Here is a 55986-nt window from a genome sequence, read left to right as displayed (position 1 = left end):
AACCGGAACAGCATCTGCCGCCCGGCCGGGTGCAGCGCTTCGATCTGCTCCGGGGCGACCCAGGCGTCCGCCGTGTGACTCAGGTCGAAGGCGAACCCGACGACGGTGAGCCGCGGGCCCGACGGCACCTGGAGCGTCTTGCCGAGGTCGTCGGCGGTCCAGTCGGGCTGCCGGTTCAGGATCACCTCGCCCGGCCGGGTGGGCCAGCGGCCCGCCCACACATCCATCCGGTCCACCGGCCCGCCGGGACCGGGGCGGCCCACCACCGTGATCTCACCGCCGAGCCCGAAGTCCCCCGCACCGCGCGGCATACTGACCGTCGCCCGGGCGAACGGCCCCGCCACCGACTCCACTTCCGGCCGCCGGGCCGCGCGCGTCAGTCGGGCGTCCGACACCTTGCCGCTGTCGAAGGCGGCCACGACGTGCGGCCCGTGCAGCTTCTCGAAGGCGCGGTCGAACGGCGCCGACGCCGCGTCGACCAGCCCCAGCGCCACCACCGTCGAGCCCGTCGACACCAGCGTGACCAGCCAGATCACCAGCGTCTGCACCCGCCGCCGGCGCACGGCCGCCCGCGCGGCCTGCCACACGGCCCTCACGCGGACCGCTCCAGGGTGTGCCCGCCGGCCACCCGGCCGTCGGCCAGCAGCACCAGACGGCTCGCGCAACGCTGCGCGAGCCGCTCGTCGTGGGTGACGATGACCAGGGTCTGGCCGATCTGGTTCAGGTCGATCAGCAGGTCCATCACCTGCTCCCCGGCCCGGCTGTCCAGCGCGCCGGTCGGCTCGTCGGCCAGCAGCAGCGCGGGCCGGTTCATCAACGCCCGCGCCACCGCCACCCGTTGCCGCTCACCGCCGCTGAGCACCGCCGGATAGGCGTTGCGCCGGTCCGCGATCCCCAGCTCCTCGAACAGCTCCAGCGCCCGCCGCCGGGCCTGCCGGGCCGGTGTGCCCGTCAACTGGGCCGCCAGCGCCACGTTGTCCAGCGCCGACAGGTCGTCGACGAGGTTGAAGAACTGGAAGATCATCCCGATCCGGTGCCGCCGGTACAGTGCCAGCCCCTTCTCGCTCAGCTCCCCTACGTTCTCGCCGTGCACGACGATCCGCCCGGCCGACGGCCGGTCCAGTCCGGCGATCATGTTGAGCAGCGTGGACTTGCCGCACCCCGACGGTCCCATCACCGCGACCGCCTCCCCGGCCCGGATCTCCAGCGACACCCCGTCGAGCGCGACCGTCTCGCCGTACTCCTTGCGCACCCCGTCGAGCTGTACGACGGCGTCTTCCGTTCTCTCCTCGGTGACCATGGTCAGGACGCTAGACGCGGGCCCGCACCGCGGGCATCCCTCCCCGGATGGCACTCGGCCGCGGGACTCATCCCGGGGATGCAGTGCGCTGTATCCCCAGGCCGATGCGGATGTCAGTGGTGTCTGCGACAGTGGTGGCCATGGGGGAGTACGAGGTGCTGACGGCGGCGCTCGCGGTGGCGTGCGCGGCCGTCCTGGGGCTGGCCGTGGCGCTGGCGCGCACCCGGCGCCGCTGGCGGGCGGCGGTCGGCGAGCGGGGCTGGCTGCTGGAGCGGGAGCGGGAGAGCGCCGCCGAGGCCGCCATCGCGGCCGAACGGGACCGGATCGCCAGGGAGTTGCACGACATCGTCAGCCACAACGTCAGCCTGATGGTCGTCCAGGCGAGCGCCGCCCGCGAGGTACTCGGCACCATGCCGGACGAGGCGGCGACCGCGCTGCGCGCCGTGGAGGACGCGGGCCGGGGCGCCATGACCGAACTGAGACACCTGCTGGGCCTGCTGGCGCCCGCACCGGACGGCACGGACGGCGACCCGGGACCGGGCGCCCAGGCGGTGGACGCGCCGCTCGCCCCGCAGCCGGGCCTGGACCGGCTCGGCCCGCTGGTGGACCGGATATCGTTCGCCGGGCTGCCCGTGGAGGTCCACGTCTCGGGCGAGCCCTGCCCGCTGCCGCAGGGCGTCGACGTGACCGCCTACCGCATCATCCAGGAGGCCCTGACCAACGCGCTCCGGCACGGCGACGGCGGCACGGCCCGGGTGACCGTGCGCTACGCCGGCCACGCTCTGCGCGTCGAAATCCTCAGCACCGGCCCCAGCGTGCTCACCGGCACCGCGCCGTCCGCCACGGGCGGCGGCAGCCCGCCTCCCGCCGCGCGACCGCACGGCGAGGGCACCGGACGCGGTCTGCTCGGCCTGCGGGAACGGGTCGCCGTCTACGGCGGTGAGCTGGACGCCCGGCGCAGACTCGGCGGCGGCTTCCGGGTGCGCGCCCGCATACCCCTGGACCGGCCGTGACCCCGGACGCGCCCGAGCGGGCGCCCCGCGTCCTGATCGCCGACGACCAGACGCTGATCCGGACCGGCTTCCGGCTGATCCTCACCGCCCGGGGCATCGAGGTGGCGGGCGAGGCCGCCGACGGGGCCGAGGCGGTCGCCGCGGTCCGCGAACTCAGGCCCGACGTCGTCCTGATGGACATCCGCATGCCGGTCATGGACGGACTGGAGGCCACCCGGCGCATCCTGGCCGAGACACCCGGCTGCCGGGTGCTCATGCTGACCACCTTCGACCTGGACCGGTACGTGTACGCGGCACTGTCCCTCGGGGCCAGCGGCTTCCTGCTCAAGGACGTCACCCCGGAGCACCTGGCGGCGGCCGTACGGCTCGTCGGCACCGGCGACGCCCTGCTGGCCCCGCAGATCACCCGGCGCCTGGTGGAGCGGTACGCGGCCGAGGCCGGCCGGACGGCCACGGACGTCCCCACCGATCTGGCAGCGCTCACCCCGCGCGAGCGGGAAGTGCTCACCCTGATGGGCCGGGGCCTGTCCAACACGGAACTGGCCGCCGAACTGACCCTCAGCGAGGCCACGGTCAAGTCCCACGTGGCCCGCATCTTCGCCAAACTCGGCCTGCGCGACCGCGCCCAGGCGGTGGTCATCGCGTACGAGACGGGCCTGGTGAGACCGGGGACAAGGTGAAAACGCCCCCGGACAGGCGCCCCGAAGGGGCGCGGGGAACCGCGCGGCCGGCCACGACGGAGCAGCAGCCGCCCGACGACGGAACCCGGCACTTCCCCGGGCGCCTCGGCCCACCGCTCACGCGGACTCGCGCCGCACCAGCTCCGTGGGCAGGATCACCGCCGCCGGCTCCTCACCGCCCAGCTGGGCGAGCAGCACCCGCACCATCTCGCTGCTGATCCGGTCCCACGGCTGCCGGATGGTGGTGAGCGCCGGAGTGGCGGCGGTCGCCGCCGGGGAGTCGTCGAAACCGCCCACGGCGATGTCCTCCGGCACCCGCTTCCCGGCCCGGTGCAGGGCCGTCAGCACGCCCTGCGCCATCAGGTCGGAGGCGACGAACACGGCGTCCATGTCCGGCGCCCGCTCCAGCAGTCGTTCCGCGCCCGCCTCACCGCTCGCCCGGCTGTAGTCGCCGGAGACGACGAGCCGCTCGTCGGCCGGAAGGCCCGCCTCGGCGAGCACCTCCCGGTACCCGGCGAGCCGCTCCACACCGCCCGGCGTGTCCGGCGGTCCGGTGACCACGCCGATCCGGCGCCGCCCCAGTGACAGCAGGTGCCGCACCATGTCCCGGGCGCCGTCCCGGTCGTCGGCGGCGACGTAACTCACCTTCGAACCGAGGCCGATCGGCTTCCCGCAGGCGACCAGCGGTACCCCCGCCGCGCGCAGCTCCTCGGCGACCGGGTCGCCGGAGTGGCTGGAGACCAGCAGCACCCCGTCGACGTGCCCGGCGGTGATGTACCGCGTGATCCGGCGCCGTTCGTCCCGCGTGCCCGCCAGCATCAGCAGCAGCGGGATGTCGTGCGCGGCCAGCGCCTGGGTGCAGCCGCGCAGCAGGACGTTGAAGTTCGGGTCCTCGAAGAACCGCTCCTGCGGCTCGGTCAGCAGGAAGCCGACCGAGTCCGAACGCCCCGTTATCAGCGAACGGGCGTGCCGGTTCACGACGTACCCGGTCTTGCGGATGGCGGCGTTGACCGCCTCCTGGGCGGCGGGGCTCACATAGTGCCCGCCGTTGAGCACCCGCGAGACCGTGCCGCGCGAGACCCCCGCCTCGCGCGCCACATCGTGGATCGTCGGTGCCCTGCGCCGGCCCCCCGTGTTGCTCATGGTCATGACTTTACGGCCCCGGACAGCAGATCCAGGCTCCAGAACCGCTGGATGACCAGGAACAGCGCGACCAGCGGAAGCACCGCGAGGAACGCGCCGGTGATCACCAGCGTGTACAGCGCGGGCGTGTTCGCCCCCTGCTCCAGCAGCGTGTGCAGGCCCAGCGTCAGCGGGAACTTCTCGTCGTCGCTGAGCATGATGTACGGCAGCAGGAAGTTGTTCCAGACCGCGACGAACTGGAACAGGAACACCGTCACCATGCCGGGGATCATCATCGGCAGCGCGATCCGGGTGAAGATCCGCCACTCGCTCGCCCCGTCCATCCGCCCGGCCTCCACCACGTCGGCCGGCACGGCGGCGGCCGCGTAGATCCGGGCCAGGTAGACCCCGTACGGGGAGAGGATCTGCGGCAGCAGCACGGACAGGTAGGAGTCCGTGAGGTCGGCCTTCGCCAGCAGCAGGTACTGCGGGATCGCGAGGATCACCGGCGGCATCAGCACGCCCGCGAGCAGCACGTTGAACATCGTCTCGCGGCCCCGGAAGCGGTACGTGGCGAGCGCGTAGCCGCTGAACGCCGACACGGCGGTGGACAGCAGGGCGCCCAGACCGGCGTACAGCGCGGAGTTGCCCATCCACGTCCAGTACACCCCGCCCCGGTAGGCGTCGAGATCCCTGATGTTGTCGGCGAAGCCGGTGCCGGGAAGGAAGGTGAACGTGGAGAACAGCTCGGACCCGGACTTGGTGGACGCGATCACCACCCAGGCGACCGGCAGCAGGGTGTAGACCGCGCCGAGCAGCAGAGTGACCGTCGGCACCAGCGCGATCCGGCGCCGCAGCGGAGGGCGCCGCGCCGTACCCGGAGTGGTGCCGGCGGCCGGGGCCGCCTTCTGGACGGCGAGAGCACTCATCGCGCCCCTCCTTGACTCACGTCCTGCTTGTCACGGCGGTTGGAGGCCCGCAGGAACCCGAACGACAGCAGCAGCGTGACCACGGCGATCAGCGTCGCCTCGGCCGCCGCCGAGTACATGTCGTTGCGGCCGAAGGCGTCCTGGTACACCTTCATCAGCGGACTCCAGGTCGTGTCGACCGAGTTGGTGAGCGGCTTCAGGGTCATCGGCTCGCTGAACACCTGGAGCGTCGCGATGATCGAGAAGAAGAAGGTCAGCACCAGCGAGGGCGCCACCATCGGGATCTTGATCCGCAGCGCGATCTGCAGCGGGGTGGCGCCGTCCAGCCGTGCCGCCTCGTACACCTCGGCCGGGATCGACCTGAGCGAGGTGTAGATGACGATCATGTTGAAGCCGGTGCCGCCCCAGACCGCGATGTTCGACAGGGCGAGGTAGAGCGGACCGCCGTCCAGCAGGTCCGGCTGCGGCAGGCCCAGCTTGTCGAGCACGAAGTAGAACGGGCTGACGTCCGGCAGGTACAGAAAGCCCCACAGCAGCGCGGCCACCACGCCGGGGATGGCGTACGGCAGGAAGATGGCGAGCCGGGTGAACGGGGCGAGCCGCACCTTCTCGGAGTCCAGCATCAGCGCGAACAGCAGGGCGAGGCCGAGCATCACCGGGACGACGAGGCAGCCGTAGCCGAGCACGCGCAGCGCGCCGTGCAGCAGCTCGCTGTCCTGGAAGGCCGCGCGGTAGTTCTCGAAGCCGGCCCAGACCTCCAGCCGGGCGCCCGAGCCCAGGCCGAGCCCCAAGACGCGCACCTTGCGGAAGCTGAGCCACACCGCGTAGCCGATGGGCAGCGCGAAGAAGAGGGCGAACAGGATCGTGGCGGGGAGGAGGAAGGTGTAGGGGGCCGCCTTGACCCCGTACCCCCTCCGGCTGGTCGGGCTGCTCACCGGGAAACCCCGAAGCCCTGCTTCTCCATGTCGGCGACCGTGTCGTCCTGCATCTTCTTCAGGGCGGCGGCGAAGTCCGACTTGTTCTTGGCGGCGGCGCCGAACGCGTCCTTGAAGGACGTGTAGGCGACGTTCACGTTCGGGCCCCAGGAGGCGGGCGCGGTGGTCTTCGCTATGCCGGCGGCCTTGGTGTAGAAGTCCGGCTGGTTGGAGAAGTACGCCGGCGGGTTGGAGAAGGCGCCGCTGAGCTGGGCGGAGGTGGACGCCGGGTAGATGCCGCCCTCCTTCGCCAGCGCGTTCAGGGCGTCGTGGTCGGTGTTCAGCCAGACCGCGAACTTGGCGGCGGCCTCCTGGTGCGCCGAGTCGGTGGTGACGGCCGTGGAGGAGCCGCCCCAGCTGCCGGTGACGTCCTGATCCGCCGACCACTGGGGGAGCGGGGCCATGGCCCACTTGCCCTTGGTGTCCGGCGCCGCCGTGTTCAGCGTGCCGGGCGCCCACACGGCGCTGATCCAGGCGATCTGCTTGCCCGTGTTCAACGCCTTGTTCCAGGACGGGGTGTACATCGGCTGGTTGTCGATGACGCCCTCCTTGACCAGACCGCCCCAGAACTCGGCGACCTTCCGGGTGGCCGCGTCGTCGATGCCGACCTTCCACTTGTCGCCGGAGGCGCTCCACCACTTGGCGCCGGCCTGCTGGGCGAGGCCCGCGAAGAGACCGGAGTCGTTGGCGGAGAAGGTGGTCAGGTCCTTGCCGGGAGCCTTCTTCTTCAGTTCGCGGGCGGTCTCGGCGAACTGCTCCCAGGTGGTGGGGACCTTGAGGCCGTACTCCTTGAACAGGTCCTCGCGGTAGTAGAACATCATCGGGCCGATGTCCTGCGGCACCGCGTAGACGGCGTCCGTGCCGAGCGTGGTCTGCTGCCAGACGCCCTCGGCGAACTTCTCCTTGACGCCCTCGACCTCCTCGGACACATCGGCCAGGGCGTCGTTGCTGACCAGGGTCGGCAGCGCCTGGTACTCGGCCTGCACCAGGTCGGGGGCCTTCTTCGCCTTGTGCGCGGTGAGGATCTTGGTGACCAGCGTGTCGCCGGACGCCTGCTTCTTCACCGTGACGGTGATCCGCTCCTTCTTCCCCGGCCCCTTGTTCCACAGGTCGACGACCTTGTCCATGCCGGGTGTCCAGGTCCAGTACGTCAGCGACACGGGACCCGACTCGGCCTTGCTGTCGTCCCCGGACCCGCAGGCGGCGAGGGCGGTGGCGCCGAGCGACACGGCGACGGCGGATGTCACGAGGCGACGGCGCTTCGTGTGCGGCATGGTTTCTCCCCTGACCCGGGCCCCCGCCCGCTGCGGGGACCTGTCGTGCGGTTGTGCACGCTCACATGACCCGGGCGCCCGCCTGCCGGGAACCCCTGCCATGCTTCTGTGAGCGTTCACAGTAGAGAAACATCCCGGACACTTGTCAATGGTTGTTGCTGTGCGGTTATGTTGGGCCCGCACCGCAGCGGCTGTGTGTGCACGTTCCCATCTGATCGATTTTCCGGGAGAGATCCATGCCGGACACCGCCCCCAGGGGTCTTACGCGGCTCGCCTTCGGCGGGGACTACAACCCCGAGCAGTGGCCGGAATCCGTCTGGCGGGAGGACGTCCGGCTGATGCGGGAGGCCGGCGTCACGATGGTGAGCGTCGGCATCTTCTCCTGGGCCCTGCTCGAACCGGCGCCGGGGGAGTACGACTTCGGCTGGCTCGACCGGGTCCTCGGCCTGCTGCACGAGGGCGGCATCCGCGTCGACCTGGGCACACCCACGGTGGTGCCGCCCGTCTGGTTCTACCGGGCCCACCCCGAGGCCCTGCCGGTCACCGCCGACGGCGTGCGCTACGAGTTCGGCTCCCGCGGCGCGATCTGCCACAGCAACGCCGACTACCGCGCCGCCGCCGCGAACATCACCACCCGGCTCGCCGAGCGCTACGGCGACCATCCCGCGCTCGCGATGTGGCACGTCCACAACGAGTACGGCGTCCCCGTCTCGGCCTGCTACTGCGACTCCTGCGCGGCCCGTTTCCGCCGCTGGCTCGCGGACACCTACGGCAGCGTGGACGCGGTCAACGAGGCCTGGGGAACGGCCTTCTGGGGCCAGCGCTACACGGACCTCGCGCAGATCAACCCGCCCCGGACCACCCCGACGGCCGGCAACCCGGGCCAGGCCCTCGACTACAAGCGGTTCGCCGACGCCCTCATCCGGGAGAACTTCCGCGCCGAACGCGACATCCTGCACCGCCTCTCACCCGGCGTCCCGGTCACCACCAACTTCATGACCGCCCTCAGCCAGTGCGACTCCATGGACTACTGGGCCTGGGGCCGCGAGGTCGACCTCGTCACCAACGACCACTACCTGATCACCGACGGCCGCCGCACCCACGTCAACCTCGCGATGGCCGCCGACCTCACCCGCTCGGTCGCCGGCGGCGCCCCCTGGCTGCTGCTGGAGCACTCCACCTCGGGCGTCAACTGGCAGCCCCGCAACCCCGCCAAGGCACCCGGGCAGATGGCCCGCAACTCCCTCGCCCACGTCGCCCGCGGCTCCGAGGGCGCGATGTTCTTCCAGTGGCGCCAGTCCCGGCGCGGCGCCGAGAAGTTCCACTCCGCGATGGTCCCGCACGGCGGCACCGACACCCGTGTCTGGCGCGAGGTCGTCGAACTCGGCGCGTCGGTGGAGGCGTTGAGCGAGATCCGGGGCACCCGCACCGAGGCCGACGCGGCCATGCTGTGGGACTGGCAGTCCTGGTGGGCACAGGGCCTGGACTGGCGGCCCAGCGAGGACCACGACGCGCGCGAGCGCGCCGACTCCTTCTACGAGGCCCTCTACGACCGCCACCTCACCGTCGACTTCGCCCACCCGGAAGCCGACCTGTCCGCCTACCCCCTGGTCGTGGTGCCGGCCCTCTACCTGATGACCGAGGCCGCCGGGCGCAACCTGAGCGGTTACGTCGAGAACGGCGGCACGCTCGTGGTGTCGTACTTCTCCGGGATCGTGGACGAGCACGACGCCGTCCACGAGGGCGCCTGTCCGGGCGTGCTGCGCGATGTCCTCGGACTGACCGTGGAGGAGTTCTCGCCGCTGCTGAAGGACCAGCGGGTGCGGCTGACCGGCCCGGACGGGCCCGGCCCGACCGGTGACGTGTGGACGGAGTTCGTCGTCCCGCGCGGCGCCGAGACCGTGTGGCGGTACGCCGACGGGCTCACCGCGGGCCGCCCGGCCGTCACCCGGCACCGGCTCGGCCAGGGCACCGCCTGGTACGTCTCCACCCGCCTCGACACCCAAGGCCTGGACGCGCTCCTCGGCCGGGCGGCCGACGACGCCGGACTCGCCCCGCGCGCCGAACTGCCCCGCGACGTCGAGGTGGTGCGCCGCACCGGCGAGTCGGGCACCTTCCTCTTCGTCATCAACCACACCGCCGGCGACACCAAGGTGCCGCTGGCCTCGCCCGGCACCGAGCTGCTGACGGGCGAACGCGCCGCGGGCCGCCTGGCGGTCCCGGCGGGAGCCGTCCGGGTCGTGCGACTCGACGGCTGAGCCGACTCCCCTCCGCCCGCGTGAGCCGTGGGAGCCGCGGGCGGAGGGGGCCTCCTGCGGCCCCACCGCGGGAGGAGCCTCTCCCCAGTTACGTCGAAGGGACGACGGACGATGAAGTTCCATCCCAGACGCACCATCACCGCCCTGCTGCCGCCGCTCGCGGCCGGGCTCGCCCTCACCGCCCTGCCCGCCCAGACCGCCCAGGCCGCGAGCACGCTGACCAACGGCGGCTTCGAGTCCGACGGCACCGGCGCGGCCGTGCCGGCCGGCTGGTCCGAGTACGGCGACACCGGAGCCTCCTACACCGAGGCAGGCGGCCACGCCGGGAGCCACCGCCTCAGCCACTACTCGGCCTCCGCCTACAAGGTGGAGACGTACCAGTACCTGTCCGGGCTGGCCAACGGGAACTACAAGCTGACCGCGTGGGTGCGGTCCAGCGGCGGACAGAAGGCCGCGTACATAGCGCTCAAGAATTGCGGGGGTTCCGAGCAGCGCACCGATCTGCCGGTCTCGTCCAGTGGATGGATCCGGATCGTCACGCCGGTCAATGTGACCAACAATCAGTGCACCATCAGCATCAACAGTGACGCGAACGCGGGCAACTGGATCAATGTTGACGATCTGACCTTCACCGCCGGCACCACGGGTACCTCCATCCATGGCGCCGACATCTCCTCCCTCGCCAAGAGCGAGGCCAAGGGCGGTGTCTACAGGACGGGTTCGGGCTCCGCCGGCGACGCCCTGCCCATCCTCAAGTCGTACGGCATGAACTACGCGCGCCTGAAGGTGTGGGTGAACCCCGCCGACGGCTTCAACGACAAGGCGCACGTCCTGGCGATGGCCAAGCGCGTCAAGGCGCAGGGCATGAAGCTGCTGGTCGACTTCCACTACTCGGACACCTGGGCCGACCCGGGCGCCCAGAAGAAGCCGGCCGCCTGGGCGGGCCATACATACAGTCAACTGAAGACCGACGTGTACAACCACACGTACGACGTGTTGAACGCCTTGAAGGCTCAGGGCACCACCGCCGACATGGTCCAGGTGGGCAATGAGATCAATGGCGGCATGCTGTGGACCGAGGGATCAACGGACAACTGGACCCAGCTCGCCGGGTTGATCAACTCCGGCTACAGCGCCGTCAAGGCGGTCAACCCGTCCACCTCCGTCGCGTTGCACCTCGCCAAGGGCGGGGACAAGACCGGCACCGAGTGGTGGTTCGACAACGCGGTGGCCAACGGCGTCAAGTTCGACGTGATCGGCCTGTCGTACTACGGCTACTGGCACGGCGCGCTCTCCGACTTCCAGACCACCCTGGACGACGCGGCCGCCCGCTACGGCAAGCCGGTGTTCGTCGCCGAGACGGCCTACCCCTTCCGTCTCGACAGCGACGACGCGCTCACCAACCAGATCGACACCACGGGCGAACTCGTCACCGGCTACCCGGCGACCGTGGCCGGCCAGACCAAGTGGCTGAACGACGTGGCGAGCATCGTGGAGGCCGTCCCCGACGGCCGTGGTCTCGGCGTCTTCTACTGGGAGGCCACCTGGACCGCCGTCCCCGGCAACGGCTGGGACCCGGCGGACGCGGGCTCCGGCAACGGCTGGGAGAACCAGGCCCTCTTCGGCTACGACGACAAGGCGCTCTCCTCCATGACGTGGTTCAGCCACCGCTGAGCGCTCAGGACGGGGCCCGGTCGCCGCGCGGCGACCGGGCCCCCGCCACGGGCCTGGGGCGTTACACCTCCCCCCGGGGACAGGGCCGTTCCTTACCGGACAACGGCCGCCGAGTCCCGGACGCGGCGGCGTCACCCGGGCCACAGTGGGAACACTGCGTACGAGGAGGCCGGGGACGGGAGGCGGACGGATGACGGTGACTTCCCCGGGGACTCCCACGGGCCGGATACGGCAGACCATCCTGGAGTGGCTCAAGGACCCGGCGGCCCACTTTCCGGCCGGGCGCCGCCGCGACCTCGTCGCCACGGGCGTCACCGCGCGGGCCGTCGCCGCCAAGCTGGGCCTGCCCCCGCGCACCGTCCGCGCCCACCTGGACTTCCTCGCCCGCCTCGGCGTCCTGCGCACCCGCCGGATCCGCTGCCGCACCCACTACCGGCGCGACGAGGTCCGCATCGCCGAGGTGGCCAGGATCTTCGAGAAGGGCTGGTGACGCGGGCGCCCTCCGCGGCGCCGCCCGCGCACGACGATGAGCACCCGCGATGACGGCCGCGCAGGACGGCGAGGACGCCCGCCGACGGCCGCGCAGCACGGTGAGCACGCCCGCCGACGACCGCACAGGACAGTGAGAGGATGACACCCGTGGACCGGCCCGAGGAACTCGTGCCCCTGCACTACGTCTCCCTGGGCGCGCGCGGCCCCGAGGACGTCGTCCCCGACCCGCACGGGCGCGTGCTGACCGGAGTGGCCGACGGGCGCATCCTCCGCGTCCACCACCTCGGTGACCCGCGCACGGCCCGCACCGAGGAACTGGCCCGCACCGGCGGCCGTCCCCTCGGGCTGGAACTCCTCCCGGACGGCGACCTGGTGGTCTGCGACGCCGAACGCGGCCTGCTGCGGGTGGGCACGGACGACGGCACCGTCCGCGTCCTCGCGGACTCGGTGGCGGGGGAGCGGCTCCGCTTCTGCAGCAACGCCGTCGCCCTCCCCGACGGTACCCTGTACTTCACCGTCTCCAGCCGCCGCCACCCCCTGGACCGGTGGATCGGCGACATCGTCGAACAGACCGGCACCGGACGCCTGCTGCGGCTGCCCCCGGAGGGCGGCGAACCCGAGGTCCTGCTGGAAGGGCTGCGGTTCGCCAACGGTCTCGCCGTCTCGGCCGACGGCTCCTCCCTGGTGCTCGCCGAGACCGGCGCCCGCCGCCTCGTCCGCTACCGGCTCACCGGCCCCCGCGCCGGTCACGCCGAACCCTTCGCCGACCTGCCCGGCATGCCGGACAACCTCTGGCGCGAGGGGCCCGGCGGTCCGGTCTGGGTCGCCCTGGCCGGCCCCCGGGTCCCCGCGCTGGACCTGCTGCACCGCGCTCCGCCGGCCGTCCGCCGCGCCGCCGCCCGGACCGCCGTACACCTGCCGTACCGCCCGAGCGGGACCGCCGGCGTCGTCGCCGTGGACGACGAGGGGCGCGCCGTCCACCACCTCACCCGCCGCCGGTCCGGCTTCCGCATGGTCACCAGCGTCTGCGCCACCGGTGACCACCTGGTGCTGGGCAGCCTGTGGGAGCCCGGGGTGGCGGTCTGCGCCCGGCCCGCCGCTCCCTGACCCGGCGGTACGCTGGGTTCCGGCCTTGATCGCCCGACGGGGCAGGGGCCGAAAGAGGAGACGGAACGGATGACAGCCCCGGAGACACGGACCCGCGGCGTCCGCCCCGCATCACCCCGGCGGTCCGAGTGGCGCGCGCAGGCGCCCGTCGTCGCGGTCGTGGCGGCCGGCGGCGCGCTCGGCGCGACGGCCCGCCACGCCCTCACGCTCGCCTGGCCCACGCCCCCCGGCGGCTTCCCCTGGGCGACCTTCTGGACCAATGTCTCCGGCTGCGCCGCCATGGGCGTCCTCATGGTGCTCGTCACCGACGTGTGGGCCGCCCACCGCCTGCTGCGGCCGTTCCTCGGCACCGGCGTGCTCGGCGGCTACACCACCTTCTCCACCTACGCGGTCGACATCCGCTCGCTCACCGACGCCGGCCGCCCCGGTCCGGCACTCGCCTACCTGGCCGCGACGCTGTGCGCGGCCCTCGCCGCGGTATGGCTGGCCTCGGCCGCCGCCCGCCGGATCTTCGCCGGAAGACAGCGATGAGCCGGAAGACAGCCATGAGCCGGGAAGCGGGGACGAGCCGGGAGACAGCGTGGAGCCCGGAGGCGGCGATGAGACCGGAGGCGGCTGTGACCCCCCGCACCGGCCGTGCCCTGCGGCTGACCGTCTACGTCGGCGAGAACGCCACCTGGCACCACCGGCCCCTCTACTCCGAGATCGTGCACCGCGCGCACGCCGCCGGACTCGCCGGTGCCAGCGTCTTCCGGGGCATCGAGGGCTACGGCGCCTCCTCCCGCATCCACACCACCCGGCTGTTGTCCCTGAGCGAGGACCTGCCGGTCGCGGTGGTCGTGGTGGACACCGAGGAGCGGATCCGGGCCTTCCTGCCCCGGCTCGGCGAACTGGCCGACGGGAGCCTGGTGACCTTGGACACGTGCGAGGTCGTCCGGTGGACAGGGGCCTGCGACGGCCCGGACGAAACGGACCCGGAGGGTAAGAAGTCGTTGTGAACTGGCTGCTGGTCGTCGCGGGCGCCATGGTCGGCGCGCCCCTGCGCTACCTCACCGACCGCGCCGTGCAGGTCCGGTACGACTCGCTCTTCCCGTGGGGCACCTTCGTGGTGAACGTCGTCGGCTGCCTGGTCCTCGGCCTGGTCACGGGCGCCGCCTCCGCCGGGGCGGCCGGGCCCCACCTGCGGCTTCTGCTGGGCACCGGGCTGTGCGGTGCGCTGACGACGTACTCGACCTTCTCCTATGAGACCCTCCGGCTGACCGAGGCGGGCTCCGGCCTCTACGCCGCCGGGAACGTCGTGGCGAGTGTGGCGGCGGGGCTCGCCGCGGCTTTCACCGGAGTCTCACTCGCCGGTCTCCTGTGGGCCTGAGCGTGTGCCGCTCGGCCCGGAACAGTGAGTACCGTCCACAGCACTGTCGACCCACTCCTCCCCAGAACTGGATCCCATGAGCGCCATCTCCGTCGGTCAGGCCGTCGTCCTCGGAGTAGTCGAGGGGGTGACGGAGTTCCTCCCGGTGTCCTCCACCGGACACCTCAAGATCGCCGAAGGGCTCATGGACATCCCCGTCGACGACTCCTCCGTCGTCGGGTTCTCCGCCGTCATCCAGGTCGGCGCCATCGCCGCCGTGCTCGTGTACTTCTTCAAGGACATCCGGCGGATCGTCACCGCCTGGTTCCGCGGCCTGGCCGACCGCGAGGAGCGCTACCACCACGACTACAAGTTCGCCTGGTGGGTGATCGCCGCCACCGTTCCGATCGTGCTGGTGGGCCTCGCCGCCAAGCCGCTGATCGACGGCCCGCTCGCCTCCCTGTGGGTGGTCGCCGGCTCGCTGATCCTCGGCTCCGGCGTGATGTGGGCCGCCGACCAGATGGGCCGGCACAAGCGCGGCGAGGACGACACCTCCTTCAAGGACGCGATGTGGGTCGGCTGCTCGCAGATCCTCGCCCTGCTCTTCCCGGGCTTCTCGCGCTCCGGCGCCACCATGTCCACCGCGCTCATCCTGGACCTGGACCGCGTCGCCGCCACCCGGCTGTCCTTCTTCCTCGGCATCCCCGCCCTGACCGGCGCCGGCCTGTACGAGCTGAAGGACGCCCTCGGCGCGGGGGTCGGCGCCGCCCCGCTCGCCGTCGGCACGGTCGTGTCGTTCGCCGTCGCCTACGCCTCCATCTCCTGGCTGCTGAAGTTCGTCGCCAAGCACTCCTTCAACGCCTTCGTGATCTACCGGATCGTCGTCGGCGTGCTCCTGCTCGGCCTGCTCGCCACCGGCACGCTCGGCAGCTGAACCGCCGCCGCTGCTCACCCACGGGGTGCGGATGCCCGCATTCAGGCGCCGCACCCCGTGAATCTTTTTATTACCGCCTGCCTTGACAGTGTCCGCCCGCACCCCGCAGGATCGCTCCCGTGAACCTGTCAGACAGCCAGACAGGTGGTCTCGTCCCCCGGCGTGTCAGCGCCATGGAAGCGGTACTGGACCACCTCCGCGGCGCCATCGAGAGCGGCCGGTACGCCATCGGCGACAAGCTCCCTTCCGAGGCCGAGCTCTGCCGCACCCTCGAGGTGTCCCGGCCCGTGCTCCGCGAGGCGCTGCGCGCGCTGCAGACCATGGGCCTGACGGTCTCCCGCACCGGCAAGGGCACGTTCGTGGTCGCGAACACCGTCGAGGACCCCACCTTCGGCGACTACGCGGCCAGCGACCTGCTGGAGGTGCGCCGCCACATCGAGATCCCGGTCGCCGGCTACGCGGCCGTGCGCCGCACCCCGGAGAACCTGGACCACCTGGCCCACCTGCTCGACCGCATGGAGCGGGAGACGGACACCACCGCCTGGGTCGCGATGGACACCCTCTTCCACCTCGCCGTGGCCGAGGCCGCCCAGAACCCGGTCTTCCGCCGGGTCATCGAGGAGATCCGCGACGCACTGGCGCGTCAGTCGGCCTTCCTCAACGAGCTGGGCGGGCGCCGTGAGCAGTCCAACCGCGAGCACCGGGCGATCGTCGAGGCGCTGGTCGACGGCAGCGAACACGACGCCGTCCAGGCCATGAGCCACCACCTGGACCGCGTCGAGACGACCCTCACCGACATCGTCCGCCCCCAGCGGGCGAACCCCCTCACGGAAGAAGGCGGACCCGAGGCGTGAGTGAACAGCACCTCAAAGACGAGACGCGCCCCTCGACCGGCCATGTCGACGCCGGGGACGCCGGTTACAGCAAGGGCCTGAAGCACCGGCACGTCAACATGATCGCCATCGGCGGCGCCATCGGCACCGGCCTCTTCCTCGGCGCGGGCGGCCGGCTCGCCGACGCCGGGCCCTCCCTCTTCATCGCGTACGCCGTCTGCGGCGCCTTCGCCTTCCTGGTCGTCCGCGCCCTCGGCGAACTCGTGCTCTACCGCCCGTCCTCCGGCGCCTTCGTGTCGTACGCCCGCGAGTTCCTGGGCGAGAAGGGCGCCTACACCGCGGGCTGGATGTACTTCCTCAACTGGGCGACGACGGGCATCGCCGACATCACGGCGGTCGCCACCTACACCCACTACTGGGGGATGTTCTCCGACATCCCGCAATGGTTGATCGCATTGATCGCCCTCGCGGTCGTGTTGACCGTCAATCTGATATCGGTCAAGATCTTCGGCGAACTGGAGTTCTGGTTCGCGATCGTCAAGGTCGGCGCACTCCTCGTGTTCATGTGCATCGGCATCTACCTGCTGGTCACCCAGCACCCGGTCGACGGCCACCACCCCGGACCGGCCCTGATCACCGGCAACGGCGGCGTCTTCCCGCACGGCCTGCTGCCCATGCTGCTGCTCATCCAGGGCGTCGTCTTCGCCTACGCCTCCGTCGAACTGGTCGGCGTCGCCGCCGGCGAGACCGAGAACCCCGAGAAGATCATGCCGAAGGCGATCAACTCGATCATGTGGCGGGTGGGCGTCTTCTACGTCGGCTCGGTCGTCCTGCTGTCGATGCTCCTCCCGTGGAACGCGTACTCCGCCGGCGAGAGCCCCTTCGTCACGGTCCTGTCGAACATCGGCGTCCCGGCGGCCGGCGGCGTGATGAACCTGGTCGTCCTCACCGCGGCCCTGTCGTCGCTGAACTCGGGCCTGTACTCCACCGGCCGCATCCTGCGCTCCATGGCGATGAGCGGCTCCGCCCCCGCCTTCACCTCCCGGATGAGCCGCAGCCAGGTCCCCTACGGCGGTATCCTGCTCACCAGCGGGATCTGCGTCCTCGGCGTCGGCCTGAACTACGTGGTACCCGCCGAGGCGTTCGAGATCGTCCTCAACTTCGCGGCGATCGGCATCCTCGCCACCTGGGCCATGATCATGGTCTGTCACCTGCTCTTCTGGCGGAAGACGCGGCAGGGCGACCTGACCCGGCCGGCCTACCGGCTGCCGGGCTCCCCCTGGACCGAACTCGTGACGCTGGCGTTCCTCGCCTCCGTCGTGGTCCTCATGTACGCCGACGGCGGCGCCGGACGCACCACCGTGCTCTGTCTGCCGCTGATCGTCGCGGCGCTGGTCGCGGGCTGGTACGCCGTCCGCGCCCGGGTGACCCGCACCTCCACCGGCGCCGGCGCGTGACCCGCGCTCCGGCCGACCCCGACCCCTTGATACAGGCAGTGATGTACAGCAGTTCCCCCGCCGACGCCCCCCTCGTCCGCGAACCCCTCCACGCCCCCGTCGCCCACCTCGTACGCGGCGGGGTCGTCGAGGGCATCCACTACGGATCCGTCGTCGTCCTCGACACCGACGGCCGGGTGCGCTTCCAGCTCGGCGACATCGAGGCGGCCTTCTACCCGCGCTCGGCCGTCAAGCCCGTCCAGGCCGTGGCCATGCTGCGGGCCGGGCTGCCGCTCGACGGCGAACTGCTGTCGCTGGCCGCCGCCAGCCACTCCGGCGAGGAGCGGCACCTGGCCGGCACCCGGCGCATCCTGGAACTCGCCGGCCTCGCCGAGGACGACCTGCGCAACGTGCCCGACATGCCGTTCGACCCGGTCGTCCGGGACGCCTGGGTGCGGGAGGGCCGCATGCCCTCGCGGCTCGCCCAGAACTGCTCCGGCAAGCACGCCGCCATGCTGTGGACCGCCAAGCTCAACGGCTGGTCCCTGGACGACTACCTGGACCCGGCACACCCGCTCCAGCGGACGATCGCCGCCACCGTCGAGGACCTGACCGGCCAGCCGGCCGCCCGGGTCACCGTGGACGGCTGCGGCGCCCCGCTGTTCGCCATCTCCCTGCACGGCCTCGCCCGCGCCCTCGCCCGGATCACCACGGCCGCCCCCGGCACCCCCGAGGCCCGGGTCGCCGACGCGATGCGCGAGCACGCCGAGATGGCCTCCGGCTCCGGCCGGGACGTCGCCGCGCTCATGCGGGCCGTGCCCGGACTGCTCGCCAAGGACGGCTTCGAGGGCGTCCAGGTCGCGGCGCTGCCCGACGGCAGGGCCGTCGCCGTGAAGATCGCCGACGGGGCGAACCGGGCGCGGATCCCCGTCGCCGCAGCGGCGCTCGCCCGCGCCGGCGTCGACCCCGCGCTGCTCACCGAGTTCGCGGGGGAGCCGCTGCTCGGCGGCGGGGAGCCGGTCGGAAGCGTGCGCCCCGTCCGCGCCCTCGACCCCGCCCCGGCCGCCGCCCGCGCATGATCCCGCCGGACTCCGTACCCCAGAAAGAGACCCGCACCCTCATGACCGCCGCCACCCGCCGCGAGCACGACCTGCTCGGCGACCGCGACGTCCCCGCCGACGCCTACTGGGGCATCCACACCCTGCGCGCGACGGAGAACTTCCCCATCACCGGCACCCCGATCTCCGCCTACCCGCACCTGATCGACGCCCTGGCCGCCGTCAAGGAGGCCGCTGCCCTCGCCAACGAGGAACTCGGTCTGCTGGCGCCCGAGAAGGCCGCCGCGATCGTCGCCGCCTGCCGCGAGATCCGCGCCGGGAAGCTGCACGACCAGTTCGTGGTGGACGTGGTCCAGGGCGGCGCCGGCACGTCCACCAACATGAACGCCAACGAGGTCGTGGCCAACCGCGCACTGGAACTGCTCGGCCACGCCAAGGGGCAGTACACACAGCTGCATCCCAACGAGGATGTCAACCTGAGCCAGTCAACCAATGACGTCTACCCGACCGCCGTCAAGATAGCGACGGTCTTCGCGGTACGTGGACTGCTCAAGGCGATGTCCGTACTCCAGGACGCCTTCGCCGGCAAGGCCGTCGAGTTCCGTGACGTGCTCAAGATGGGCCGTACACAGTTGCAGGACGCGGTACCCATGACGCTGGGTCAGGAGTTCTCCGCGTTCGCCGTCATGATCGAGGAGGACCGCAGCCGTCTCGCCGAGGCCGTCGAGCTGATCCACGAGATCAACCTCGGCGCCACGGCCATCGGCACCGGCCTCAACGCGCCCGCCGGGTACGCCGAGGCCGCCCGCCGCCATCTGTCCGCCATCACCGGCCTTCCGCTGGTCACCGCCGCCAACCTGGTCGAGGCCACCCAGGACTGCGGCGCCTTCGTCCAGATGTCCGGCGTCCTGAAGCGGATCGCGGTCAAGCTCTCCAAGAGCTGCAACGACCTGCGCCTGCTGTCCTCCGGCCCGCGCGCGGGCCTCGGCGAGATCAACCTGCCGCCGGTGCAGGCCGGTTCGTCGATCATGCCGGGCAAGGTCAACCCGGTCATCCCCGAGGTCGTCAACCAGGTCGCGTTCGAGGTGATCGGCAACGACGTCGCCATCACCATGGCCGCCGAGGCCGGGCAGCTCCAGCTCAACGCCTTCGAACCGATCATCCTGCACTCCCTGTCGAAGTCGATCACGCACCTGCGGAACGCCTGCCGCACGCTGGCCGAGCGCTGTGTCAGCGGCATCACCGCCAACACCGAGCGGCTGCGCGCGACCGTGGAGAACTCCATCGGCCTGGTCACCGCGCTCAATCCGCACATCGGCTACACGGCCGCCACCGACATCGCCAAGGAGGCCCTGGCCACCGGCCGCGGCGTGGCCGAACTGGTGCTGGAGAAGGGCCTGCTGCCGGCCGGGCGGCTGGCCGAGCTGCTGCGCCCGGAGATCGTCGCGGGCAGCGGGGCACCGGCCGCCTGACCTGCGACAAGGCCACCTCGACAAGCCTCGGGGACCGGCCGGGAGGCACAATGGTGATCATGACAACGACGTCGTCCGCCACCTTCCTGCCGGTCCTGGAGCGCATCGCCGAGGAGATCAGCCACACGCCCGGGCGCGGCCGTCCCGCCGACTACATCCCGGTCCTCGCGGCCCGCGACCCGCGCAGCTTCGGCATGGCCGTCGCCGAGCCGGACGGCACGGTGTACGGGGTGGGGGACTGGCGGGAGCCGTTCTCCGCGCAGTCGATCACCAAGGTCTTCACGCTCGCCCTGGACCTGGCCCGGGAGGGCGACGAACTCTGGGAGCACGTGGGCCGCGAGCCCTCCGGCAACCCCTTCAACTCGCTGGTCCAGCTGGAGTACGAGAACGGCATCCCGCGCAACCCGTTCATCAACGCGGGCGCCCTCGTCGTCACCGACCGGCTGCAGACCCGTACCGGGGACGCGGCCGGCGTACTGCTGGACTTCCTGCGCGCCGAGAGCGGCAACCCGGCCCTCGACTTCGACACGGAGGTGGCCGCCTCCGAGACCGCGCACGGCGACCGCAACGCCGCCCTCGCCCACTTCATGGCGTCCTACGGCAACATCGACAACGACATACCGGTCCTGCTCGACCAGTACTTCCGGCAGTGCTCCATCGCCGCCTCCTGCGCCGACCTGGCCCTCGCCACCGGTTTCCTCGCCCGGCACGGCATCCGCGCCGACGGCAGCCGGCTGCTCAGCCGCAGCCAGGCCAAGCAGGTCAACGCGATCATGCTGACCTGCGGCACGTACGACGCGGCCGGCAACTTCGCCTACCGGGTGGGCCTGCCCGGCAAGAGCGGGGTCGGCGGCGGCATCATCGCCGTCGTCCCCGGCCGGTGCACGCTGTGCGTGTGGAGCCCGGGTCTGGACGAACGCGGCAACTCGGTCGCCGGCGTCGCGGCCCTGGACCGTTTCACCACCCTCACGGGCCTGTCGATCTTCTGACCCGGGGAACGTCCGCGGCACCCCGAGGACGCATGTGCCGCCCCCCAAACCCCCGCCCCGTCCCCTGCCGGTCACACAGCCGCTCCCGCCCGGCAGGTCCGGCGTCGCCCACCGGCCACCCGGCGTTGCCACGCTGCCCCGGTGTTGGCCATGGAATTCCCCGTCGATCTGCGCCAGTGCCAGGCCCTGGGCCTGGCCGGCACCGCCTTCCTCGCGCTCGGCGGCGAGACGGCCGGCGCCCTGCCGGTCCGGGAGCTGTGGGCGCCCGCCTCGGTGCACGCGGCCCTCGGCCTGGTCGGGGTGTACTTCGGCATCGTCCTGCTGACGGCCGCCTGGCTGTTCCTGGGCCGGCTGATACGCGGCCCGCGTCCGCCCACCCCGCGCGCCCTGCTGCTCGTCCTGGCCCTCTGGGCGGCCCCCCTGCTGCTCGCACCCCCGCTGTTCAGCCGGGACGTCTACAGCTACCTCGCGCAGGGCGCCATGGCCGACGCCCACATGGACGTCTACGCCCACGGCCCGGACCGGCTCGGCGGCCCGCTCGCCGACGAGGTCGCCCCGATGTGGCGGCACACCGCCGCCCCCTACGGCCCCGCCTTCCTGGCCCTGGCCTCCGCGCTGTCGGGGCTGACCCACGGCGAGCTCCCCGCCGGCCTGCTCGGCATGCGCCTGGTCGCGCTGGCCGGCGTGGCCCTCATGGTGGTGGCGCTGCCCCGGCTCGCCCGGCACAGCGGCGCCGACCCGGCCGCCGCGCTCTGGCTCGGCGCGCTCAACCCGCTGGTGCTGCTGCACCTGGTCGCGGGCGCCCACAACGACGCCCTGATGCTCGGCCTGCTCGGGCTCGGCCTGGTCGCCGCGCACGGCCCCCGGGCCGCCGTCGGGGCCGCCGGCGCCGTTCTCGTCACCCTCGCCGCGCTGGTGAAGGTACCGGCGGCGCTCGGCCTGCCGGCCGTCGTCGCCCTGCGCATCCGTTCCGGAGACCGCCCGCTGCCGGCCGTCCTGACCACGGCGGCGGCCTCGGCCGCGACCACGGTCACCGCCACGGCCGTGGCCGGCACCGGCTACGGCTGGATCGGCGCCCTGGGCACACCGGTCTCCCCGCACAACTGGGCGCTGACCAGCCTGCTCGGCCGGGCGACCGGCGCCCTGCTGACCCGCCTCGACAGCGGACTGGCCCCGCTGGCGGTCCCCGCCTGGCACCTGCTCGGGCTCGCGGCCGCCGCCGTCGCCGTGCTGCTGACCGGGCGCAGACTGCGCGCCCGGCCGGTGTACGCGCTCGGCCTGTCCCTGCTCGCGGTCGCGGTCCTCGGCCCGGCGATCCGGCCCTGGTACGCGCTGTGGGGCCTGTTCCTCGTCGCCGCCGCCGCGCCCGGCACCCCGGTACGGCACCGGTCGGCCGCCCTGGCCGGGGTGCTCGCCCTCGCCGTGCTGCCCAGCGGCGGGCCCGCCGGCCGGGGGCAGCTGGTGCTGGCGGCCTTGGGCGGGGCCCTCGGTGTCGTCGTCCTGTGGCAGGCCCTCCTGGCCGCCCGGGCCCCGCTCCCGGGACGCCCGGCATGACGGGGCCGAGCCGGTCCGGGCGGACCCGCGCACGGCTGGAGCGGCTGGGACCGCGCACGGGCCGGGGCCGGCTGCTGCTGGTCCTGCTGGTGGCGGCGGCCGTCACCGCGTTCACGGCGACCGTGCCGCTGCTGCGGGGCTTCTTCGACCTGCGGGTGTACTACGGCACTGTGCACACCTGGGCGCACCACGGCGGCCGGATCTACGACTACCGGGTGCCGGGCACGGTGTACGGCTTCACCTACCCGCCGTTCGCCGCCGTCGCCATGCTGCCGCTGGCCCTGCTCGGCCGGGCCGCGGCGATCGCCGTGTCCCTGCTGGTGAACCTGGCCGCGCTCGCGGCGGTGCTGCGCATCCTGGCCGGGCCCGGCCGGTGGCGCCACGGCTGGTACCGGTGGGCGCTGTGCCTGTGCCTGCTGGCCCTGTACGAGCCGCTGCGGGACACCTTCAGCTTCGGCCAGGTGAACGTGGTGCTGCTGGCCCTCGTCCTCGTCGACTGCCTGCTGCTGACGACCGGCCGGGGTCGCTGGGCGGGTGCCGGGACCGGGCTGGCCGCCGCGGTGAAGCTGACGCCCGTCCTGTTCATCGGGCTGATGCTGCTCGCCGGGCGGCGCCGGGCGGCGGCCGTCGCGACGGCGGTCGCCGCCGCCGCGACCGCGCTGGCCGCCTGGGCCGACCCGGCGGCCTCCCGGTTCTACTGGACCGAGGCGCTGTGGGACACCGGCCGGGTGGGACGGCTCGACTATGTGTCGAACCAGTCGCTGCAAGGGGTGCTGGCCCGCCTCGGCGAGACCGGCCGCCCCTGGTGGGCGTCGGCGGTCCTGCTGACCCTGTGCGTCTGGGCGTGGCGGGCCCGCCGGGCGGTCGCGGCCGGCGACTGGCCGGCGGCGTTCGCGCTCACCGGTACCGCGGCCTGCCTGGTCAGCCCGATCACCTGGGTGCACCATCTGGTGTGGCTGCTGCCGTCCTTCGCGGTCCTGGTCCGCGCCGGGCACCCGCGGATCGCGGGCGCTCTGTACGCGGTGCTGTGCACCAGCGTGGTGTGGTTGTGGGCCGGTGACGCCGCGGGCCTCGACGGGTTCCTCGGCGCCAACGCCTACGTCTGGGTCTCGCTGGGCCTGCTGTTCGGCCTGCCGACCGGTCAGGGGCGGGGCGCTCGGCCGCCCTTGGCGCGCAGCGCCAGCGCCACGGCCCCCGCGCCGAGCCCGGTGAGTCCGGCCACGACGACGGCGGGTGACCAGCCCGGGTCGTCGTCGGAGGCCGGCGCTCCGGCCGCCGCCACCGGCGCGGCCGACGGCTCGGTGCGGGAGGGCGGGCGCAGTCCGTCCAGCGAACCCACCGGGTCCACCTGCCCGGCCGCCGCGAAGCCCCAGTCGAGCAGCGCGCGGGCCTCCTCGTACACGGTCAACCCGCCGTCGGCCTGAGGGTTGAGGACACTCACCACGAGGGTGTGCCCGTTCCGGCGCGCCGCGGCCACGAGCGTGTTGCCCGCGTCGCTGGTGTAGCCGTTCTTGATGCCGATCAGCCCGGGGTACGGCGCCACGCCGTCCTCGCCGGTCAGCAGCCGGTTGGTGTTCTCGATGGGGTACGACGAGCCGTCACCGGGGAAGCTGGCCTCGGCGGTGCCGCAGTACCGGGCGAAGTCGGGGTCGCGCAGGCCCGCCCGGCCGAACACCGCGAGGTCGAAGGCGGAGGACACCTGGCCGGGGGCGTCGTAGCCGTCCGGGGAGACGACATGGGTGTCCAGCGCGCCGAGTGAGCGGGCCTTGTCCTGCATCCGGGCGGCGGTGGCCTCCCAGCCGCCGCCGAGCCGGGCGAGGACGTGCACGGCGTCGTTCCCGGAGCTGAGGAACACCCCCCGCCACAGGTCGGCCACCTGGTAGGTGTGCCCCTCCTCGACGCCGACCAGGCTGCTGCCCTCGCCGACGTCCGCCAGTTCGTCGTAGCGCACGGTGTGCTGGAGCCCGCCGGGCAGCATGGGCAGGACGGTGAGCGCGAACAGGGTCTTCAGGGTGCTTGCGGGGGGCAGTTCGCGGTGTGCGTCGTGCGCGGCCAGCACCTCCCCGCCGCCCGCGTCGGCGATGAGCCAGGAGAGCGCCGAGACGTCGGGCAGTTCGGGGGTGCCCCGGTGCGGCCGGACCTGGGTGCCGGACCTGTACAGCAGGGACGGCCCGGGCAGCGCCGCCGGGGGGCGGGGCGGGGCGGGTTCCCCGGCCGGGGGTCCGGCGGCGGCAGCGGCCGGTGTGAGCACCAGCAGGCCCGCCACACAGAGGGAGCAGGCCGACACTGCCGCGCGATACGAGAATCCGGTGATCATACGATCAACCTACGAACAGGGCGCGGGTCCCTCACCCCGCCGGGGCCGTTCGGGGAGCCGAGCAACCCGGATGCCGCACCGGGGCGCCCGGAGCCGGGTCAGCCGGCCGGGAGGGTGGGCCGGACCTGCCGCAGGAACGCGGCGTTGTCCGGGGTGGCCCGCAGCCGTTCGAGCAGGGTCTCCATGGCGGACGGACCGCCCTCCCGGGCGCGCAGGGCCCGGCGCAGTCCGCGTACGGCGGTCAACTCGGCCGGGGTGAGCAGCAGTTCCTCGCGGCGGGTGCCGCTGGCGTCGATGTCCACGGCGGGGAAGACCCGCCGGGCGGCCAGCTCCCGGTCCAGGCGCAGCTCCATGTTGCCGGTGCTCTTCAGCTCCTCGAAGAAGTAGCCGTCGGCCCGGGAGCCGGTGTCCACCAGCGCCGAGGCGAGGATGGTCAGGGAGCCGCCCTCCTCGGCCTGGCGCGCGGCGCCGAAGAACCGCTTGGGGCCGGTCAGCGCCCCCGCGTCGACGCCGCCGCTCAGGGTGCGGCCGCCGGCGGCGGAGGTGTTGTTGTAGGCGCGGCACAGCCGGGTCAGCGAGTCCAGCAGCACGACGACGTCCTCGCCGGCCTCGACCAGCCGCTTGGCCCGCTCCACGACCAGCTCGGCGAGGGCGATGTGGTCCTTGGGCGAGCGGTCGAAGGTGGAGGCGTACACCTCGCCGTGCACCGAGCGGCGCATCGCGGTGACCTCCTCGGGCCGTTCGTCGAGCAGCAGGACCATCAGCCGGCACTCGGGGTGGTTGCCGGCCACGGCGGCGGCGAGCTGCTGGAGCAGCACGGTCTTGCCGCTCTTGGGCGGCGCCACGATGAGGCCGCGCTGGCCCTTGCCGACCGGCGCGAGCAGATCGGCGACGCGCCCGGTCAGTCCGGCGCCGGGGTGTTCCAGGCGCAGGCGCCGGTGCGGATGGAGCGGGGTGAGCTCGTGGAAGCGGCGGCGTGCGCGGGGTTCCCCGGGGGCGCGTCCGTTGACGCGCGCGATCCCGGTCAGGGTCCGCCGGTCGCCCCGGACGCCCTCGACCAGGTCGCCCTTGCGCAGTCCGTGGCGGCGCACGAGTGCCGGTGCGACCTGCGGATCGGCGGGGGAGGGCAGCAGGCTCGCGGCCCTGAGGTGTCCCTTCCCGTGCGCGTCGATGTCCAGCACGCCGGTGACGAGCGGTGCGGCCGTTGCCTGCGGGGCCTCGGGAGGGGTTGCGAGTGTGGTGGTCATGCGGGTGTCCTTTCGCGGACGGAACAGGGAGGAGCAGCGGGGTGCGGCCGCGAGCGGGAGGCGTCTGCGACTGCCTCCGGGCGGCGGAGACGGTGCCTCGGGTACGGCGGAGAAGGCCCGTCGCAAGGCGGTACCGGGAAGCTGACGCGCCGGGGACCGGGAGACCCGGGACAGCGGCGAACCGACCAGCTGAGAAAGAGAGAAAAGAAAGACTGGCACCGGCGCCCACCTTGGGCGTGCACGAGTGCTGATAGCACGTTACCACTGGATGGGGTGCGGCGTCCGTGATGCGGGCGACACATCACCGGATCGTGGCATCCCCGCGGGGCGGGAGCCGTCCGCCGGGCCCGTCGGCCGCACCACGCAACGGCAGGAGTCCGTGGGGGAGTTGCCACAGTCCTGGACGGCCGCCGCCCGGATCGTGCGGACACCCGATCATCGTCACGGGTCCGTCACCCCGGCCGGTCGCTCGTGGGGGTGGTGATCCGGCGTGGAGCGGACCGCCGCCGCGGGCGGTGCGGCACAGTGGCCGCGTGCCTCGCCGACTTCTTCCGCTGGTGGTCGCCGCTCTGGTGAGCGTCGCCGGCTGCACCACCGTCGACCCCGCCCCCCACCCCGGAGCCGCCGGATCCCGGCGCGCCCTCCCGCCGGACGCCGCGGCGAGACCGTCGGTCCCGCGGACCCCGGCGAGCGAGCCGGCCGCCGGGGCGGCGCTCGTGCGCACCGGCGACGGGCCGCCCGGCCGGCCCGGCCCGGCGGCCCGTACCCGAGGGCCCGTGTCCGGCGGCGGACCGGCGCCCGCCGTGCCCCGGACCGCCCCCGCCGCACCGGCCCCCCAGCCGCGCGCGAAGCGCCGCCCGCCCGCGGGCCCGGCCCCCCGCCCCCGTACGGCCTCCCGCCCGCCCGCCGCCGTGATGCGCGACCTGTGCCGCCGGGCGGACGGCGTGGCGGCGCCCGAGATCGTCCGCCTCTGCCGCGAGACCTACGGCTGAGCCGGACCAGCCGGGGGAGGGGCCCGGCATGATCTCCGCATCACCCGGCTCCGCCGTGCCCGGTCCGCGGCGGCACGGGGGCGTGCGACGGCGGTCCGCCGTGGCGCCGTAGGCTGCCGGCATGTTCGGTCCCGAAGGCCCCACGCTCCGCGAACTCGCCGTACAGGCCCTGTCGTCCGTCGAGCGCGGATACGACCTGCTCGCGCCGAAGTTCGACCACACCCCCTTCCGGACCCCCGACCACGTGCTGGACGCCGTGGCCGAGGCGCTCGCGCCGCTCGGACCGTTCACGGACGGGCTCGACCTGTGCTGCGGCACCGGCGCCGGGATGCGGCCGCTCGCCCGGCTGTGCCGCCACAGCGTCACCGGGGTCGACTTCAGTGCCGGCATGCTCGACGTCGCCCGGCGGCGGGTGCCGCCCGCCGAAGCACCCCGGGTCGCCTGGGTACGGGGCGACGCGCGGGCCCTGCCGTTCACCGCCGCCTTCGATCTGGTGGTCTCTTTCGGGGCGTTCGGCCACTTCCTGCCCGGGGAACTGCCGCGGCTGTTCGCCGGGGTCCGCGCGGCGCTGCGGCCCGGCGGCCGGTTCGCCTTCCCGGTGTTCGCCCCGCCCCGCCCCACCAGTCCCGCCTTCTGGCTGCTGTCCGGGTTCGACACGGTGATGCGGGTGCGCAACGCGCTGTGGCGACCGCCGTTCGTCATGTACTACCGGGCGCTCCGACTCGGCGCCCTCCTCGGCGAGTTGGAGCGGGCCGGGTTCACGGTCGAGCTGCGCGCGCTGCCCGGGTTCGGCCGGCGAGCCGACGGCAGCCCGCGCGGCCGGCTGGTGGTGGCCCGGAACGACGGCCCGCCGGGCCCGGCGGTCACACCGCGGCGGGCAGGGTGAACTCGTAGACCAGCGCGTCCTGTTCGGCGTGCACCACCAGATCCGTGATCTCCAGCGGGCGCGCGTACTGGTCGTGCACGCGCCGGGTCACCCGGACCGACGCGGCCTGCGAGACCTGGCTGATGGAGTCCCGGTGGTGCAGGCACAGCCCGGCCTTGCGCATCCAGTCGTAGGCCCGCCGCAACTGCGCGGGCGTGGCGCCGTCGGCCCGGTCCCGGTAGCGCGCCAGCTCCGCCACCTCGGCCAGGGCCACCGCCGAGAACGACGTCACCGCCGTCCGCAGCGTCCGGCCGTCCGGTGCGACCGACCGGTAGTGGTGCACCAGCGTCGGCCGGTGCGGGGCCAGGCCCAGCTCCCGCGCGTGCTCCGGCGGCGGCACCTCCCACACCACCGTGGCCTGGTCCACCGCACACGGGTCCGCCGGCCGGGCGCCCACCGGGAAGGCGAGCGAGTCGGGCGACTCCACCGGCCGGCCGGGCAGCACGGCGTGGCTGCCCCGCCGGTCGGTGGCGACCGCACCGCTGCGGCGCAGCACCTGAAGCGCCTGGCGGACGGTCTCCCGGCTGACCCCGAAGTGCGCCGCCAAGTGCCGTTCGCCCGGCAGCCGTTCACCCGGCGGAATCGTACCGTCGCGCAGCTCGCCGAGTAACAGCGCCGCTATGCGTCCGTACAGGGGACGGCCGTCGACGGGCGGGGGATCGTTCGGGGTGGTGCGGGCCATGCCGCGCCCTCCTGTCGGTGACAAGACGTAGTCGTCCGGGTTCATTGCGCGACCACAATTAGCATTGGTCTAAACCACGAGGGAAGGGCGGTCGATGGTTTCGACCGAAATCCACCCGCCCGCCACGGCCGTCACCGGGCGACCGGTGAGACGCGCTCACAGGGCGCGGTAAACCGCGTCGACCAGCGCAGTCTTCCGGGGATCATCGGCGAGGCGGTGTCCCATGCGGTTCATGACATAGCCCAGTGACACCCCGGCCTCCGGGTCGGCGAGCCCGCAGGAGCCGCCGAAGCCGTCATGGCCGAAAGCCCGCGGGTTTGGCCCGTACAGCCCCTGGGGGCCGCTCAGCCACAGCCCGAGCCCGATCTCGGTCTCCCCCTCGAAGGCCGCGCCGAGCACCAGGTCGCGACCGGGGCCCTCGCTCTCCCGCACCCGCTCCGCGGCCCGCGCTGACAGGAACCGCCGGCCGCCGAACGCGCCGCGCCCGGCGAAGACGCCGTACAGCGCCGCCACCGCCCGCGCGGTGCCGTGCCCGTTGGCCGCGGGGATCTCCGCCGCCCGCCAGTCGGCGCTGTTCGCCTGCGCGGGCCCGGTGGCCGGATTGGCCAGAGCGGCCCGCACGACCGGCGTCAACGCGCCGAAGGCGGCGGCCTGTTCGGCGGCCGGCCGGAACGGCGCGAGCACCAGTTCGGCCGCCCGGTCGGCCTCCCGCGCCGGCAGGCCCACCGTGAAGTCGGCCCCGAGCGGCCCGGCCAGCTCCCGCTCCAGGAAGGCCCCCGGCATCAGCCCCGAGACCCGCCGTATCACCTCACCGACCAGGAAGCCGTACGTCAGCGCGTGGTACCCGGACCGGGTCCCCGGCTCCCACCAGGGCGCCGTGGCGGCGAGCCGGCCAGTGGTCGACTCCCAGTCGTACAACTGCTCCAGCGTGTGCGGTTCGCGCAGTCCGGGCAGCCCGGCGCGGTGCGACAGGAGATGCCGTACGAGGACCTCCTCCTTGCCCTCGGCGGCGAATTCGGGCCAGTACGCGGCCACCGGCGCGTCCAGGTCGAGCAGCCCCCGGTCGGCCAGCAGATGGGCGCACAGGGCCACCACCCCCTTGGTGGTCGACCACACGTTGACCACGGTGTCCCGCTCCCACGGCCGGGTCCGCGCCGGGTCCGCCCAGCCGCCCCAGAGGTCCACCACCGTTCGTCCGGCGACGGTGACCGCCACCGCTGCGCCCAGTTCCCCGCGGGTGCGGAAGTTCTCCTCGAAGGCCTCCCGCACCGCGGCGAACCGCGGATCGCAGTGCCCGAGGATGTGCGGGGTGGTCCGCGGTGTCTCCTGCGTGGACATGAGGCCTCCGTCGTCGCCGGGAACCCGGGTCCGCGCCGATCGCGGCCCGGGGAGGGCTCCGAACGTACCGACTGCCCGGTCTGCGGGGAAGGGGGGTCCCGGCCGCCCGCCCGCCGGCCGGACTCAGGCGTACGAGCGCAGCCAGCGCACCTTGGCCGCCTCGTGGAACGGGCCGCCGCCCTCATGGTCGTTGAAGTCGTACACCTCGACGGTCTTGTCCTCGTGACCCCAGGCGTTGAACGCCGCGAACACCGTCGAGGGCGGGCACGTCTGGTCCTCCAGGGCCGCCGAGAACAGGGCGGGCGCCCGGCCCCGGGCCGCGAAGTGCACCCCGTCGAAGTAGGACAGCGTGCGCCGCACCTCCGCGGCGCGCCCGCGGTGTGTCTTGAGGAAGAGGCCGATCTCGCGGTACGGGTGACGGTCCGTCAGTGTCACCGCGCGCGGGAAATCGCACAGGAACGGCACGTCCGGGGCGACCGCGACCAGGTCCGGCACCAGGCCGCCGACGGCGATCGACAGGCCGCCGCCCTGGCTGGCGCCGAGCGCCACGGTCCGCGTCGCGTCGGTCAGCGGGTGCGAGCGGGCCGCCTCCACCGCGCGCACGCCGTCGGTGATGACCCGGCGGTAGTAGTAGTTCTCGGGCGCGTCGATGCCCCGGGTCATGTAGCCGGGGTAGGCCGGTGCCGCGCCCACCGGGTCGGCGGTGTCGCCCCCGCCGCCCCAGGCGCTGCCCTGCCCGCGGGTGTCCATCACGAAGTGCGCCCGGCCCGTCGACGCCCACAGCAGGCTCTCGTGCGGCAGGCCGCGCCCGCCGCCGTAGCCGAGGAACTCCACCACCAGCGGCAGCGGTCCGGTGGCCCCGGCGGGCAGCCGCAGCCAGCCCTTGACGGGGTGGCCGCCGAACCCGGCGAACGTCACGTCGTAGACGTCGACGGTGGTCAGGCCGGTCTCCACGGGCTCGAACCGCGCGTCCAGACCGTGCTCGCGGGCCTGCTGGAGCGTCTTTTCCCAGAAGGCGTCGAAATCCTCCGGCTCGGTGGAATCGCTGCGGTACGCGTGGAGTTCGTCCAGGGGGAGGTCGAACAGGGCCATCGGCAACCGCCTTTGTGGAGGAAGGGTATGCGCTCTCACGGTACGTGGATGAGCGGATCTTTGGCCAGGGACCGAGTGGTGTACCGACCCCTTGATACGGCCGAACTGTTGGGGCGATGGCTCGGGTACCGGGGTTAGTAAGCGCTTGCTCTCGGTGGGCGCGCGCAGCCCCGGCGGGCTCCCGGAGACCGGCTCACCCGCCGGTCACATCCGTGGCTGGGTCCACCGCGGACCCGTCCGCTCCCACTCCCGCTCCCACTCGGCGAGCCGGTGGCGCAGGGCGATCCGGCGCTCGATCACCCGGCCGAGGTACACCGCCGTCGCCGTGCCGCCCGCGGCGCACAGCCCGACGGTCACGGCGTGCTGCCACACCGCCCCCTCGCCCGGCGGCGGCGCCACGCTGCGGCCCCGGGAGTCGAACCACACCGAGACCGGCTCCCCGGCGCGGGCCCCGGCGGGCACCTGCGCCCATGCCGTACGGACGCCCTTGCCCGGTTCGGTCCAGCGGATCTGGGCGCGGTGGGCCCGGCGGTCGCCCTGGGGCGCGGACGGCCGTCCGGCCGGGTCGTCCACCACGACGGCGCGCACCTCGTGTCGCTCGGCCCGCTGTACCGCGGCGAGTGCCCGGGCCCGGTCGTGGGCGTGCAGGCCGGCGAACACCCCGGCCAGGGGGGCGGCCACGCACAGCAGGACGGTGACCAGCAGCACCGCCCACGCCTCCACGACGTCCGACCGGCGCCGCAGCGGATTGCGCCGCCAGCGCCAGCCACGCACCCGGGTACGCATGTCCACCTCCTCGCCGCCGCAGGAGCCGCGAGCCGGCGGGGCCGGGCTGCCCGGCCCACCGCCCGCGCCGCTCACGCGCACGAACGTCCACACCCGTCTCGTACCCCGTTCGGAGCACCTCGCGCACGCCGCGAACCGCGAGTTCCGGCCCATATGGCGCACGACGGACACCACGCGCCCCACGATCGCGCGCCGAGCGCCGCCACGCGACCCGGGCGCCGGGTACCGCGGTGCTACCCCGGCACCGGGGACTGGGCCTCCCGCCCTGACGGGTCGTCGTACCGTCGCGCGACCCGGCGCCGGGGCGAGCCCGCGGCTCCAAGAGGCGCGCGCTCCCGTCGGACGCGCTTCCCGGCGGAGGGCCCTGTAGCGCACCGGCGATCCGCGGGCTCGGCGGGCGCACCGCTCGGCGGACGGTACCGATGCTCAGCCGGGGCAGGCTCCCGGCTCCGCCGCACCCGGGCTCCGGTGGCCGTCGTCAGCCGAACCGCTCGACGCGGATGCGTTCCACCGGCTGGCCCGCCGCGACCAGCAGCCGGGAAGCGTGCTCGGCGAAGGCGTTGGAGCCGCACACATAGGCTTCCCACCCACCGGCGGGCCGGTCGGCCAGGAGCGGCGCCACATGTGCGGCCGCCATACGTCCCACCGGCACCCCAGGCGGAGCGCTGCGGGTGAACACGGGAGTCGTCTCCGCGCCCAGCTCGGCCGCGTAGATCAGCTCCTCGGGGCTGCGCGCCGACACCAGCATCCGCAGCGGGACGGTGAGGCCGCGCGCCCGGTGGTGCCGGACCATCGACATCAGCGGTACGACCCCGGAGCCGGCCCCGAGCAGCAGCGCGGGCCGGTCGCCCGGCCAGGCGAAGAAGCCGCTGAGCGGACCGCGCACCTCGACGGTGTCCCCGGGCCGGGCCACGGTGTGGAACCAGCCGGAGACCTCGCCGTCCGGCACCCGGTCCAGGGTCAGTTCGATGTGCCCGGACGCGTCCGGCGCCGACGCGATCGAGTAGTGGCGCTGCGCCACGTAGCCGTCCGGGGCGGTCAGCCGCAGCAGGAGGTGCTGGCCCGGCAGATGCCCCGCCCACTCCGGCACCGCCAGGCGGAACGTGGCCGCGCGCGGTGTCTCGCGGCGGATCTCCGTCAGCGTGGCGGTCTGCCAGCGCGACGCCGCCTGGCCGCTCACGGCGATCCGCCCGGGCACCGCGAACCGGGTCGCGGGAGTCGTCGTCTCAGTCACCGGCGTACCGCTGTTCCTCCCACGGGTTGCCCCGCGCGTGGTAGCCGTTGCGCTCCCAGAAGCCCGGCTCGTCGTGGTCGAGGAGCGTGATGCCCGCGACCCACTTGGCGCTCTTCCAGAAGTACAGGTGCGGTACCACGAGCCGCGCCGGGCCGCCGTGCTCGGGAGGCAGCGGCGCGCCGTCGTACTCCCAGACGATCCAGGCCCGCCCGCCGGTGAGGTCGGCGAGCGGCAGGTTGGTGGTGTAGCCGGTGTGGGAGTAGGCGAGGGCATGTGTGGCGGACCCATGTGGCCGGGCCACACTGAGGAAGGCGTCGAGCGAGACGCCGCCGAATCGCACGCCGAACTTCGACCAGCCGGTCACACAGTGGATGTCGCCCTCGTACGCCGACGCCGGCAGCGCGTGCGCGGCGTCCCAGTCCCAGGTGTGCGGGCGTTCGACCAGGCCGTCCACGCGGAAGGACCAGTCGGCGGGCGAGAGGTCCGGGGTGACCTCGGCGGACAGGACGGGCCAGTCCTCGCGCGCGTCGTACTGCCCGGGCGGCAGCCCGGGACGGTGGACGCGCGGGCGGCCCGTGAAGCCTCGCGTGACGTTCATGGTTCAACCGTACGCTGTCGTTCCGGGTGCTCCGTCCCTGGTCGGGGTCCCCGTCGTTGCTGCCGTATGAACTCTGCCGGGGTTCGGGAATACCGCCTCCGCGCCGTTCCTTGCCGATCGGTGCCGGCCCTGGTGGGCCGGTGACACAGGTCAGAGACCGGCCGAGAGAAGCGAGGAAACGAGCATGCCCCAGGCGTATGTGTCCGACAGCGTGATCGAGGGGGCCGCATGAGCGTCGTGAGCGGCCCGGACGCCGGACCCGGCCGGACCGCCGACGGCGTCCCGCACGTCCTGGACAACCCGGCCCTCGCCTCCCTGACCGGCCCGCACGCCCGCTTCGCCGAGCGGCGCGGCCGGGTGCTGCGCTACCCCGTCGACGTCTCGCCGTGGCTCGCGCTGCCGGACGACCCGGACGAGCGGGACTGGGCCGACCTGGCCGCGCTGGCCGGCCCCGGCGCCGAGGTCCCGCTGCCCGGCTTCCGCGGCCGGGTCCCGGCGGGATGGGAGGTCATCTCCCGGCTGGAGGGCGTACAGCTGGTGGACGACGGACTGGCCGCCGCGCCGGATGCCGAGGCGGTGCGGCTGGGGCCTGCGGACGTGCCCGAGATGCTGGCCCTGGTGGCGCGCACCCGGCCCGGCCCGTTCCTGCCGCGCACCGTGGAACTCGGCACCTACCTCGGCATCCGCCGTGAGGGAGCGCTGGTCGCCATGGCGGGGGAGCGGCTCCGCCCGCCGGGCTGGACCGAGATCAGCGCGGTCTGCACCGATCCCGCCTTCCGCGGCCAGGGCCTGGCCACCCGGCTGATCCTCGCGGTGGCGCACGGCGTCCGGCAGCGCGGGGAGACGCCGTTCCTGCACACCGGCGCCGGGAACACGGGCGCCATCCGGCTGTACGAGTCCCTCGGCTTCCGGCTGCGCCGCCGCACGGTGTTCCTGGAGGCACGGGCACCCCAGAACCAGCCGGACGACCGCGCGGCGGTACCGGTTCCCTGATACCGCGGTACCGCGACGGCGCCTGTGGTGACCGGTGGCCGGGCCGGAGCCGGGTCCGGGTCGTTCGTGGTGGCCCGGTACGGGCCCGGTGCGGCCGCCCGCCGTCCGCGAGGATCCGCTCGGTCGGCGGCTCACGGGCCGGCTCCGGCGCGCGGGACGACGTGGGTGCCCGGTACGTCCGGACGCCCGCACCCGATGAATCACCCGGCGCGGACAGCCAGGCATATCCCCCTCACTCCCCGTCCGCGCCCGTCGCCCCCGCGTTGTACCGCTCCAGGTACGCCGCGAACCGCACCAGGTCCTCCTCCGGCCACTCGGCGAGCCGTTCCCGGAAGGCCGCCCGGCGGCTGCGGGTGACCTGGGCCAGGATCTCCCGGCCGGCCTCCGTCAGGTGCAGCACCTGGACCCGGTGGTCCTCCGGGTCCAGCCGGCGCTCGATCAGCGCGGCCCGCTCCAGCGCCGCCACCTGCCGGCTCACCGTGGACTTGTCCAGGGCGTAGTGGGACGCGAGGTCGGTCGCCCGGCAGCCGTCGCGTTCCTCCAGGTGCCCGAGCAGGGTGTATGACACGAGGGACAGCTCGGGGTGCATACGGCCCGCCGAGGCGCGGGCCCGGCGGGCGAAGATGGTCATCTCGCGCTGGATCGTCTCGACGGCCGACTCCGCTGCGCTCACGGGAAGTACCTCCTCCGGATTTTCTAGTTGTATAGTACAACTTGAAGTAAAAGTTGTATAAGCCAACCTTTGGAGGTCGCGCGCGATGAGGTCACCGGCACTGCGCCATGTGCTCACGCACCTGATCACCCCGCTGCTGATGTGCGTAGGCATGGGGCTCGCCTACATGGGGGCGTTCGTCACCCCCGAGCCCCATCACCTGCCGGTCGCCGTCGTCGGCACCAACCCCGAGGCCAAGGTCTTCGCGCAGACGGTCAAGGACACCGCCGGGGAGAAGCTCGACGTGCGCACGGTGGCCACCCGCGCCGACGCCGTCGGCCTGCTTCGGGCCCGCGACATCACCGGCGCCTACGTGCCGAGCGCCAAGACGCCCGAGCTGCTGGTGGCGAGCGCCGCCTCCGACATGGGCGCCATGGCCGTCGAGAAGGTCTTCACCCCGGTCGCCGCCGGACAGGGCGTGCCGCTGAAGGTCACCGACGTGGCCCGGCCGGTCGCCGACGACCCCACCGGGCAGGGCCTGTTCTTCCTGATGATCGCCGTCAGCATCGGCTCCTACGCCTCGGTCGCCGCCCTCGGCGCCGCCGGTGCCGCCCTGCCGATGCGCGTCCGCGCGCTGCTCGCCGTGGGTGTCTCCGCGGTGGTCGGCTGCGTCGGGGCGCTGCTCGCCGGGCCGGTGTTCCACCTCGCCCACCACGACCTCGCGGGCGTGTGGGGCATGGCCTGGCTCTACTCGGCGGGCATCCTGCTGATCGGCGTCGGCCTGCACACCTTCCTGAAGCGGTGGACCACGCTGACCATGATGGTGCTGTTCGTGATGCTGAACTTCACCAGCTCCGGCGGATTGTTCCGGCCCGAGCTGCAGAACGGGTTCTTCGGCACCCTGCACGCCTTCTGGAACGGCGCCGGCTTCGTCGAGGGCGTCCGCAGCCTGCTGTACTTCGGCGACGACGGCCTCGGCCGCACGGTGTGGACCCTGGTGGCCTGGCTGCTGGCCGGCGTCCTGGTGACCGCGGCGGCCGCCCTGTACGAGGGCACCGGCCGCACCCGCCGGGAAACCGCACACGCCGGGGCGGGCGCCGAGGCCGGTGCCGCGTCCGCCGGGAGCGAGACCGGGCGGACGGGCCCGCGGCACGCCAAGGACGAGGCCGCGCGGGAAGCCGAGCGGGAGGCCGAGGAAGAGGTCGAGGAGTCGGTCGGCGTCTGAACTCGCCGCGACGGAAGGCCCGTCGGGCCGTGGGGTATGGTGGCCGTCCGGCCGCGGAGACCCGCGGCCGGCGAGGGGCGAGGAGGTGAGACCCATTACCGCTGTGTCGGCTGGGGTGCTCTCTCCTCGTGACCGCGCGGTACACCGGCAGCGGTGACCGCGGGAGCGCCCTGAAGTCCCGCGCTCCCGAAAGGCTTCCGCTTCCATGTCCGTACTCCCTCCCATGACCTTCTCCGCCGTCGTCGGCGCGCTGCGCGCCGCCGGATGCGTCTTCGCCGAGGACGAGGCCGAGTTGATCCTCGCCACCGCCCGCACCCCCGAGGAGGCGGCCGGCATGGTGGCCCGGCGCGCCACCGGGTTCCCCCTCGAACAGGTCCTCGGCTGGGCCCGGTTCCACGGACTGCGGATCGCCGTGGAGCCCGGGGTGTTCGTCCCCCGCCGGCGTACCGAGTTCCTGGCCGGCCAGGCGCTGGCCGCCGCGCCGGACGCGACCGTCGTCGTGGACCTGTGCTGCGGTTCCGGCGCGCTCGGCGCGGCCCTCGCCCACGCCCTGCCCGGTGCCGAGGTGCACGCCGCCGACATCGACCCGGCCGCCGTACGCTGTGCCCGCCGCAACCTCGCCCCCTTCGGCGGCCGGGCCCACCAGGGGGACCTCTACGACGCCCTGCCGCCCGGTCTGCGCGGCCGGGTGGGCCTGCTGACGGCCAACGTGCCCTACGTCCCCACCGCCGAGGTGGCCCTGCTCCCGGCGGAGGCCCGTGACCACGAACCGCTGATCGCGCTGGACGGCGGGGCCGACGGACTCGATGTGCTGCGCCGGGTCGCCGCCGGGGCGTCCGAGTGGCTCGCCCCGGGCGGCAGCCTGCTCACCGAGACCAGTGAACGCCAGGCACCCGCCGCCGTACGCGCCCTCACCGACGCGGGCCTGACGGCCCGTCTGGCGGTCGACGAGGACCTGTACGCCCACGTGGTCATCGGCGTACGCCCCGCACCGGAGCGGTAACCGGCCCCGCCCGCCCGCTATCCCAGTTCCTGCGCCCGGGCGATCAGCAACGCCACGTCGTCGTGGTTGTCCGGGTTGCGCAGCGTGCGCAGGAGGTGGTCGCAGGTCTCCTCCAGCGGGCGGGCGGGGTCGTCCAGCAGCGACAGCAGCAGGGCCAGCCGCTCGTCCAGCGAGTGGGAACGGGTCTCCACCAGCCCGTCGGTGTAGAACACCAGCTCGTCGCCGGGCTCGAAACCGACCGTGACGGTGGAGAAGCCGACCCCGCCCACCCCGAGCGGCACCCCGGTGGGCAGGTCCAGCAGCTCCGGCGGGCTGCCCGGCCGTACCCGGGCAGGCGGCAGATGGCCGGCGTTGGCGATCCGGCACTGGCGCAGATGCGGGTCGTGGACGGCGTACACGCAGGTGGCGATGGAGTGGTCCAGGGCCGAGGTCGTCTTGTCCAGGTGCTCCAGCAGCCGGGCCGGGTCGAGGTCGAGCGCGGCGAGGGTGGTGGTCGCGGTGCGCAGCCGGCCCATCGTGGCGGCGGCGCCGACCCCGCTGCCCATCACATCGCCCACGACGAGCGCGGTCTTGCCGCCCTCCAGCGGGATCACGTCGAACCAGTCGCCGCCCACCTCGCTGGTGGCCCCGGCCGGCTGGTAGCGGGAGGCCACCTCCAGGGCGGTGGTCACCGGCGGATGGCTGGGCAGCAGGCTGCGCTGGAGGGTGAGCGCGGTGTTGCGGGCGTTCTGGTACCAGCGCGCGTTGTCGATCTGCACGGCCGCGCGGGCCGCCAGCTCCCGCGCCAGCAGCACGTCGTCCTCGTCGAAGGGGGCCGGGTTGCGGGTGCGCTTGAGGTCCAGCGCGCCCAGCACCTCGCCGCGCGCGATCAGCGGCACCGCGAGGTACGAGTGCAGGCCCGCCCGGCCGAGCAGCACGGCCGCCTCCGCGGAGCGGGCGATCAGCGGCAGGTCCTCGTCCTTCACCCGCGGCACCAGCACCGCCTCGCCGGTGCGCACGCACTCGGTGACCAGCCGGTCAGGCCCGTACCGGGCGATCTGGCCGGGCGGGTCGGCGGCCCGGACCGCGTCGCTGCCCTCCGCCGGGCGCACGGCCAGCGCCCGGATCACCGCGGACTCCGAGGGCCCGAGCGCGCTGGGCCGGCCCTCGACCACCGCGTCCAGCAGGTCCACCGCCGCCACGTCCGCCAGCTCCGGCACCGCGACCTCGGCCAGCTCGCAGGCCGTGCGCTCCAGCTCCAGCGTGGTGCCGATCCGGGCCGAGGCGTCCGCGATCACCGCCAGCCGGCGGCGCGCGGTCTCCGCCTCCACCGAGGCCCGGTGCTGCTCGGTGATGTCGACCAGCGAGACGGCCACCCCGAGCACATGGCCGAGGGTGTCCTCCAGCCGGTACAGCGAGTGCGACCAGGTGTGGTCCTCGTCCGGGTCGGCCGGGGTGCGGCCGACCAGCGTGTCGTCGATCAGCGGCACACCCGTCCGGAGCACCCGCCGGGCCGCGGCCTCCAGGTCCCCGGCGTTCAGCAGCGGCACCACCTCCCGCAGCGTCCGGCCCACGTGCTCGGCGGCCGGTACCCCGTTGATGCGCTCCAGAGCGGGGTTGACGGAGACGAACCGCAGCTCGGTGTCCAGGACGCCGTAGCCGATCGGCGACTGCTTCACCATCCGCTCCGACAGCGCCACGTCCTGTTCCAGCCGGCGTACGGTCGACTGGTCGGCGGCCAGCCCGAGCGCGTAGACGTCCCCGCGGTCGTCCAGCAGCCGCATGTTCCGGAACTCCACCAGACGGGTGCTGCCGTCCTTGTGCCGGACCGGGAAGCCGCCCGCCCAGCTCTGCCCGGTGCGCATCACGTCGGCGAACAGCCTGCCCACCAGCCGGCTGTGCTCTTCGTGCACCATCAGCCGGGCGGCGTACTGGCCGAGGGCCTCCTCGGCGGTGTACCCGAACAGTTCCTCCGCCTGCGGGCTCCACAGCACGATCCGGCCGTCGGTGTCCAGTACTACCGACGCCACGCCCAGGACGTCCAGCAGGCCGCCCGGGGGAACCGGACCGCGCGCGGGCTCGCCGCTCTCCGTCGCCGGAGCCCCGGCCGCACTCATGCCACGCACCGCCTTCGCCCGTCCGCACGGCACGCCGTGCCTCGTGCCGACCGACCTCGTTCTACCGCGCTCACACCCGACTCTCCGCCGCCGTCGCCGTTCTCCCTCCACCATCTCTCACCACGGCGGCGCACGTCCGCCGGAGCCGTGCGCCGGTGGTGCGCGGGGCTCGAAGTTCCTGCCGGGACCGTACCGCGCGGTCCCGAGCGCCGTGAGAGTTCACGCTCATGTTGCGTGATTGGTCTGTACATGACTATGACGCCACGCCAGACTGTCCGCCGTCCGAGTGCCCCGCCGCCCGTCCGAGGAGCCGGCCATGCCCGCGTCCGCCCGACAACGCTGTCACACGGTCCTCGCCGTACTCGTCACCCTCGTCACCGCCGCCGTCGTGTCCCTCGCCGCGCCCGCACCCGCCTCGGCGGCCGGCACCTGGACCGAGACCGGCTCCGACCGCGCCGACCCGCTGACCGAGAGCCAGGGACTGGCCTCGGTGGAGGTCCCGGCGAACAGCCCGAACCGCTACACCGGCGTCGGCACCATCCCGGTCGGCCTCGCCGCGCGCGGCTGGAACCACGTCGGCGACCCCGACGCGTCCTACGACGGCTTCTACATCGAGCCCTACCAGCGGGACTCCGGCAACTCGAAGATGTTCCGGGTGCAGGCGCCCGGCGGCGCGTGGTCGGAGTACGTCCACACGCTGAGCCCGGGCGAGGCGCTGAACAACTCCTGGGCCGCCGTCTCGCCCGACGGCCGGTGGATGCTGTCCGGCGAGTGGGGGACCATGACCCGCCTCCTGGTCTTCCCGACCCCGGGCGTCAACCCCGCCACCTCGCCCTCGGCGGACCTCCCGCAGGTCTCCACCGTCCGCCTGGACCACGCCGTCCGCGACGTCCAGGGCTGCGACTTCACCGGCCCCACCACCCTGCTGTGCTCCTCCGACGACCCCGAGGGCAGCCTCTTCGGCATCACCAAGCCGCTGCTCCAGGTCGACCTCTCCGCCCCGCCGGACGGGACCGCCGACGTCACCGGGCACGTCACGGCGGTGCGCAAGTTGCCGCTGCGCAGCTCCTGCCAGGGCACCTTCGAGGCGGAGGGCATCGACTACGACCGCCGCGGCGGCGTCCTGCGCGTGATCGTCGTCTCGCCCGGCTTCTGCGTGCTGACGGACAGTAAGACGTACAAGTTCACCCGCGGCTGAGGTGTGCCCGACGGCGCGTGGTGCTTTCCTGGGGGTGGACGCGGTTCGGCGGGGTACCCCGTTCCACCGCAGCGCGGCCACGAAAGGAGCGATCATGGCAGACACGGAGCGGTCGCATCCGGAAACCGTCACGGTGGAGATCAGCGGTTCGAAGGAGGACGCCCGCCTGGTGTTCGAGGCGCTCAGGTCCTGCTTCGCCTCCGACCGGGGCGCGGACGAGGAGCCCCAGCAGCTCCACGAGACCCGGCCGATGGTGTGGCTGGGCACCTACGACGTCGCCGACGCCCGGGGCTCCGGCTGCCCGCCGGTCCACCTCGGGCAGCCGGTCCAGGCGGACGTCCAGGGCGGCTACTGGGCCGTCGACCGGTTCCGCACCGCCCTGGACTCGATGTTCACCGTGCGGGAGACCTGTACGGCCTCCGGCGACCAGGAACGGGACCTGCACCTGCGCCTGGAGAGCCGCTGAGTCACCGAGGCGACGCCCCGGCCGGCCCCTGACCGGCCGGGGCGTACTGCGCCAGCCCGTACCCGAAGGACCAGTCGGCGTCCCCGTTCTCGGTCAGGGTGACCAGTACATTGCGCGGCTCGGTACCGGTCCGCTCCTGCACCAGCTCGGCGATGCGCCGGTACATCGCCCGCTTGCGGCCGGCGTCGCGTCCGGCCCGCAGGGTGATCGCCACGAACACGACCGAGTCGTCGCGCGGGACGCCCGGGTAGTCGCCGTGGCGCAGGGTGCTGCCGGCGCCGTCGTGGCCGGTCAGTACCTGGAAGAGGTCCTCCGGCGGAATCCCCAGCGTCTCCACGAGGGCGTCCTGGACGGCCCGGCCGAGCGCGTCGAGGCGGGCGGGGTCGGTGGTGAGCGTGTCGATGCGAACAAAGGGCATGACGGGGCTTCCTTCCGGGCGGCGGATCGGTCTCGACTGAATGTACATACTAGTAGGTACACAAACTGCCGTTTGTGCAACTAGTTGCACAAAGGCTCGGGCTTCCTCTACAACAAGAGGTGACGAAACCGCGTACGGAGGGCCCGATGAGCCGTTACCCGCACCTGATGACCCCGCTCGACCTGGGCTTCACCACGCTGCCCAACCGCGTGCTGATGGGCTCCATGCACGTCGGCCTGGAGGAGGCCGAGGGCGGCTTCGAGCGGATGGCGGCGTTCTACGCGGCCCGCGCGCGCGGCGGCGTCGGCCTCATCGTCACCGGCGGCATCGCCCCCAACGAGGAAGGGCGGCCGTACGAGGGCGGGGCCAAGCTCACCACCGACGCGGAGGCCGAGCGGCACCGGGTGGTGACCGAGGCCGTGCACCGCGAGGGCGGCCGGATCGCGATGCAGATCCTGCACTTCGGCCGGTACGCCTACCACCGCGACCTCGTCGCGCCCAGCCCCCTCCAGGCGCCGATCAGCCCCTACGTGCCCCGTGAGCTGACCGACGCCGACGTCGAGCGCACCATCGAGGACTACGCCCGCGCCGCCCGCCTGGCCCGGCAGGCCGGCTACGACGGCGTCGAGATCATGGGCTCCGAGGGCTACCTGATCAACGAGTTCATCGCCGCGCCGACCAACCGGCGCACCGACCGCTGGGGCGGCTCGTACGAGAACCGGATGCGCTTCCCCGTCGAGATCGTCAAGCGGGTCCGCGAGGCCGTCGGCGAGGACTTCATCGTCATCTACCGGCTGTCCATGCTGGACCTGGTCCCGGGCGGCTCCTCGCTGGCGGAGGTGATCACCCTCGGCAAGGCGGTGGAGGCCGCCGGGGCGACGATCATCAACACCGGCATCGGCTGGCACGAGGCCCGCATCCCCACCATCGCCACCTCCGTGCCGCGCGGCGCCTACACCTGGGTCACCAAGAAGCTCATGGGCGAGGTGTCCGTCCCGCTGGTCACCACCAACCGCATCAACACCCCGGAACTCGCCGAGGAGTTGCTCGCCGACGGCGGCGCGGACATGGTGTCCCTGGCCCGCCCGATGCTCGCCGACCCCGACTTCGTCGCCAAGGCCGCCGCCGGCACCCCCGAGGCCATCAACACCTGCATCGGCTGCAACCAGGCCTGCCTCGACCACACCTTCAGCGGCAAGATCACCTCCTGCCTGGTCAATCCGCGCGCCTGCCACGAGACCGAGCTGGTGCTCGCGCCGACCCGGCTGAAGAAGCGCGTCGCCGTGGTCGGCGCCGGCCCGGCCGGACTCGCCTGCGCGGTCTCCGCCGCCGAACGCGGCCACGCCGTCACCCTGTTCGACGCGGCGGGCGAGATCGGCGGACAGCTCAACGTCGCCCGCAAGGTGCCCGGCAAGCAGGAGTTCGACGAGACGCTGCGCTACTTCCGCCACCAGCTCGACGCGCACGGCGTCGACGTCCGCCTGGACACCTGGGTGGAGGCCGCCGACCTGGACGGCTTCGACGAGGTCGTGGTCGCCACCGGTGTCACCCCGCGCACCCCGGACATCCCCGGCGTCGACCACCCCCGTGTCCTCGGCTACCTCGACGTGCTCCGGGGCGGCGCCCCCGTCGGCGACCGCGTCGCCGTCCTCGGCGCCGGCGGCATCGGCTTCGACGTCGCCGAGTACCTCACCGACGGCGGCGACAAGGCGAGCGAGGACCCGCGGACCTACTTCCGGCACTGGGGCGTCGACATGGACTACCGGGCGCCCGGCGGCCTCACCGCCCCCGAGCGGCCCGCCCCGCCCCGCCAGGTGCACCTGCTCCAGCGCAAGACCAGCAAGGTCGGCGCCGGTCTCGGCAAGACCACCGGCTGGATCCACCGCACCGAGCTGAAGCACCGGGGCGTGACCATGGTGCCGGGCGTGCGCTACGACCGGATCGACGACGCCGGCCTGCACATCACCGTCGGCGGGGAGAGCATGGTCCTGGAGGTCGACACGGTCGTGCTGTGCACCGGTCAGGAGCCGCGCCGCGACCTGTACGAGGCGCTGGTCGCCGCCGGCCGCAGCGCCCATCTCATCGGCGGCGCCGACGTGGCCGCCGAGCTGGACGCCAAGCGGGCGATCAAGCAGGGCACGGAGCTGGCGGCGACCCTGTAGGGGCCGTGGGCCGCCCTCCCTAGGATGAGCCCATGTCACTCCCGCACGCGATCCTCACCGCCCTGCTGGAAAAGCCGTCGTCGGGACTGGAACTGACCCGCCGGTTCGACAAGTCGATCGGCTACTTCTGGTCCGCGACGCACCAGCAGATCTATCGCGAGCTGGGGAAACTGGAGGCCGAGGGGCTCATCCGCGCGCTGCCGGCCGAGCAGCCGGCCCGCGGCCAGAAGAAGAGCTACGAGGTACTGCCCGCGGGCCGGGCCGAACTGGCCCGCTGGACGGCCGCCGCGCAGGACCCGAAGCCGCAGCGGGACGTGCTGCTGCTGCGGCTGCGCGCGGCGGCCGTGGTGGGCACCGCGGGCCTGGAGGCCGACCTGCGCCGCCACCTGGAGCTGCACCGGCGGCAGCTCGCCGAGTACCAGGAGATCGAGCGGCGCGACTTCCCGCCCGGCCGCGACGCCCCGCAGGACCGGCTGCGCCACCTGGTGCTGCGGGCCGGGATCGACCTGGAGACCTTCTGGACCCAGTGGCTCACCCACGCCCTGGCGGAGTTCGCCGAACTGCCGGACACCGACTGAAGGGGCCTTTCAGAGCCGGTACGGCCGGGAGCGGCGGCGCAGGACCCAGCCGGTGGCGACGACCCCGGTGCCGACCAGGGCCGCGCCGACGCCGAGGGTCAGCGGGCCGTAGTCGCGGGCGGCGCCGCCGAGGCCGCCCATCACGCCCCGGGACGGGGCCGGGCTGGTGGTCGCCGAGATCGCCGGCCGGGTCTGGACGGGCGCCGGCCTGGTCGGGACGGTCGTCGGCTGGGCCGGGACGGGTGCCGCCCGGGTGGGGACGGTCGTCGGCTGGGCCGGGACGGCTGTCGGCCGGGTCGGGACGGCCGCCCCGGAGACGATCACCGACTGGCTGCCCGCGGTGGTGCCGCTGGAGCAGAGCACGACCACGGTGTAGGTCCCCGGGCTGACCCCCGTCCAGGCCGCGGACTGGCTGACCGACGTGCCGGACAGGGCCACCTGCCGGCCCTGGGAGAAGGTGGCCTGACGGCTGGTGAGCAGGGCCGCGGTGCCCCAGCTGCCGTTGACCTCGGTGCACGCGCCGGTGACCACCGACACCGTGGAGCCGATGGTGCTGACCGAGATGCCCGAGACCGCGGCGGTCGGCCCGGCGAGCGCGGCCGGGAGCGCGGTGGCGGCCGCCAGGGTCAGGCCGGAGCGGAGCAGGAGTCGCGAGTTGTCCATGGACGGGCCCTCCGGCGGCACGGTCGGCGGTACGTCCCATGCGCCGCCGGGGGTCGGGAAGCGCCCGTGCTGCCTCAACCGCAGCCAACGCCCCGCCGGGCACGGCCGCACCCGGAGCGGCGCGATCAGGTGACGGCGGCCCGCGCGGTGGCCTGATGTGCCCTCAGCCGCCGGTGGTGACCGTCCGCTCCGCCGACCAGCCGCCCCAGGTGCCGTCGGGCAGCCGGGCCCGCAGCCGTACCCGGTGTTCCTCCCCGGCGGCGGCGCCCGCGTAGAAGCTGTGGTGTGCCCGGCCGCGCGGGGGAGTGCCGCCCCAGACCAGCGAGGTGGCCGTGGCGCCGTCCAGCCCGATCTGGTACTCGGTGATCACGCCGTCCGCGCGCGGCGGGTCCCAGGCGAGGTCGATGTAGTAGGCGCCGTCGGCGTGGTGGGTGGTGGCGGTGAACGCGGTGGGCGCGGTCGCCCGGCCGTCGTCGCGGCCCGGCGTGGTCAGGCGGGCCGGCGGGCCGGCGGGGGAGAGGTTGTCGGCCGCGTCCCGGGCGCGGACCGTGAAGACGTAACGGGTTCCGGGGCGCAGGCCCGTGACGACGGTGGCGGTCTGGTTCCCGCCGACACTGTGGACCTTCACACCGCCCTGGTAGACGTCGTACGACGACACGCCCCGGTCGTCCCGGGACGCGCCCCACGACAGCTGGACGGCACGACTGCCCACGGCCCGCCCGGTGGTCGCGCCCGGCCGGGCCGGAGCCGAGCGGTCCGCCGCCGTCACGGCCGGCGTCCGCGCCCGCACCGGTTGGCTCGGCGGACCCAGCCGGCCCGCGGTGTCCCGGGCCCGTACGGTGAAGGCGTACCGGGTGGACGGCCTGAGCCTGGTGACATCCACCATGTGCTGTGCGGCCGGTACTTCGGCCACTTTTGTGGTGTCCCGATATACCTCGTAGGTGCGGACCCCGGCGTCGGCGGGAGCCGCGTTCCACATCACGTGCACGCTGGTGGCGCTGCCCGCCGCGGCGGTGACCCCGACGGGAGCGCCGGGTGCCCGGCCTTCATCGTCCTCCGCCCGATTCCAGCCGCAGGAGGCGACCAGCAGCACGGCCCCGCAGACCAGCACGGACGGAAAGGGAACGCGTCGCACGGCACTGCCCTCCCCGGACGGCCTCGGCATCACGTAAAGGTCCGGACCAATAGTGGCCCGGTCGGCGGGAGCGCAGCAAGGGGGCCGCGTTGGTGACCATCCCCCGCGGTTACGTATGCTGAGGCTCCCTACGGCTGAACTGCCCTGGAGGACAGGGGAGTTCACGCCTGTGGCGCGGGACACGCTGTCGTCGCCGATCCCGCGCCGGCGCGGGTGGCCGGGGGATCCGGGACGGTACCCGCCCGGATCCCCGGCCCCTGTTGTCCCTTCGTCGCCCCCCCGGCCGGCTTAGCCGGACCATCGCCTGACAGAGTGTCAGCGACGTCCTCCATCCGGCCCCTTCGCGGCGCACCCCGTGGCCGTGGACCCGAGGTCACAGCACAGTGGGGTCGGCGTCCGGGACCGTGGCACCACGGGCCGGACGTCCGCCTTTGTCCCCGACGAGAGGGTCCCCCATCGTGCGTGTCCCGTCCCTGACGCTGGCGGCGGCCGGCGCCGCCCTGATCGCCCCGGCACTGCCCGCACCGGCCACCGCGGTCCCACCCGCCGAACGGGTCGCCGCCCGTGAGGGGAGCGCGGTCCGTGACGGGGACGCGACCCACGGCGGCGGCGCGGCCGGTGTCGCCCACGGCGAGGGCGCGGCCCGCGGCGGGGCCGCGGCTGCCGGCCGGGGAGCGGACCGCGCCGGGGGTCCGGGCCGTGCCGAACGGGCGGCTCGCGGCGAGCGCACGCGCGGTGCCGAGGACGCGGTCACCGCCGCCCGTCTCCTCGCCCGGGCCGGCCGGTGCGCCAGGATCTCCCGGGGCCGGTACCGCACCGACGCGGGCCGCCCCGCGACCGTTCCCGTCTGCGGCACCCGGGACGCCGTCTTCTGGAAGGCCGACCTGGACATCGACTGCGACGGCCGCCCCACCGCCCGCTGCAACCGCCGTACCGACCCGGTGTTCGCCCCCGCCACCGCGGTCCTGGGGTCCGACGGCCGCCGGCTGAACGCCGAGACCCTGCCCTACATCGTCGTCCCGGCGCCCAGCCGCCGCTGGGACCACCGGGCCTCCGGGGTGCGCGGGGGCTCGGTCGCCGCCGTCGTCTACGGGGACCGGGTGCGGTACGCCGTCGTCGGCGACACCGGCCCGCGCGACCTCATCGGCGAGGCCTCCTACGCCACCGCGCGCGCCCTCGGCATCCGGCCCGACCCGCGCTCCGGCGGGGTGTCCTCCGGCGTCACCTACATCGTCTTCCGCGACTCCCGGATCACCGCCGTGGAGAACCGCGCGGCGGCGGTGGCCGAGGGGGAGCGACTGGCCCGGCGCTTCCTGGCCCGGCACTGACCGCCCCGCACACAAGCGCCCGCTTGCGACGGCCGTCACTCGGGGCCGGCCCCCGCCTTCCGGTGGCTGTCACTCGGGGGCCGGCCCGCGTCTTCTGGTGACCGTGACCGGTGCCGGGGCCCGTCAGTTGCGCGGGTCTCCGCCTTGCGGCGGCCGTCGCTCGGACCGGCTCCCGCCTCCGGTGCCCCCGTATCGCCGAGTGCCGGCAAGGTTGCCGGTGCCCGCCTCTGGTGACCGTCGTTCCCGCCGGGCCGGTCTTCCGGCGGTCGTCATCCGGGCCGGCCCGCGTCTTCTGGCGACCGTGACCGGTGTCGGGGCCCGTCAGTTGCGCGGGTCCCGCCTTCCGGCGGCCGTCGCTTCCGCCAGGGCCGCCTTCCGATGGTCCTCGGTCTTGCCGGGCCCGGTCGCTCTCGCCGGGCCCGGCGGGCCTTCCGGGCCGACGTCCCTGCCGGTCGCTCTCATACCTTCCGGTAGCCGTACGCCTCCGCCGCCGCGGCCTCCACCGCGTCCAGGTCGGCGCCCGCGGCGGCGGTGACCACCGCGGCCACCGCGCCCTCGACGAACGGCGCGTCCACCAGGCGGGTGCCCTCCGGGAGTTCGTCACCCTCGGCGAGCAGCGCCTTCACCGTCAGTACCGCGCTGCCCAGGTCGGTGAGCACCGCCACGCCGGCCCCCCGGTCCACCGAGGCCGCCGCCGCGGAGATCAGCTCGGCGCTGGTGCCGAGCCCACCGCCCTCGGTGCCGCCCGCCGGGGCCACCGGCACCGCGGACGCCCCGCCCGCCAGGCCCTTCGCCAGTTCGGCGACGGACGCGGCCACCTGGGCGCTGTGCGACACCAGCACGATCCCGACCGGCCTGTCCTCACTCACCGTCCGCCTCCGCCGTCTCGGCCAGCGCGGCGATCAGCAGCGCCGACGAGGTCGCCCCCGGGTCCTGGTGGCCGACGCTGCGCTCGCCCAGATAACTCGCCCGGCCCTTGCGGGCCCGCAACGGTACGGTGGCCGCCGCGCCCTCCTCCGCGGCGGCCCGCGCGGCGCCGAAGCCCGTGCCGAGCGCGTCCACGGCCGGCATCAGGGCGTCGATCATGGTCTTGTCGCCGGGTGCCGCCCCGCCCAGCGCCATCACCCCTTCCACGCCCGCGCGCAGCGCCGCCGCCAGCTCCTCCTCGTCCACCTCGGCGGCATCACCGAGCGCCTTGCCCGCCCGGCGCAGCAGGGTGCCGTACAACGGCCCGGACGCACCCCCGACCGTCGAGATCAGCTGCCGTCCGGCGAGTATCAGGACACCGCCCGGGGTGTCCGGTGCCTCCTTCTCCAGGGCCGTCGCCACGGCCGTGAACCCGCGCCGCAGATTGCTGCCGTGGTCGGCGTCCCCGATGGCCGAGTCGAGGGCGGTGAGCCGCTCGGCCTCCCGGTCGACGGACGCGGCCGCCGTCCTCATCCAACGGCGGAAGAAATCGGCGTCGAGCACTGGATCTCCTTGCGTGACGGGGTCGTCGACCATGCGGCCGGGGTGGTGGTGCGGGCACATCGCTCGCTCACATGCCCCAGCGCAGGGCCGGGGTCTTCACCGGTGCGTCCCACAGCCGCAGCAGCTCCTCGTCCACCTGGCACAGCGTCACCGAGGCGCCCGCCATGTCCAGGGAGGTGACGTAGTTGCCGACGAGGGTGCGGGCCACGGCGACACCGCGCTCGCGCAACACCCGCTGCACCTCGGCGTTGAAGCCGTACAGCTCCAGCAGCGGGGTCGCGCCCATGCCGTTGACCAGTACCAGGACGGGAGCGCGCGGCGGCAGGTCCTCCAGGATGACGTCGACCGCGAAGTCGGCGATCTCCCCCGAGGTCATCATCGGCCGCCGCTCCCGGCCCGGCTCGCCGTGGATGCCGATGCCCAACTCCAGCTCGCCGTCCGGCAGATCGAACGTGGGGCTGCCCTTCGCCGGGGTCGTACAGGCGCTGAGGGCCACACCGAAACTGCGGGAGTTGTCGTTGACCCGGCGGCCGACGGCCTCCACGCGCTCCAGCGGCTGCCCCTCGGCCGCGGCGGCACCCGCGATCTTCTCCACGAACAGCGTCGCGCCCGTACCCCGCCGGCCGGCCGTGTAGAGGCTGTCGGTGACCGCGACGTCGTCGTTGACGAGCACCTTGGCGACCTGGATGCCCTCGTCCTCGGCCAGCTCGGCCGCCATGTCGAAGTTCAGCACGTCACCGGTGTAGTTCTTCACGATGAACAGGACGCCCGCGCCGCTGTCCACGGCCGCCGCGGCGCGCGCCATCTGGTCCGGCACCGGCGACGTGAAGATCTCGCCGGGGCACGCGGCGGAGAGCATGCCCGGGCCGACGAAACCACCGTGCAGCGGCTCGTGCCCGGAGCCGCCGCCCGACACGAGCGCGACCTGCCCGGGCACGGGGGCGTCCCGGCGGACGATCACCCGCTGCTCCACGTCCACGGTCAGTTCGGGATGCGCGGCCGCCAGACCGCGCAACGCGTCCGCCACGACCGTCTCCGGTACGTTGATCAGCATCCTCATAGGTGTCTCCTCGCGAACCTGGCCCTCGACTGCCGTGACGGGGCGTCAGGTGCCGACGGTCACCCGGTGGAGACAGCCGTTCGTCCCGCCTATGGGCAGTATCTGCCCTGCGGCAGCCGAGGTCACGTGCGAGCGCCCGGCTTTACGGTCCGTAGCGGACTGTCGACCAAGGGGAACAGCACTCTACCCGGACACCCGGACCGCGCGGGTCCCGCTCCGGCACCAACTGCCCCGCCGGGTCGCGCCCGTTGGCCGTAGGGGAGGGGTGGCGAGGAGATCGTCGGCGGCCGTACGGTTCTCCCGGCCGTGCGGTACCGCATCGGCCGCCGCGTCCGGGGAACCCGGTGGCACGGAGCCCGCAGGCCGCCGACCGAGGAGGTGCCGTCGCCGTGGACGAGTGGAAGATGTGGGAGCACGACGGGGTGAGACTGTCCGCGCGCGAGCGGCTGGCGCTGGCGCGGATCGAGGCGGGCCTCAGGCAGGACCGGCGGTTCGCGCGCCGCATGGGCGACGTGCGGTACGGCGTCTGGCTGCCGGTGGCGGTGCTGCTGCTGGCGGTCGCGTCGGCGTTCGTCGCCGTCATGGGCATCCGCACCTCGGACCCCGCGTTGCTGTGGTGCTTCGCGCTGTTGTGGCCGGTCACCCTCATCCAGGCGTTCCGGCTGCTGTGCCGGGCCACCCGCCCCCGCCCCCGGCGGCCCCACCGCCGCCCCCGGCCCACGCCGTGGGTCTGAACGCACGCCGCCCATCCCCCCGTAACCCCCTGTACACGCGCCGCCCGGACCACGAGCCCGGGCGGCGCGTCAGGGCCGTCGTCAGCTCTCCTTGCCCCGCCCCGACAGCGCGTCCCGCAGCCGGTCCACCAGGCCCGCTCCCGGCGCCAGCAGCTTGTCGGCCGGGGGAGTGTCCGGGGCCGAGGGGTGCGGGCGGGTCGGCGCCATCCGCTTGGCCTGGCGGACCTTGTCGCCCAGCTTCATCAGCGCGTCCGCGGGACAGGCCGCCTCCAGCCGCGGGAACAGGTTCTGTTCCTCGTCGGTCACATGGGACCGGATCTCGCTCATCAACCGCGTCATCAGGGTGTCGAACCGAGGGTCGTCCGCCTGGCAGCCCTCCAGGTCCTTCATGAGCCGCTCGGCCTCGGCGTGGTCCTCGATCTCCTTGTCCGCCAGCGCGTCACCGCCCGCCACGTGCTCGCGGACCGCCGGGTAGAGGTAGGCCTCCTCGGCGACCGAGTGCCGGACCAGTTCGATCGTGGCCTGGTCGCAGAGGTTCTTGCGTTCCGGCGAGCCGGGCGGCAGCGCCTCGAAACGGCCGAAGATCTCCTCCACCTCACGGTGGTCGGTGGTCAGCTCCTGGATGACGTTTCCGCCGTGACCCATGGTCGTTACCTCCTGCGTGAGACGCGGTGGCCCGGGGAGGGGCCGTTGCCGTCGCCGCGCCGAGTGCCCCGGGCACCGCGCGTTACACGGACCGCCACGTTCGGTCAGCGCGCCGAGTGCCGGTCGGCGGCCGTCCGGCCCGCCCCGGACAGCGCCCACGCCCACCAGTGGTCCAGCACCGAGGGCGACAGCGCGTCCGCCGCCACCAGCGCCGGCCAGCCCACGGCACGGGCCTGCGCCGTGACCTTGGCCCCGCCCGCCACCGGGTCGACGGCGATCACCGGGGTGCCGGTGCGCAGCGCCAGCACCAGACCGTGCAGCCGGGTGGTGACCACCACGTCGCAGCGGGCGACGAGGGAGAGGAACTGCTCGGCGGTGGCGCACAGCCGCCAGTCGTCCACGGCCAGCCGGGTCTCGGCCGGCACCCGCGTGCAGTCCTTGCCGGCCAGCCAGCCGGTGAGCGTGTCGTTGACCTCCGCGTGCCGCCGGCGCGCGCCGTACTCGCCCTGGCCCGAGGACAGCACCACCGCGGCCACCGGCGGCAGCGGGCCCACCGGGGCGCCCGCCGCGAGGTCCCGGCGGGCCGGGGCCGCGGTGCCGTCCCGGGCGACGATCGTATGGAACCCGGTGGCCGCCGGATCGGCCGGGTCGACCACCGAGACCCCGGCCGCCAGTCGTGTGCAGGACCTGAACCGTGCATGCAGGGCGGCGACTTGCGGGCCGTGCACCGGGCCGCACACGAACAGCAGAGTGCCGTAGGCGCCCGGGTCGGCCGTCTCCAAGGACAGCGCCCCGGGCCGGAAACCGGGGCTCCACGCCGTGTCGTGGGGGATGCCGGCTCCGGTCAGCGCCGCCGACATGTGCCGCTGGGCGAGCACGTCCCCGGCCGTCGCCTCCCCGTCCCGGAAGCTGAACCAGCCGGTGAGCAGCAGTTTTCCCGGAGGCCGGCCGGGCCTGCCGAGGGTGCGCAGCACGGCTGCGGGGACGTCGTCGTGCATGGAGGTCTCCACCGTGGTAACGAGGCGCCTGAGTCGCGCGAGTACCCCTGATTCCGGAGAATAAGGATTTAACGTGTGAATCCAACTGGCAGGGGAACTCAGCTGCCAGTGCCGTCCAGCCAGCGGCGGCCCAGCAAGGCGGCCCCGGACGTCTCCGGGGCCCGGGCCCTGTCCTCTTCCTCCCCGACGGGCCGGTGACGCGGGCCCCGCGACGCGGCACGCGCCGAACACCCGTACCCAACCCGGCCGTAGACGGTACGGCGCCTTCCACAGCGCGCTCGCGGGCGCGGACCACGTGGACGAAGGACGACGAAGGAGAAGCCCCCATGACTGGTGCCACACCGTTCTCCTGGCGGCGCGCCCTCGTGACCGGCGGCGCCGGCTTCCTCGGCTCCCACCTGTGCGAGCGGCTGCTGGATTCGGGCGTCGAAGTCGACTGCGCCGACAACCTGGTCTGCGGGCGGCGCGAGAACATCGCGCACCTGGAGGCGCGGCCCGGCTTCCGGTACGTGCACTGCGACGTCAGCGCGGCCGACTGCGCCGAACGCCTCCCGGGCCCGTACGACCTGGTCCTGCACTTCGCCTGCCCCGCCTCGCCCGCCGACTACCTCCGCCTGCCCCTGGAGACCCTGGAGGCCGGCAGCTCCGGCACCCGCAACGCGCTGGCCGTCGCCGAACGCGACGGCGCCCGTTTCCTGCTCGCCTCCACCTCCGAGGTGTACGGCGACCCCCAGGTCCACCCGCAGCACGAGGGCTACTGGGGCAACGTCAACCCCGTCGGGCCGCGCAGCGTGTACGACGAGTCCAAACGGTTCGCCGAGGCCCTGGTCACCGCGCACACCGGCACCCGGGGCACGAACGCCGGCATCGTGCGGCTGTTCAACACCTACGGGCCGCGGATGCGCGCCCACGACGGCCGCGCCGTGCCCACCTTCATCTGCCAGGCCCTGGCCGGCGAACCGCTCACCGTGACAGGCGACGGCAGCCAGACCCGCTCCCTGTGCTACGTCGACGACACCGTGGACGGCATCCTGCGGGTCGCCGCCAGCAGGTCCGTACGGCCGGTGAACATCGGCGGCAGCGACGAGATCACCGTCGCCGACCTGGCCCGCCGGGTGGTCGCCCTCACCGGCTCCCGCTCCCCGATCGCCTTCATCGACCGGCCCGTGGACGACCCCGGCCGGCGCCGCCCCGACACCACCCTCGCGCGCGAGCTGCTCGGCTGGTCGCCGCAGGTCCCCTGGGAGGAGGGGCTGAAGCAGACCATCGCCTACTTCACCGCCCTGCCCCCGCAGCCGGTGACGCCCGCGCGGGACCCGGCCCCGCAGCCCTGACCCCCCCGCCCCTCCCCGGCCCTGGAGACAGCGCATGCACGTCCTCGGAATCAACGCACTCTTCCACGACCCCGCCGCCGCCCTGATCACCGACGGCCAAGTCGTGGCGGCGGCGGAGGAGGAGCGGTTCTCCCGCCGCAAGCACGGCAAGCGGCCCGTACCCTTCTCCGCCTGGGAGCTGCCCGAGCAGTCGGCCCGCTGGTGCCTGGAGCAGGCCGGCCTCACCCCGTCCGACCTGGACGCCGTCGCCTACTCCTACGACCCCGTCCTCGCCCGCCCCGCCGAGCAGATGGGCCTGCACGACCCCTGGGACCACCTGCGCCAGGAGTACGCCCGGCAGGCCCCGGACTTCCTCGCCGAGGCGCTGCCCGGCCTCGACCCGGCCAAGGTGCGGTTCGTCCCGCACCACGTGGCGCACGCCGCGTCCGCCGGGGCCGTCTCCCCCTACCCCGACTGCGCCGTGCTCGTCCTGGACGGCCGCGGCGAGTGCGGCTCCCACCTGGCCGGCCGCTACACCAACCGGGAGCTGACCGTCCTCGCCACCCAGCAACTGCCCGACTCCCTCGGCCTGTTCTACGAGGACCTCACCCAGCACCTCGGATTCCTGCGCAGCAGCGACGAGTTCAAGGTCATGGCGCTCGCCTCCTACGGCACCCCGCGCTTCGCCGCCCGGCTGCGCGAGTACGTCCACGCCGACGACCACGGCGGCTTCCGCGCCCGCCCGGTGCCCTGGGCCGAACTCGTCCCGCCCCGCCCGGCCGGCGGCGCCTGGCACCAGGACCACGCCGACCTCGCCGCCAGCGCCCAGCTCTGCCTGGAGGAAGCCATGCTGGCGCTCGCCCGCCACCTGCGCGAAACAACCGGCGAGGACGCCCTCACCCTGGCCGGCGGGGTCGCGCTGAACTGCGTCGCCAACACCCGGCTGTGGCGCGAGAGCGGCTTCACCCGCATCTGGGTGCAGCCCGCCGCGGGCGACGCCGGCACCGCGCTCGGCGCCGCCGCGCACATCGCCGGGCAGAAGGACACCCTGGAGCCGATGGAGACGGCCGCCCTCGGCCGCGGCTGGAGCGACGCCGAACTGCGGGCCTGGCTGGAGCGGGCCGCCGTACCCTACGAAGAACCCGCCGACATCGCCGAGACGGCCGCCGGGACACTGGCCGCCGACGGAATCGTGGCCTGGTTCCAGGGCCGCAGCGAGTACGGGCCGCGCGCGCTCGGACACCGCTCGCTGCTCGCCCACCCCGGCAAGGCCGACAACCTGGAGCGGCTCAACGCGGTCAAGGGCCGCGAGGAGTTCCGGCCCGTCGCCCCCATGGTCCTCGCCGAACGCGCCGCCGAGATCTTCGACGGGCCGCTGCCCAGCCCGCACATGCTGTTCGTGCACGACGTGGCCGCCGACTGGAAGGCCCGCATCCCGGCCGTGGTGCACGTCGACGGCACCGCCCGCATCCAGACCGTCGACCGCGCACGAGAACCCCTGGTGGCCCGGATGATCGACGGCTTCGAACGCCGCACCGGACTGCCGGTCGTGGTCAACACCAGCCTCAACACCGCCGGACGGCCCATGGTCGACGACCCCCGGGACGCCCTGGAGTGCTTCGGCTCGGCCCCCGTCGACCTGCTGGTCCTCGGCCCGTTCGCGATCCGCCGGGGAAAGGCGTTCGCATGACCGACGCGCCCGCCTACACCGTCGTCGTCCCCACCATCGGCCGGCCCTGCCTCGCCGAGTGCCTGCGCGCGCTCGCCGAGGGCACCACCGAGCACCCCCCGCACGAGGTGGTCGTGGTGGACGACCGGCCGGCGCCCGAGGGCGGCCTGCCGCTGGAGACCGCCGGACAGCTCCTGGACCGGGTACGCACCCTGCGCACCGGCGGCAAGGGCCCGGCCGCCGCCCGCAACGCCGGCTGGCGCACCGTCCGCACCCCCTGGACGGTCTTCCTGGACGACGACGTACAGGTGCTGCCGGACTGGTCCCGGCGGCTCGCCGACGACCTGCGCGCGGCCGGCCCCGACACCGGCGGCGTCCAGGGGCGGCTGCGCGTCCCGCTGCCCGCGGACCGCCGGCCCACCGACTGGGAACGCACCACCAAGGGCCTGGAGAACGCCGCCTGGGCCACCGCCGACATGGCCTACCGCACCGAGGCCCTCAAGCGGACCGGCGGCTTCGACG

The 55986-nt window shown here is 73.8% G+C and carries 54 protein-coding genes and 1 pseudogene (2 of these 55 only partly in view); 31 read left to right on the top strand and 24 right to left on the bottom strand.

What is annotated here, in order from left to right:
• Both Srubr_RS02150 and Srubr_RS02145 read right to left on the bottom strand, forming a co-directional pair.
• Positions 1-596, bottom strand: partial view of an ABC transporter permease gene (locus tag Srubr_RS02150; RefSeq protein ID WP_189993098.1) — the 5' portion only. Its footprint begins 1714 nt before the window's first position; 596 of the gene's 2310 nt are visible here — the first part of the coding sequence; the start codon lies at positions 594-596; its stop codon lies off the left edge, out of view.
• On the bottom strand, positions 593-1300 hold the full coding sequence (locus Srubr_RS02145; protein ID WP_189993096.1) for an ABC transporter ATP-binding protein: 708 nt from the start codon (positions 1298-1300) through the stop codon (positions 593-595). Before Srubr_RS02145 ends, Srubr_RS02150 begins: the two co-directional genes overlap by 4 nt.
• A 140-nt stretch (positions 1301-1440) precedes the next feature.
• Here Srubr_RS02145 and Srubr_RS02140 point away from each other — a divergent pair, with 140 nt between their 5' ends.
• Together Srubr_RS02140 and Srubr_RS02135 are read left to right on the top strand one after the other, a co-directional pair.
• A complete protein-coding gene (locus Srubr_RS02140; protein ID WP_189993094.1) occupies positions 1441-2313 on the top strand; it encodes a sensor histidine kinase in 873 nt (290 codons plus the stop codon).
• Positions 2310-2993, top strand: a complete 684-nt coding sequence (locus Srubr_RS02135) for a response regulator (RefSeq protein WP_189993092.1) — start codon at positions 2310-2312, stop codon at positions 2991-2993. Before Srubr_RS02140 ends, Srubr_RS02135 begins: the two co-directional genes overlap by 4 nt.
• Before the next feature lie 117 nt (positions 2994-3110).
• Here Srubr_RS02135 and Srubr_RS02130 read toward each other — a convergent pair whose 3' ends face one another.
• Genes Srubr_RS02130 through Srubr_RS02115 form a run of 4 tightly spaced genes read right to left on the bottom strand, consistent with a single transcriptional unit; the run spans position 3111 to position 7292 of the window.
• Positions 3111-4142 carry a LacI family DNA-binding transcriptional regulator gene (locus tag Srubr_RS02130; RefSeq protein ID WP_189993090.1) on the bottom strand — a complete coding sequence of 344 codons (1032 nt, stop codon included), beginning with the start codon at positions 4140-4142 and terminating at the stop codon, positions 3111-3113.
• Entirely contained in the window at positions 4139-5044 is a 906-nt protein-coding gene (locus Srubr_RS02125) for a carbohydrate ABC transporter permease (RefSeq protein ID WP_189993088.1), read from the bottom strand. Before Srubr_RS02125 ends, Srubr_RS02130 begins: the two co-directional genes overlap by 4 nt.
• Entirely contained in the window at positions 5041-5979 is a 939-nt protein-coding gene (locus tag Srubr_RS02120; RefSeq protein WP_189993086.1) for a carbohydrate ABC transporter permease, read from the bottom strand. The genes Srubr_RS02125 and Srubr_RS02120 overlap by 4 nt, the downstream gene beginning before the upstream one ends.
• Complete coding sequence (locus tag Srubr_RS02115) at positions 5976-7292, bottom strand: ABC transporter substrate-binding protein (protein ID WP_189993084.1); 1317 nt, start codon at positions 7290-7292, stop codon at positions 5976-5978. Before Srubr_RS02115 ends, Srubr_RS02120 begins: the two co-directional genes overlap by 4 nt.
• A gap of 236 nt (positions 7293-7528) precedes the next feature.
• Here Srubr_RS02115 and Srubr_RS02110 point away from each other — a divergent pair, with 236 nt between their 5' ends.
• From Srubr_RS02110 to Srubr_RS41560, 15 genes are all read left to right on the top strand, one after another.
• Positions 7529-9550: a beta-galactosidase gene (locus Srubr_RS02110; RefSeq protein WP_189993076.1), complete on the top strand. Its 2022-nt coding sequence runs from the start codon at positions 7529-7531 to the stop codon at positions 9548-9550.
• A 111-nt stretch (positions 9551-9661) separates the two neighbouring features.
• The gene (locus Srubr_RS02105; protein WP_189993074.1) at positions 9662-11224 is read left to right on the top strand and encodes a glycoside hydrolase family 53 protein; all 1563 of its coding nucleotides are present in this window, start codon (positions 9662-9664) and stop codon (positions 11222-11224) included.
• A 190-nt stretch (positions 11225-11414) separates the two neighbouring features.
• Positions 11415-11714: a helix-turn-helix domain-containing protein gene (locus Srubr_RS02100; RefSeq protein ID WP_189993072.1), complete on the top strand. Its 300-nt coding sequence runs from the start codon at positions 11415-11417 to the stop codon at positions 11712-11714.
• A gap of 149 nt (positions 11715-11863) precedes the next feature.
• Positions 11864-12823: an SMP-30/gluconolactonase/LRE family protein gene (locus Srubr_RS02095; protein ID WP_189993670.1), complete on the top strand. Its 960-nt coding sequence runs from the start codon at positions 11864-11866 to the stop codon at positions 12821-12823.
• A 69-nt stretch (positions 12824-12892) separates the two neighbouring features.
• Positions 12893-13354 (top strand): fluoride efflux transporter CrcB, encoded by a 462-nt coding sequence (gene crcB, locus Srubr_RS02090; protein ID WP_189993070.1) that lies wholly within the window; start codon positions 12893-12895, stop codon positions 13352-13354.
• Between the two features lie 86 nt (positions 13355-13440).
• Positions 13441-13821 (top strand): DUF190 domain-containing protein, encoded by a 381-nt coding sequence (locus Srubr_RS02085; protein WP_189993068.1) that lies wholly within the window; start codon positions 13441-13443, stop codon positions 13819-13821.
• Complete coding sequence (crcB, locus tag Srubr_RS02080; RefSeq protein WP_189993066.1) at positions 13818-14192, top strand: fluoride efflux transporter CrcB; 375 nt, start codon at positions 13818-13820, stop codon at positions 14190-14192. The genes Srubr_RS02085 and crcB (Srubr_RS02080) overlap by 4 nt, the downstream gene beginning before the upstream one ends.
• A 76-nt stretch (positions 14193-14268) precedes the next feature.
• Complete coding sequence (locus tag Srubr_RS02075; RefSeq protein WP_189993063.1) at positions 14269-15105, top strand: undecaprenyl-diphosphate phosphatase; 837 nt, start codon at positions 14269-14271, stop codon at positions 15103-15105.
• Positions 15106-15278: 173 nt separating this feature from the next.
• Positions 15279-15959 carry a FadR/GntR family transcriptional regulator gene (locus tag Srubr_RS02070; RefSeq protein ID WP_189993668.1) on the top strand — a complete coding sequence of 227 codons (681 nt, stop codon included), beginning with the start codon at positions 15279-15281 and terminating at the stop codon, positions 15957-15959.
• Complete coding sequence (locus Srubr_RS02065) at positions 15956-17395, top strand: amino acid permease (protein ID WP_189993061.1); 1440 nt, start codon at positions 15956-15958, stop codon at positions 17393-17395. Before Srubr_RS02070 ends, Srubr_RS02065 begins: the two co-directional genes overlap by 4 nt.
• 41 nt (positions 17396-17436) lie before the next feature.
• Positions 17437-18453 (top strand): asparaginase, encoded by a 1017-nt coding sequence (locus Srubr_RS02060; RefSeq protein ID WP_189993059.1) that lies wholly within the window; start codon positions 17437-17439, stop codon positions 18451-18453.
• A gap of 41 nt (positions 18454-18494) precedes the next feature.
• A complete protein-coding gene (aspA, locus tag Srubr_RS02055) occupies positions 18495-19904 on the top strand; it encodes an aspartate ammonia-lyase (RefSeq protein ID WP_189993057.1) in 1410 nt (469 codons plus the stop codon).
• 50 nt (positions 19905-19954) lie between these two features.
• Positions 19955-20893, top strand: coding sequence for a glutaminase (locus Srubr_RS02050; protein WP_189993055.1), 939 nt, complete (start codon positions 19955-19957; stop codon positions 20891-20893).
• 150 nt (positions 20894-21043) lie between these two features.
• Positions 21044-22447, top strand: a complete 1404-nt coding sequence (gene mptB / locus Srubr_RS02045; RefSeq protein ID WP_189993053.1) for a polyprenol phosphomannose-dependent alpha 1,6 mannosyltransferase MptB — start codon at positions 21044-21046, stop codon at positions 22445-22447.
• Positions 22444-23871 (top strand): glycosyltransferase 87 family protein, encoded by a 1428-nt coding sequence (locus tag Srubr_RS41560; RefSeq protein ID WP_308439894.1) that lies wholly within the window; start codon positions 22444-22446, stop codon positions 23869-23871. Before mptB ends, Srubr_RS41560 begins: the two co-directional genes overlap by 4 nt.
• Positions 23872-23882: 11 nt before the next feature.
• Here Srubr_RS41560 and Srubr_RS02040 read toward each other — a convergent pair.
• Both Srubr_RS02040 and rho read right to left on the bottom strand, forming a co-directional pair.
• A pseudogene (locus Srubr_RS02040) lies at positions 23883-24764 on the bottom strand (D-alanyl-D-alanine carboxypeptidase family protein); the annotation flags it as partial.
• A 98-nt stretch (positions 24765-24862) separates the two neighbouring features.
• Positions 24863-26011: a transcription termination factor Rho gene (rho, locus tag Srubr_RS02035; protein ID WP_189993047.1), complete on the bottom strand. Its 1149-nt coding sequence runs from the start codon at positions 26009-26011 to the stop codon at positions 24863-24865.
• Between the two features lie 533 nt (positions 26012-26544).
• Between rho and Srubr_RS02030 the strand changes: the two genes are divergently transcribed.
• Together Srubr_RS02030 and Srubr_RS02025 are read left to right on the top strand one after the other, a co-directional pair.
• Entirely contained in the window at positions 26545-27003 is a 459-nt protein-coding gene (locus tag Srubr_RS02030) for a hypothetical protein (RefSeq protein WP_229926588.1), read from the top strand.
• Positions 27004-27124: 121 nt separating this feature from the next.
• Positions 27125-27889: a class I SAM-dependent methyltransferase gene (locus Srubr_RS02025; protein ID WP_189993045.1), complete on the top strand. Its 765-nt coding sequence runs from the start codon at positions 27125-27127 to the stop codon at positions 27887-27889.
• Here the strand turns inward: Srubr_RS02025 and Srubr_RS02020 are convergent.
• From Srubr_RS02020 to Srubr_RS01995, 6 genes are all read right to left on the bottom strand, one after another.
• Positions 27867-28610: a GntR family transcriptional regulator gene (locus Srubr_RS02020; protein ID WP_189993043.1), complete on the bottom strand. Its 744-nt coding sequence runs from the start codon at positions 28608-28610 to the stop codon at positions 27867-27869. The two genes, Srubr_RS02025 and Srubr_RS02020, sit on opposite strands and share 23 nt — an antisense overlap.
• Positions 28611-28766: 156 nt before the next feature.
• Positions 28767-29948 (bottom strand): serine hydrolase domain-containing protein, encoded by a 1182-nt coding sequence (locus Srubr_RS02015; RefSeq protein ID WP_189993041.1) that lies wholly within the window; start codon positions 29946-29948, stop codon positions 28767-28769.
• Between the two features lie 123 nt (positions 29949-30071).
• A complete protein-coding gene (locus Srubr_RS02010) occupies positions 30072-31040 on the bottom strand; it encodes an acetylxylan esterase (RefSeq protein WP_189993039.1) in 969 nt (322 codons plus the stop codon).
• A 204-nt stretch (positions 31041-31244) separates the two neighbouring features.
• Positions 31245-31826: an Rv1733c family protein gene (locus tag Srubr_RS02005; RefSeq protein ID WP_189993037.1), complete on the bottom strand. Its 582-nt coding sequence runs from the start codon at positions 31824-31826 to the stop codon at positions 31245-31247.
• Between the two features lie 478 nt (positions 31827-32304).
• A complete protein-coding gene (locus tag Srubr_RS02000) occupies positions 32305-33060 on the bottom strand; it encodes a ferredoxin reductase (protein ID WP_189993035.1) in 756 nt (251 codons plus the stop codon).
• Positions 33053-33658, bottom strand: a complete 606-nt coding sequence (locus Srubr_RS01995; RefSeq protein WP_189993034.1) for a sulfite oxidase-like oxidoreductase — start codon at positions 33656-33658, stop codon at positions 33053-33055. Before Srubr_RS01995 ends, Srubr_RS02000 begins: the two co-directional genes overlap by 8 nt.
• A 228-nt stretch (positions 33659-33886) precedes the next feature.
• Here Srubr_RS01995 and Srubr_RS01990 point away from each other — a divergent pair, with 228 nt between their 5' ends.
• Positions 33887-34651 carry a GNAT family N-acetyltransferase gene (locus Srubr_RS01990; RefSeq protein ID WP_189993032.1) on the top strand — a complete coding sequence of 255 codons (765 nt, stop codon included), beginning with the start codon at positions 33887-33889 and terminating at the stop codon, positions 34649-34651.
• Between the two features lie 232 nt (positions 34652-34883).
• Here Srubr_RS01990 and Srubr_RS01985 read toward each other — a convergent pair whose 3' ends face one another.
• Positions 34884-35324 (bottom strand): MarR family winged helix-turn-helix transcriptional regulator, encoded by a 441-nt coding sequence (locus Srubr_RS01985; protein ID WP_189993030.1) that lies wholly within the window; start codon positions 35322-35324, stop codon positions 34884-34886.
• Between the two features lie 85 nt (positions 35325-35409).
• Here Srubr_RS01985 and Srubr_RS01980 point away from each other — a divergent pair, with 85 nt between their 5' ends.
• Entirely contained in the window at positions 35410-36528 is a 1119-nt protein-coding gene (locus Srubr_RS01980) for an ABC-2 transporter permease (RefSeq protein ID WP_189993028.1), read from the top strand.
• Between the two features lie 223 nt (positions 36529-36751).
• Positions 36752-37531, top strand: coding sequence for a putative protein N(5)-glutamine methyltransferase (locus tag Srubr_RS01975; RefSeq protein ID WP_229926587.1), 780 nt, complete (start codon positions 36752-36754; stop codon positions 37529-37531).
• Between the two features lie 17 nt (positions 37532-37548).
• Here the strand turns inward: Srubr_RS01975 and Srubr_RS01970 are convergent, their stop codons facing one another.
• Positions 37549-39627 (bottom strand): SpoIIE family protein phosphatase, encoded by a 2079-nt coding sequence (locus Srubr_RS01970; protein ID WP_189993024.1) that lies wholly within the window; start codon positions 39625-39627, stop codon positions 37549-37551.
• 316 nt (positions 39628-39943) lie between these two features.
• Between Srubr_RS01970 and Srubr_RS01965 the strand changes: the two genes are divergently transcribed.
• Positions 39944-40825: a hypothetical protein gene (locus tag Srubr_RS01965; protein ID WP_189993023.1), complete on the top strand. Its 882-nt coding sequence runs from the start codon at positions 39944-39946 to the stop codon at positions 40823-40825.
• A gap of 94 nt (positions 40826-40919) precedes the next feature.
• A complete protein-coding gene (locus tag Srubr_RS01960) occupies positions 40920-41291 on the top strand; it encodes a hypothetical protein (RefSeq protein WP_189993021.1) in 372 nt (123 codons plus the stop codon).
• Between the two features lies 1 nt (position 41292).
• Here the strand turns inward: Srubr_RS01960 and Srubr_RS01955 are convergent, their stop codons facing one another.
• Entirely contained in the window at positions 41293-41709 is a 417-nt protein-coding gene (locus Srubr_RS01955; RefSeq protein ID WP_189993019.1) for a tautomerase family protein, read from the bottom strand.
• A gap of 146 nt (positions 41710-41855) precedes the next feature.
• On the opposite strand from Srubr_RS01955, the gene Srubr_RS01950 reads away from it, so the two are divergent.
• Both Srubr_RS01950 and Srubr_RS01945 read left to right on the top strand, forming a co-directional pair.
• The gene (locus Srubr_RS01950) at positions 41856-43871 is read left to right on the top strand and encodes an NADPH-dependent 2,4-dienoyl-CoA reductase (protein WP_189993017.1); all 2016 of its coding nucleotides are present in this window, start codon (positions 41856-41858) and stop codon (positions 43869-43871) included.
• Between the two features lie 32 nt (positions 43872-43903).
• Complete coding sequence (locus Srubr_RS01945; protein ID WP_189993015.1) at positions 43904-44449, top strand: PadR family transcriptional regulator; 546 nt, start codon at positions 43904-43906, stop codon at positions 44447-44449.
• Between the two features lie 9 nt (positions 44450-44458).
• On the opposite strand, the gene Srubr_RS01940 is transcribed toward Srubr_RS01945, so the two are convergent.
• Together Srubr_RS01940 and Srubr_RS01935 are read right to left on the bottom strand one after the other, a co-directional pair.
• Positions 44459-45112, bottom strand: coding sequence for a hypothetical protein (locus tag Srubr_RS01940; protein WP_189993012.1), 654 nt, complete (start codon positions 45110-45112; stop codon positions 44459-44461).
• A 163-nt stretch (positions 45113-45275) separates the two neighbouring features.
• The gene (locus Srubr_RS01935) at positions 45276-46247 is read right to left on the bottom strand and encodes a fibronectin type III domain-containing protein (RefSeq protein ID WP_229926586.1); all 972 of its coding nucleotides are present in this window, start codon (positions 46245-46247) and stop codon (positions 45276-45278) included.
• A 458-nt stretch (positions 46248-46705) separates the two neighbouring features.
• On the opposite strand from Srubr_RS01935, the gene Srubr_RS01930 reads away from it, so the two are divergent.
• Positions 46706-47575, top strand: a complete 870-nt coding sequence (locus tag Srubr_RS01930; protein ID WP_189993008.1) for a glycoside hydrolase family 75 protein — start codon at positions 46706-46708, stop codon at positions 47573-47575.
• A gap of 458 nt (positions 47576-48033) precedes the next feature.
• Here Srubr_RS01930 and Srubr_RS01925 read toward each other — a convergent pair whose 3' ends face one another.
• The 3 genes from Srubr_RS01925 to dhaK all read right to left on the bottom strand — a co-directional run bounded on the left by Srubr_RS01925 (position 48034) and on the right by dhaK (position 50105).
• Positions 48034-48444 (bottom strand): PTS-dependent dihydroxyacetone kinase phosphotransferase subunit DhaM, encoded by a 411-nt coding sequence (locus Srubr_RS01925; RefSeq protein WP_189993006.1) that lies wholly within the window; start codon positions 48442-48444, stop codon positions 48034-48036.
• Positions 48437-49045, bottom strand: a complete 609-nt coding sequence (dhaL, locus tag Srubr_RS01920; protein ID WP_189993004.1) for a dihydroxyacetone kinase subunit DhaL — start codon at positions 49043-49045, stop codon at positions 48437-48439. Before dhaL ends, Srubr_RS01925 begins: the two co-directional genes overlap by 8 nt.
• Before the next feature lie 67 nt (positions 49046-49112).
• The gene (gene dhaK / locus Srubr_RS01915; RefSeq protein WP_189993002.1) at positions 49113-50105 is read right to left on the bottom strand and encodes a dihydroxyacetone kinase subunit DhaK; all 993 of its coding nucleotides are present in this window, start codon (positions 50103-50105) and stop codon (positions 49113-49115) included.
• Between the two features lie 389 nt (positions 50106-50494).
• On the opposite strand from dhaK, the gene Srubr_RS01910 reads away from it, so the two are divergent.
• Positions 50495-50839, top strand: coding sequence for a DUF3040 domain-containing protein (locus Srubr_RS01910; protein ID WP_189993000.1), 345 nt, complete (start codon positions 50495-50497; stop codon positions 50837-50839).
• Between the two features lie 81 nt (positions 50840-50920).
• On the opposite strand, the gene Srubr_RS01905 is transcribed toward Srubr_RS01910, so the two are convergent.
• Positions 50921-51484: a hemerythrin domain-containing protein gene (locus tag Srubr_RS01905; RefSeq protein WP_189992998.1), complete on the bottom strand. Its 564-nt coding sequence runs from the start codon at positions 51482-51484 to the stop codon at positions 50921-50923.
• A 104-nt stretch (positions 51485-51588) separates the two neighbouring features.
• Entirely contained in the window at positions 51589-52482 is an 894-nt protein-coding gene (locus Srubr_RS01900; RefSeq protein ID WP_189992996.1) for a polysaccharide pyruvyl transferase family protein, read from the bottom strand.
• 326 nt (positions 52483-52808) lie between these two features.
• On the opposite strand from Srubr_RS01900, the gene Srubr_RS01895 reads away from it, so the two are divergent.
• The 3 genes in view from Srubr_RS01895 to Srubr_RS01885 are tightly spaced (at most 34 nt apart) and all read left to right on the top strand, a layout consistent with a single transcriptional unit that may run on beyond the window.
• Positions 52809-53816 carry an NAD-dependent epimerase/dehydratase family protein gene (locus Srubr_RS01895; RefSeq protein WP_189992994.1) on the top strand — a complete coding sequence of 336 codons (1008 nt, stop codon included), beginning with the start codon at positions 52809-52811 and terminating at the stop codon, positions 53814-53816.
• A 34-nt stretch (positions 53817-53850) separates the two neighbouring features.
• Entirely contained in the window at positions 53851-55485 is a 1635-nt protein-coding gene (locus tag Srubr_RS01890) for a carbamoyltransferase family protein (protein ID WP_189992991.1), read from the top strand.
• Positions 55482-55986 carry the 5' portion of a glycosyltransferase family 2 protein gene (locus Srubr_RS01885; protein WP_189992989.1) on the top strand. It continues 494 nt past the right edge of the window, so the window shows 505 of its 999 coding nt (coding positions 1-505); its start codon is at positions 55482-55484; its stop codon lies off the right edge, out of view. Before Srubr_RS01890 ends, Srubr_RS01885 begins: the two co-directional genes overlap by 4 nt.

It is taken from the genome of Streptomyces rubradiris, assembly GCF_016860525.1.
GTDB lineage: Bacteria > Actinomycetota > Actinomycetes > Streptomycetales > Streptomycetaceae > Streptomyces > Streptomyces rubradiris.
Note: the sequence above shows the minus strand (reverse complement) of the source record. Positions and strands in the feature narration are given on the sequence as shown.

Bases quoted from the DNA above. Each gene is read 5' to 3' on its own strand.
- Srubr_RS02115 (WP_189993084.1), bottom strand. From the start codon at position 7,292: ATGCCGCACACGAAGCGCCGTCGCCTCGTGACATCCGCCGTCGCCGTG.
- Srubr_RS02010 (WP_189993039.1), bottom strand. From the start codon at position 31,040: ATGGCCCTGTTCGACCTCCCCCTGGACGAACTCCACGCGTACCGCAGC.
- Srubr_RS01965 (WP_189993023.1), top strand. From the start codon at position 39,944: ATGCCCGCGTCCGCCCGACAACGCTGTCACACGGTCCTCGCCGTACTC.
- Srubr_RS01960 (WP_189993021.1), top strand. From the start codon at position 40,920: ATGGCAGACACGGAGCGGTCGCATCCGGAAACCGTCACGGTGGAGATC.
- Srubr_RS01950 (WP_189993017.1), top strand. From the start codon at position 41,856: ATGAGCCGTTACCCGCACCTGATGACCCCGCTCGACCTGGGCTTCACC.
- Srubr_RS02005 (WP_189993037.1), bottom strand. From the start codon at position 31,826: ATGCGTACCCGGGTGCGTGGCTGGCGCTGGCGGCGCAATCCGCTGCGG.
- Srubr_RS01900 (WP_189992996.1), bottom strand. From the start codon at position 52,482: ATGCACGACGACGTCCCCGCAGCCGTGCTGCGCACCCTCGGCAGGCCC.
- Srubr_RS02060 (WP_189993059.1), top strand. From the start codon at position 17,437: ATGTACAGCAGTTCCCCCGCCGACGCCCCCCTCGTCCGCGAACCCCTC.
- Srubr_RS01940 (WP_189993012.1), bottom strand. From the start codon at position 45,112: ATGGACAACTCGCGACTCCTGCTCCGCTCCGGCCTGACCCTGGCGGCC.
- Srubr_RS02105 (WP_189993074.1), top strand. From the start codon at position 9,662: ATGAAGTTCCATCCCAGACGCACCATCACCGCCCTGCTGCCGCCGCTC.
- aspA (WP_189993057.1), top strand. From the start codon at position 18,495: ATGACCGCCGCCACCCGCCGCGAGCACGACCTGCTCGGCGACCGCGAC.
- Srubr_RS02020 (WP_189993043.1), bottom strand. From the start codon at position 28,610: ATGGCCCGCACCACCCCGAACGATCCCCCGCCCGTCGACGGCCGTCCC.
- Srubr_RS02100 (WP_189993072.1), top strand. From the start codon at position 11,415: ATGACGGTGACTTCCCCGGGGACTCCCACGGGCCGGATACGGCAGACC.
- Srubr_RS02050 (WP_189993055.1), top strand. From the start codon at position 19,955: ATGGTGATCATGACAACGACGTCGTCCGCCACCTTCCTGCCGGTCCTG.
- Srubr_RS01980 (WP_189993028.1), top strand. From the start codon at position 35,410: ATGAGGTCACCGGCACTGCGCCATGTGCTCACGCACCTGATCACCCCG.
- Srubr_RS02145 (WP_189993096.1), bottom strand. From the start codon at position 1,300: ATGGTCACCGAGGAGAGAACGGAAGACGCCGTCGTACAGCTCGACGGG.
- Srubr_RS01945 (WP_189993015.1), top strand. From the start codon at position 43,904: ATGTCACTCCCGCACGCGATCCTCACCGCCCTGCTGGAAAAGCCGTCG.
- Srubr_RS02130 (WP_189993090.1), bottom strand. From the start codon at position 4,142: ATGACCATGAGCAACACGGGGGGCCGGCGCAGGGCACCGACGATCCAC.
- Srubr_RS01895 (WP_189992994.1), top strand. From the start codon at position 52,809: ATGACTGGTGCCACACCGTTCTCCTGGCGGCGCGCCCTCGTGACCGGC.
- Srubr_RS02110 (WP_189993076.1), top strand. From the start codon at position 7,529: ATGCCGGACACCGCCCCCAGGGGTCTTACGCGGCTCGCCTTCGGCGGG.
- Srubr_RS01905 (WP_189992998.1), bottom strand. From the start codon at position 51,484: ATGGGTCACGGCGGAAACGTCATCCAGGAGCTGACCACCGACCACCGT.
- mptB (WP_189993053.1), top strand. From the start codon at position 21,044: ATGGAATTCCCCGTCGATCTGCGCCAGTGCCAGGCCCTGGGCCTGGCC.
- Srubr_RS02070 (WP_189993668.1), top strand. From the start codon at position 15,279: ATGGAAGCGGTACTGGACCACCTCCGCGGCGCCATCGAGAGCGGCCGG.
- Srubr_RS02140 (WP_189993094.1), top strand. From the start codon at position 1,441: ATGGGGGAGTACGAGGTGCTGACGGCGGCGCTCGCGGTGGCGTGCGCG.
- Srubr_RS02125 (WP_189993088.1), bottom strand. From the start codon at position 5,044: ATGAGTGCTCTCGCCGTCCAGAAGGCGGCCCCGGCCGCCGGCACCACT.
- Srubr_RS41560 (WP_308439894.1), top strand. From the start codon at position 22,444: ATGACGGGGCCGAGCCGGTCCGGGCGGACCCGCGCACGGCTGGAGCGG.
- Srubr_RS01995 (WP_189993034.1), bottom strand. From the start codon at position 33,658: ATGAACGTCACGCGAGGCTTCACGGGCCGCCCGCGCGTCCACCGTCCC.
- Srubr_RS02015 (WP_189993041.1), bottom strand. From the start codon at position 29,948: ATGTCCACGCAGGAGACACCGCGGACCACCCCGCACATCCTCGGGCAC.
- Srubr_RS02025 (WP_189993045.1), top strand. From the start codon at position 27,125: ATGTTCGGTCCCGAAGGCCCCACGCTCCGCGAACTCGCCGTACAGGCC.
- Srubr_RS01955 (WP_189993019.1), bottom strand. From the start codon at position 41,709: ATGCCCTTTGTTCGCATCGACACGCTCACCACCGACCCCGCCCGCCTC.
- Srubr_RS01975 (WP_229926587.1), top strand. From the start codon at position 36,752: ATGACCTTCTCCGCCGTCGTCGGCGCGCTGCGCGCCGCCGGATGCGTC.
- crcB (WP_189993070.1), top strand. From the start codon at position 12,893: ATGACAGCCCCGGAGACACGGACCCGCGGCGTCCGCCCCGCATCACCC.
- rho (WP_189993047.1), bottom strand. From the start codon at position 26,011: ATGACCACCACACTCGCAACCCCTCCCGAGGCCCCGCAGGCAACGGCC.
- Srubr_RS01970 (WP_189993024.1), bottom strand. From the start codon at position 39,627: ATGAGTGCGGCCGGGGCTCCGGCGACGGAGAGCGGCGAGCCCGCGCGC.
- Srubr_RS02075 (WP_189993063.1), top strand. From the start codon at position 14,269: ATGAGCGCCATCTCCGTCGGTCAGGCCGTCGTCCTCGGAGTAGTCGAG.
- dhaK (WP_189993002.1), bottom strand. From the start codon at position 50,105: ATGAGGATGCTGATCAACGTACCGGAGACGGTCGTGGCGGACGCGTTG.
- Srubr_RS01890 (WP_189992991.1), top strand. From the start codon at position 53,851: ATGCACGTCCTCGGAATCAACGCACTCTTCCACGACCCCGCCGCCGCC.
- Srubr_RS01990 (WP_189993032.1), top strand. From the start codon at position 33,887: ATGAGCGTCGTGAGCGGCCCGGACGCCGGACCCGGCCGGACCGCCGAC.